This window comes from Providencia sp. PROV255, from assembly GCF_028478065.1.
In the GTDB taxonomy this organism is placed as follows: domain Bacteria; phylum Pseudomonadota; class Gammaproteobacteria; order Enterobacterales; family Enterobacteriaceae; genus Providencia; species Providencia rettgeri.
This window is the reverse complement of the sequence record NZ_JAMPMI010000009.1, coordinates 1-57,671: the sequence shown is the minus strand read 5'-3', so window position 1 is coordinate 57,671 and position 57,671 is coordinate 1. Positions and strand designations below refer to the sequence as shown.

The following is a 57,671-nucleotide window of genomic DNA, read 5'->3' as shown; positions in this document are numbered from 1 at the left end:
ATTAATCTTCAGCTCGAACCTGGGGTTATACTCAGTCAACAATTATTTTTAATTATTCATCCTGCTTCAGCCGATACGTTTGCTGATTATTTTTATTTATATGGCCAATTACCACGCCTTGCTATGGCATTATTAGTGGGCGCGACTTTTGGTTTATTGGGCAGTTTGATGCAGCAATTAACACAAAATAATCTTACTTCACCACTGACCTTAGGTTCATCATCCGGTGCTTGGTTAGCATTAGTGGTAGTTAATATTTGGTTTAGTAATGAGATTGGGTTATATCAAACGCTAGCTGCGATGGTGGGAGCATTACTTGCATTTGGGTTGGTAATATTAATTGCAGGTATTCGCAATATGACAGGCATTCCGTTGGTTGTTTCGGGAATGGTCATCAATATTTTGTTTGGTGCTATAGCGACTGCATTAATTACATTAAATTCTCAATTTGCACAAAACATTTTTATGTGGGGAGCAGGAAATCTAGCGCAAGATGGCTGGCAAAAAGTGGTTGGTTTATTACCTTTATTGTTCCCTATCATTATTATTATCTGTTTTGCACCTCGTATTTTGACATTATTGAAATTAGGTCATGAGGGGGCTAAAGCTCGTGGCTTATCCGTTTTACCTACTTTCTTACTTTTTATTGTTTTAGCATCTTGGTTAGTGGCGGCGACTATTTCAACTGTAGGGGTTATTAGTTTTATTGGTTTATTAGCCCCAAATATAGTACGGCGAATGGCGAATATGAGTGCAAGGCAAGAGCTATTAAACAGTGCAGTTGTAGGCGCGATTTTATTGCTTCTTGCAGACAGCGGGGCTATCGCACTAACAAACTACCTTAATATTGTGGTTCCTACGGGGGTAATGACTGCTGCTATTGGCGCTCCTTTATTGATCTGGTTTAGCCGCCGAGCAATGACAGCCCAAGATCAATTATCGATAGGGTTATTACCAACAAAAATAATACTTTCCAAAACCACGGTATGTATTCTTATTTTATTGTTAGCAAGTGGAGTTGTATTTTCACTTTGCTTACAAACGAATGGTGAACAATATTATTGGCAACTGCCATCAAGTTTTCAATGGGATATTAAATGGCCTCGTTTATTAGCGGCTATATTCTCTGGCTTAGCATTGAGTATTGCAGGCGTTTTATTACAAAGAATTATTTATAACCCGTTGGCCAGCCCAGATATTTTAGGGGTTTCTTCAGGTGCTACAGCGGCACTTGTTCTATTTAGTTTACTATTAGGCACTGCTATTCAAACCTCATTTTGGGGTATTGCTTTAATCGGGAGCCTGATTGTATTAGGGCTATTGTTGTACCTAGGTAAACGACATCAATACGCACCAGCAAGCTTAATTTTGACAGGGATCTGCCTAACGGCAACGTTAGAAGCTTTTGTTCAGTTCTTTTTAGCTCAAGGTACATTGAGTAGCTATCGGATATTATTATGGCTTTCAGGGTCAACTTATCGTGTGGAAGGGCAACAGGCCATTATTTTTTCAATCAGTATTGTTGTGTTAGCTATATTAGCGATCACGTTAAATCGTTGGCTAGTTTTATTATCAATTAGTCGGTCATTTGCACAGGGAAGAGGACTAAATTCACAATTAGCGACTATATTGCTATTAATCTTAGTTGCATTATTGTGTGCTTTTGTCACTTCTACTGTTGGCCCTATTGCATTTCTTGGTTTAGTTGCACCCCATATGGCTTTTTTAGTTGGCGCTAAAAAGGCGAAACAACAACTTATTATTAGTGGGTTGATCGGCAGTATATTAATGGTTTGGGCAGATTGGCTAGGACAAATTATTATTTATCCAACACAGATAGCTGCTGGAATATTTGTCGCTATTTTAGGTGGTGGGTATTTTTTATTGCTGATGGCGATGAATAAAATCAAGTCATAATTTATGGTATAAATATGGCTAGCCAAATCGCTATTCAAGGAGACCTAACTAATATTGATAAGTCAGGTCATATCGCTATGGCCATAAAAAAATATAAATACGAAAAGAAAATAGTAGTATTTATCTTATCCGTATTATTTCAATATCACAGCTCCAGAATGGAAATAAAAAGGTGAGTTAAGTTGAGCCACGCTCAATTAATTGCCATTCGAGGATTTCATGGCTGTCATCGAGTTTCGGGTGCTTAATTTTATTGAGAAGCAGTTGAACGCTACGGATGCCAAATTGATGCATCGGCTGTACAATAGTACTTAATGGCGGCGTAGTTACTTGACCGAAGGGCACACCATCAAACCCTAACACGGCAATATCATTCGGAATATGCCAACCTTGCTGATGCAAAACACTCATTGCACCGCCTGCAATGACATCAGAAATCGCGAATACGGCATCGGGTTTGGGCGCATTTTGCAGTAACTTTTCCATGGCCTTCGCCCCCGCGGTGTAATCTAATTCTTCTACATATTCGATTTTACAATACTCAAAGCCAAGTTCAGCGAGGGCCTTTCGATACCCTTGTTCCCGTTGCTGCGAATAGAGGTAACGCATATCACTGTTAATTAATGCAATGCGTTGGCGATTTTTCGCTGCTAAATGATAAACGCCAGCGCTAGCGGCTTGTAAATTATCAATAGTAACCGAAGACGCACGAAATTCAGGATCCCCCTCACCACACTGCACCCACGGAAAATCCCCAATCATATCAGTAAGTCCCGGCAAACAACTCACTGCATCCATAGTGATGACGCCATCAACAACCTTACCTCTGAGTAAACTCAGATAAGCGGATTCACGCGTTGGATTGGATTCAGAATTACATAACAAAATATGATAGCCGTGGCGTTCCGCTTCTTCTTCAATACCTCGTACAACCAGTGAACAAAAGGGGTTAGTTATATTAGACACTAACACTAATAGCATGCGACTACGCGAGGTGCGTAGTTGGCGCGCTAATAAATTAGGCTGATAATTACACTGAGCGATGGCGGCGAGAACTTTATCGCGAGTTGCCGGTTTGACAATATGTTGATCATTCAATACCCGTGAAACCGTTGCGGCAGAGACTCCTGCGATTTTCGCCACTTTTTCTATCGACATTGTTCACTTTTCCTTTTGTCTATTGCCATCTACAGTATGCAACATCGTGATGAAAAGTACGATTGATACAAGCAACTTGTGATGCAGATTGCAAATTTATCTTTTAGGTCATTATTGAACCATTCAGCTAGTTGCTGAAAGAAACAATTTGGCTATATTTTATAAATGAAATCGATTTCAGTAAAAATGTAATCGATTTCATTTTTGAGTTTAGCTGCCATTTAGTGAAAAGCCTCATTTTATAAACAATAAAACATGAGAGGTAATGAATGGATATACAACTACAGCTTGCGAAATACACTGATCGGAGTGAAGTCGCGCATTTGATTTATCACTCAACGAATGTCTGGTACCAGCAACATGGTTTAGGCGAAATATTTCAGTCTGCGCCTGAAGAGTGCCATTTATTTGTTGATGTATACCAACAACTTGATCCCGACTACCACTGGGTAGCCCGTGATTCACAACTTAATATTCTTGGCTCGTGTTTTTTTCACCCACGAGAAACCCATTTGGGTCTTGGGATTATGAATGTCCATCCCAATGCATTTGGACAGGGTATTGCAAAGAAATTATTGTCCAAAGCAGATGAATTAGCAGGAAATATCCCCATTCGCTTAATTTCAAGTGCCCTGAATTTAGACTCTTATTCTCTTTATCGCCGCGGCGGTTTTACACCTTATGCAATTTACCAAGATATGGCGATTTCAGTACCAGAGCAAGGCGTAAATCTCCCTCGTTTGACCGAAGGAATTGTGCGAGATGCTCGAACCGAAGACTTACCGGCTATTTTACAATTGGAAGCGGATTTATTGGGTATTAGTCGTCAGCGGGATATTGAATATTTTTTGAATGACACCAGCGGGTTATGGCGAATTGCAGTCTGGGAGCATAACCAGCGCATCGAAGGTTATCTTGCCTCTATCGCACACCCCGCATCGAGGATGCTAGGACCCGGCTGCAGCTATCGTGATGAGGTAGCGCTGGATTTACTCGGTTGGATGTTAGACAAACATCATCGTGGTGCGACGCCAGTAGTTTTAGTTCCCACAGAGCGAAGCGCACTATGCCAAGCGCTATTGCGATGGGGCGGTCGAATTTGTGAACTGCATCTTGCGCAAGCCAAAGGTTATGCGCAGAAACCAAGCGGCGTGGTTATGCCGTCCTTTTTACCTGAAAGTGGCTAATAAAAAATAGAAATTATTGGGGGTCTTATGGGTACAAATAGTCTTGCTCAAGGCGGTAAAAATACTGCCCATGTATGGGTAGTACCGCGATTGGCGTTAATGATGTTCCTTCAATTTTTTGTGTGGGGGGCATGGTATGTCACGCTAGGGGTTGTCATGGGGAAATATGGCTTATCAGCAATTATTGGTGATGCTTATTCGACAGGACCCATCGCCTCTATTTTATCTCCTTTTGTACTAGGGATGGTGGTTGACCGTTTCTTTGCATCACAAAAAGTGCTTGGCGTGCTGCATCTCATCGGTGCTGCTTTATTATGGATGATCCCAAGTTACTTTACGGGGGGTCATAGCGGTCTATTATGGATAATCTTTGGTTATATGCTTTGCTATATGCCAACTATTGCTCTTAGTAACAACGTTGCCTTTTATAGTTTACCGAACAGTGAGAAAGCGTTCCCAGTTGTGCGTGCATTCGGTACATTTGGTTGGATTGTCGCGGGGTTGATTGTCGGTTCAACAGGGTTATCAGATAGTACAGAAATTTTTACCTTGGCGGCAGCGGCTTCGTTGGTATTAGCGATTTACAGCTTTACATTACCACACACGCCAGCACCAGAACGGGGTAAGCCTGTAGCAATGCGCGACTTGTTATGTGCGGATGCGTTTGCCATGCTTAAGCAACGTCATTTCTTAGTTTTCATCATTTGTGCAATGCTGATCTCCATCCCATTGGCGGCTTACTATGCCTATGCGGCGCCATTTGTTGCAGCGACAGGGTTTACTAACGTTGGTGGCGTGATGTCTTTAGGGCAGATGTCAGAACTGTTCTTTATGTTATTGATACCCTTCTTCTTTGCGCGTCTTGGCATTAAAGTGATGTTACTCATTGGGATGCTGTCTTGGTGCTTACGTTATGTCATGTTTGCCTTAGGGATCGCTGAAGAACTGCGCTGGATGATTTATATCGGCATTTTCTTACATGGTATGTGCTATGACTTCTTCTTTGTTATTGGTTTTATCTATACAGACAAAGTTGCTGGCGAGAAAGTAAAAGGGCAGGCGCAGAGCTTGTTGGTTTTGTTTACCTATGGCGTGGGGATGTTAATTGGTTCACAAATCAGTGGCATGCTGTTCAATAGCATTGTTACAACGGAAGGCGCAGCGGCTCTGCCACAATGGCAAAGTTTCTGGTGGTACCCAGCGATAGGTGCGTTACTGATTGCCGCATTGTTCTTCTTCGCGTTCAACTATAAAGAAAAGCCAGTGGAGGGGAAATAAGATGGCTAATTTACGCGTCTTAGTCGTTGGTTGCGGCAATATGGGAGCCTCTCATGCAGAGGCTTACCACCGAATGGAAGGGGTTGATATCTGCGGGCTGGTGGCTCGTGGTCATTCAAAAGACATTCTCAATGAACATTTAGGTGGTGAATATGCCACGTTTGATAATTACGAACAGGCATTAAAAGCAACGCAACCAGATGCGGTTTGCTTAACGACATACCCTGATACTCATGAAGCTTATGCATTGCTAGCACTCAAGGCAGGCTGTCATGTGTTTATTGAAAAGCCATTAGCCACTACGGTTGAAGGGGCTAAGCGTGTCATTGCTGCGGCTAAACAAGCCCATCGACAAGTGGTGGTCGGTTATATTTTGCGTCATCACCCATCGTGGCAACAATTCATTCATCTAGCTCATGAGCTGGGTAAGCCATTAGTGATGAGAATGAATTTGAATCAACAAAGCCATGGTCAGATGTGGAATGTACACCGTAACTTGATGCAATCACTATCACCGATAGTTGACTGCGGCGTTCATTATTTAGATGTGATGTGCCAAATGACACAAGCTCAACCAGTGAGTGTCAGCGCTATTGGCGCAAGATTGACCGATGAATTACCAGACAACATGTATAACTATGGTCAATTACAGGTTCGTTTTGATGATGGCTCAGTGGGTTGGTATGAGGCGGCTTGGGGGCCAATGATCAGCGAAACGGCGTATTTTATCAAAGATGTCATAGGCCCTCGAGGTGCGGTTTCGATAATGGCTCGCCATGGAGAGGGAAATAGTGACAATGTCGATGGGCACACGCGCACTGACTCTTTACGTATTCACTATGCAGAGCTTGATAAAAACAATGCCTTTAAGCATCCCGACCGTTGGGTTGACTGCCAAGACGAGCCAGACCATTTGGCGCTGTGCCTAAGTGAACAACGTTATTTTGTTCAAGCGATTACGGAACAATTTTCATTAGAACAGCATTTACAAGACGCACTCAATAGCTTGCGAATTGTTCTTGCTGCGGATGAAGCTGTGCGTACACAGCGCACCGTGATTTTAGGGAGTGAGTCATGAAAACAATCCAAGGCCCCGGTATCTTTTTGGCACAATTTATTGGCGAAAAAGCCCCTTTTAACTCATTAGAAGGCCTCGCTGAATGGGCATCAAGCCTAGGTTTTACCCATATCCAAGTGCCAACGATCGACCCACATATCTTTGATTTAGATTTGGCCGCCACAAGCCAAACTTATTGCGATGAGCTGGTTGCCATGTTACAGCAATATGGTATTCAGATCAGTGAGTTATCGACCCATATACAAGGCCAATTAATTGCGGTACATCCAGCGTATGACACGGTTTTTGATGGTTTTGCACCAGCGAGTGTTAGAGGTAATCCTCAAAAGCGCCAGCAGTGGGCGGTAGAGCAACTCATCAAAGCGGCAAAAGCCTCGCAGCACCTAAAGCTAACTACGCACGTGACTTTCTCAGGCGCGCTGGCGTGGCCTTATTTTTACCCTTGGCCCCCTCACAATGCACAACTGTTTGATGAAGCATTTACTGAACTTGCGCTGCGTTGGTTGCCTATTCTGAATGTGTTTGACGAGTGTGGCGTTGATGTGTGTTACGAGTTGCATCCAGGGGAAGACTTACACGATGGCGTGACATTTGAGCGTTTTCTCGGCCTTGTCGATAACCACCAGCGTTGCCATATTCTCTACGACCCAAGCCATTTATTGCTCCAGCAAATGGATTATCTCGCGTTTATTGATTGCTATCACCAACGCATTCGCGCATTTCATGTCAAAGATGCGGAATATTCACCAAATGGCCGTAGCGGTGTCTATGGTGGCTATCAATCATGGGTTGAGCGCGCAGGGCGTTTTCGTTCGTTAGGGGATGGCCAGATTGATTTTGTCTCTATTTTCAGCAAATTAACCCAGTACGGTTTTTCCGGTATCGCCACAATGGAATGGGAGTGTTGCCTTAAATCTCCAGATGTCGGGGCGAAAGAGGGAGCTGATTTTATCGCCAATCATATTATTCCAGCGGTTGATCATGCCTTTGATGATTTTGCAGCGGTAGATACTAATCTTCAACAAATCAGAGCGTTACTTGGGATCGTGAGTGATAAATAAAGGATAAGGCGATGAGACTAAAGCTGGGAATGGTTGGAGGTGGGGAAGGTGCATTTATTGGTGCAGTGCATCGATTAGCGGCTCGTATGGATGATGAGTTTGAGTTAGTCGCAGGCGCATTTTCTTCGAACGAGCAAAATTGTCAACGTACAGGGCAACGGCTGCACCTTGCGCCTGAACGATGCTACGCTAGCTATCAGCAAATGGCGCAAAGCGAGGCGGCACGTGGTAATGGCATTGATGTGGTTGCGATTGTCACGCCTAATCACTTGCATGCCCCTATTGCCGTTGAATTTTTGCGCTCAGGTATCGACGTGATCTGTGATAAGCCATTGTGTACATCATACTCAGAAGCTTTGCAGCTTGCCGATGTTGTGAGAGAAACGGGTAGGCAACTGATTCTCACGCATAATTACAGTGCTTATCCGCTAATTCGCGAAGCGCGCAGCCGGATATTAGCAGGGGAACTAGGCGAAATTCGTTATATTGAAGTGGAGTATTTGCAGCAATGGCTAGCAACACGATTAGAGGAAACTGAAAACAAGCAGGCGAATTGGCGTACCGATCCAAAAAAAGCGGGGGCGGGCTGTATCGGCGATATCGGTACTCATGCGTGGCAGTTAGCTTCATTCGTCACAGGGATGTTACCAGAGTCCATTCGTGCTGAACTCACATCAATGATCCCTGAAAGAGTGCTAGATGATGATGTGCGTGTGCAAATGCGTTATCACAACGGAGCAAAAGGGCGTCTATGGGCGAGCCAAGTGGCCTGTGGTGAAGAAAACGGGCTGCGACTACGCATATATGGCAGCCAAGGGAGTCTTTCATTTTCCCAAGAAAATCCTAACCAGTTATGGTTAAAACCGTTTGATTCGCCAATGTATTGTGTGACACGGGGATCAATGTCTCAATGGGAGGAAAACCGTGCGATGTCAAGGGTTCCAGCCGGGCATCCCGAAGGATATTTAGAGGGTTTTGCTCAGGTTTATCGTGAGGCGGCAACTCGTTTACGCGAGGGAAGCGGTGCATCACCGTTATTACCAGGTATTGAAACTGGCCTACAGGGGATGGCATTTATTGATGCCGCAAAACGTAGCCATGATAGCTGCGGTCAATGGATTGATTTTACGCAATATCGTTGCTCATCATAATCTCTGCGATGGATGGTCTGAGGTTAATGAGTTGGTATAATCTATAACCTTTATGAAATATATTTCGGCACAGAGGCTGTAATAATGATTTTTTCTTTGTAATACGGATAAGCAAAAGCGACGAGGGGGAGTGAACCGGAAAGCTATACTGCTTGATAGAATCAGTTAAAAGGAGAGGATACCTCTCCTAGTGATGTTACACCACCAGCGTGGTGTAACAAAAAATGTTTCAATGTCGGTATGTATCTTGTTACGTGTGCAACTTAATGTCGTTATTTAATCCATTCTTGTTGAATAATTTCGACACTCAATGAGTAATTGATTTAGAGAACAGCTGGATAATAACAATTCCCAGCGCAATGCATGCTAGACCAATTAATGCTGGAAAATCAAGTTTCTGTTTATAAACAAAAAATGATAATGCTGAAACAAGAAATATTCCCGCTCCAGCCCATATCGCATAGGCGATACCAATATTCATACTTTTTACAACTTGGGATAATCCATAAAAAGAAATGGCATAACCAATAACGACAATAATACTGGGTACCAACTTAGTAAACCCATCAGACGCCTTCATCATGGTTGTCGCGGTTGTTTCAGCTATGATAGACACCATTAAGATTGCGTACACTTTCAGCATAAAAACCTCTTTAACTTATTTAGCAAACATTCCAAAATGACAATTTTAAACTATGTTTGAGATAAAAATGTCTAATGGCTATGAAACTCAACGCCTAAGTAAGCGTTTATACCAAGGGACTGGAACTGGGTGTACAATAGCCCGCAAAGCACGTGCATAATCCATAATTAATCCAGGGGTCCATGCCATCATCAGTGCACGCCGACGAATTTGAGCCGCAATCCATAACTCTGGCATGCAAAGTACATTTAAAATCCCGATAAAATCACTTCTCTTTTGCATAGACAAAACACCATCTAATGCAGCCTCCAAACCATATGCAACACTGCTGGAGCAGTTTTGGTATGTTAGGTTATAAATAGGGTATTGGCGATATTTTTCCCAAAAACTCAATAAAGAAGCATAGTTATAAACATTGAAAACAATCTGTCTGTCAGATTCACACCATTCGGATGCTTCAGTTTGATAATTAAGCAAGAAACGCCCCGGAACATTATTATCAGCGGTTGCTTTTAGTAGCCTGAAAAACTCTGATGGAGAACGATCAATATCTTCTTCAGGGTATAAGCTGATATAGAGGTGCGGGTAGAGTTCTAGAGATGCATGCCCCGTCGAGATTACTCCTTCAGAATCAACAGCCGCAATATAACGATTAATAATTGGCCGTGGTACAGGGCGTTGGTTTGCGGAGCCTTCGGGGGTCCAGATATGAACAGTCAAAATAGTATCTTGTTCAGTTTCTCTACTTATAGTGGAAGATTGTGGGGTCTCTGTTATGGGTCGCATTGCCCCTTTTTTCTTAAACGACACAGGTAAAGGACGCATCAGTTCAAATATGGATGTTCCTCGTTGGATATGACGGGCTCGAAATGCTAACTTCAGGCATCCAAATCCACTTCCTATCATCAAAAAACCGATAAAAAAAGAAATTGTTGCTTGGTGATGGGTAAACAGAAAAAAGGCAAACAGCATTTCAATTACGCCCCATAATAGGATTAATTGCCATCCAGGAAAACGTACGATCCAAGCTGATGCAACAACAAATAATCCGGTAATAAAAAAAACAAAACCGAACATTGCTGACAATAATACATTGCTATATGTTTGATTAATCAAGATAACCAATGCACAGAACAAAAATAGACCACCTTTAAAGAAAAGTATCGTTTTTTGTGTTCCAATTCCGCTTGAAGCGACACTTAATGTGATCAGACTTTCAAGTAACAATAGAATACCAAACAAATGTATTGGAAAAAAAAGAATACCATCAACACCATCAATGAAAATAAATATACCAATAAAACACCAAAGGAGCCCAATCCCCCAGAGGTAATGTGCTTTTCCTCTGATAAATTCGGCACCGAAAAGTAATAATGCAATTTGTAGCATCACTTATCCTTTGTTATTACATCAATTTTAGGATACTTCACCCAAAATAAACCAATTCCCAACAATCATTACTGGCTTGTTATGACTAAAAATAACACTTCCACGATCTTCTATATTCCACCAACGACCTTCTTTATCTTTCAGACAAAAGGTTATTATTGGAAGAGTGGTATGAGCTTGCTCTTGCTCCCAATGTCGAGCGAGTTTTTCTCGGTCGTCAGGATGAATAGATTCCATAATTTGCCTTAGATCGGAAAGGGTTGTTAAATCAGCCTTCGGATATGAACAATCTGTATTTCCCCATTCTATAGCACCATTATCTAGATTAAGTTGATATACTAGGTGCTGCGGTTTATAAGCTCCTTGTGTGTCATCAATTCTATGAGTACTTCGAGCGACAACTCGTAAAAAAACCATTAATAATGATATGACGGTCAAATATCCCTGTATTAACCACAGTGACTCATGGCGAAATAGGCCATGAAGATAAAAAGGCCCATGCTGATTACGAGTGTAATAGATTGTAATAGTGGCAAGTATTAATAGTGCTATTGATCCCCCTCTGTTTCCCCACAGCATAGACAGGGTAACAGCAAGCAAAATAGGGATACAGAGTAGCGATAATTTAGCAGTATTACGATGATGATGAAAATAGGAATGGTATATCTGTATCGCAGTATCATTGAATATTAATATAGTGCTAATAATAAGAAGAATAAAAACAATACTTCCCCAAACTATATTAATTTTGAAAGAAGGCACCACCCTTTTGAAATGGGTATTAATTAGCCCCATAATCACTGTTGTGGCAAAGATGTTGCCAGTAATATCAGCAATAAAACCATCCCAAAAAATATCATTAAGTGATGTATTATCAAGCCAATACAAACTGATAGAAAATAGAACTGCATCTGCAAAACTGACAATTATTGTTGCCGATAGCCATAACAATATTAGTTGCAGATCATCTCCTCGTTGAGCATACCTACGGACAATCCAAGCAATAGCAATACAAGAAAGTACTGCCAGAGCGGCGTATATAAGTGAAAGGGTGATTTGCTCACTATCAAAGCCATTCAGAATTAAGTTTAATACAATGAAGCCAATCAGTAATGGTAGCCATTGGCGTTTGTGCATACATAAAAAAGCGGTTGTTGCGACCCCCGCAGGAAACCAAACAACAGAAATATCTGAGTTCTCTGGTGTCAGTATTTCGGAGATTTCACCTGTTACGTAATAAAGTAATAGCCATCCTATTATTACGATTAACGTGGTCTTATTTGATAGTAAAGATGTTTTCATAGTTTATTTCAGGTTATGCATCATAAAGTTATGTTTGGCCTTATCTTAATGCGAAAAGGTCTACATCATTTCTCTTTTCAAAAAATATCAAAATGATATCTTGAGGTATAGCTATTATTATATTTTTTCCTGTATTTTTAGACACTTTTTATTTTATTCTGAGTTCGGCGCTGTAGGTACTTCAATGAACATTACGCGTCTAGAAAAAGCCAATAGCGCACCTAATCTGAATTTCTTAAAAAGAAAAACACGGCTTGTTGTTTTCATAGACAGCTATTCGTGAAAGATACCTACGTTATATAACGCAGTAGCCGAGCAATAATGGCAAAAATTGAGCGTGTCCACCACAATTAAAAATAGCTAACAAGAGTTAGCTATTTTTGAGACAATACCAATGAGATAACACTATAAAAATACTAAAATAAGTATCTGACACCAAATACAACTTCTTGAGATTTAAGGTGTGCTTTCATTTGCTCGTCTTGTAAGCCTCGAGCATTAGCAAATCGGTTCATGCCACTTTCGATTTTACCTAGATCCACATAACGGTAGCCTAAGTCAAAATTGAGTTTATTAATAGGTTCATAGCTGACGCCGCCACCGAGAGAATATACCAAGTTTGTATCAGTGTTACTTGCGTATTGACGTGAAACATTTCCTTGCCATCCAGACGATTTTACTTTTGCGATACCAACACCAACGGTTCCATAAATAGAAACTCCCTGATAAATTTCATAATCACGGTAAGCATTTAGCATTAATCGTTGGGACTCTGTTTTATGGTGATTCAAGCTGGTCGGAAAAGTGGTTGATCCACTTGTATATTCTGCCTTTTTATTGAAAGTATATTCTGCTTCTGTACGCCAACCATTACCAAATTGATAGCCAGCAGCTAAAGAGCCATTATAAAAATCATCTTTATCATCACCCGAGACAAATTGACCAATACCAGGTCTACTACTGGTATCCATATTATCTGCTTTTTGCCATACCTTCGAGAGCCTTGCAGCACCATAATAGCCCTCATCATTCGTAGAGGCTAAGGCATTTCCAGCTGCACTTCCAAATACAGCAATTACTAATAATAAGTGTAATTTAGTCATGTTATAGTTTCCTTTGTGTATTATATCGAGATGGGATTATTGCAGGTAGTGGTTATTAGTAAAGGGGAGTTATTTGATTGATATGTTCAATTTATTTCAACAAAATGATATAGATGTTACTTGGATTACCGCATTCTTCATGAAATGAGTATTTCATCTTCTAATAACAGAGGTTGTATCCCTCGCTACTTTAAAACAAGTTTATGTAAGGTAAATATTTACCTAATGGACTTCCCCAGAATTCTGCTTTATGGCCAGAAGAATATCGCGAACTGGAGCAGCTTGATTTATTCGCTAACAGTCTAATTAGGCAACTGAAAAATCGAAAAATCTACAGAGAGCGAGTACAGGTTGAAATTGAAAAAGTACCTGAAGCACATCGGGAATTTTTTAGAGATAAATTAAATCATTGGTGTGAGGTGATGAAAGTATGAAACGTACACACTTGGAAAAAATAAAATCGTTCCCATCATATAACTACATATTTTATAGCGGAGATAAGGCCGTTTATTCATAAGGTTATTAGATGTAGTTAGTTGGAGTGAAAATGAAAAAATCGGTTTATAAAGCAAGTGGTTTATGGAACCAAACATCTTTCATAACTCTTTTTGTCGCAACAAGCGAAAAAGATGTACTTTCAACAATAGCATTTTGGGCAAATCTAGGTGGCGCTAGAGTAGATGAGTTATCTATTGAGCGTTATTGCTCATGAAGCCGGTAGAGTCGATTGAAGGGTTTTAAAGTGAGAGAACTGATGCATGTTACTCCTTGAAATAAAAGAAAATGATAGCTATTCAAGGGGATAATATATATCTGAGATTTTTTTTACTGTGGTGATAATGATTTATGTTAGCAGGTTCTAGTAGAATGCTAGAACCAATATGGTGACGAGGTGGAACAGCATAGTTAATTATGTCGAAAATAGAATTATACCTTTAAAGCTTATTGTAGATCTTGACAGCAAATTCATGGACTGCTTGTGATAAATCTGAGGGGGTGCCTAATAGAGTCGGTGCATCATCGACATAAAAATGAATCGCTTCTTTTATTTCTAGTAAAGTCGGAGGCGGTGATATTTTTTTTTAGGTTCCTGATAGCTTGTCTAAGCTCTTTGACATCCATGGGATGGGAACTAAACCATGTCGGGCGGCTAGCCCAGTACTCAATGGCATGACGAATTTTATCACTCATAACAATCACCTCTTATTAGCTTATTAACATATTATTTGTTGTAACAATAAGTTATCGTGTTCTTGGCAGACTATCAGTTGGTTTTCGGGATTATCGCTGACCAAGGACAAGGTGGTACTATGCCGAGCAATCCCACCCTTACCGAAAAAGTTATCGACATCATAAAACTGATTTAAGAGACAATGAATATCTTGCTGTACATAGCTTTCAATACATTGGCTTTTGTTTTTATCTGTGATCCCGCTATGCCACACTGAATTTAATTGGTGACCCGGTAATTGAAATTCACATTGTGTTTTCAATGTATCAGAAAACGACTCTTTATCCGTAGATATTGGGCGCAGGAGCTTTGCTTTGATAGGTACTCTTAAACGCTCGTAGAAGCCTTGAGGCGCAAGTAATAGACTAGTGGCTTCTTCACTCGCCGTTGAGTCTAACTGAAAAGCTAAAATAGTGTATAACTTAGGTTCAAAGGGATTTTCATACAGTGCTAACAGCCATTCGCTGAGTGATTTGTATGGCAATGTTTCAACAGATTCAAGCTCTAATGATAAGCGCGTGGCTTCCTGCTGAATGAGAGCCTGCCAATTAGCCTCATTATCTTCAGCTTGCCAATATAGGGTAATTGGCTGAGTAAGAGCATGTTGATGGTAATATTCAGCAATGGGGGCAAGTAACTTTTGCACCGCCATTTCCTGTTTCTCCCATAAAGAAAGTGATTTGAAGGCGCTTAATTGCAATATATTGTCTTTATTCGGCGGCAGTGAAGACAAAACAACATTTGTTTGTTTTTCTTCATCAAATTGTGTCAATCGTGTATGCGCTAAAATGCCTAAATACCTTCCTGCCCAATAGCGCCATTCTTGGCGTGCATCATCGAGCATATCAGTAAACTGCCGATGGTCATATGACACTATCGAATAAGCCAATAGACGAATAAACAAAATAGCAATCACGGGAAGAACAACAAATAAAGCGATTATTTGGTTGTTACTGACTTCACTAGACAATACCCCAATTGAAGATAAATAAGCACCTATGCCAAATCCGATAGCACCAATAATCACAGCCAAAAACAACCAAAGCATCAAGCGAGGTAATTTAGGCTTAGGTGGATGATCTAAAGACGGAATTTTCCAGCTTATCATGATTGTTCACCCGACGATGATAAGCTCGCAATCAATGTACAACCACATTCGGTCTGAAAACCATTGAGTGCCGCCTGACGACCGGATATTAAAATACGCGTTGAACCGGGTAAAATGGCATTAACGCCATGACCTTTTTTAGGGCAACTGACTTTATCTCCCACTAAAGCTATCGGTTTGCCGTACATCACCGAACCAGAAGCGGAGATCACTTCGCCGCCATGAGTAGTTTTGTCACCTAATCGAACAAGTGCGCGCATGTTAAGATCCTTTTATTGGTTATCCTGTTGTTTTTTATATTCAAACGTGCCATCCCATTCCGGGAGTCCAGCAGGTGGTAGCGGAACGATTTTATCAATATCGGGGAATGAGGCGGTTTCGTCAGAAGCATCCATTTCTTTGACAATTGCTTCATAACGGGCTGAGCGAGCGGCATCAGGTTTAACACCAAGATAATAATAATCTTTTTGAGTTGTGCTAGGATCAAATGACTGGCTTAATATAGATGCTCCCATCCAGTATCCATTTTGAATGGATATCTGATAGTTTTTTAAAGCTCCATTGAAATCTCTGTCAACTGTATGTAAGTAAAACGCTAAATTATACGCAGCTTCTCCATTTCCTTGCTTGCTTGCACATTCAAGCATTTTTTTTCCAATTTCAGGGCGATAAGCTGGGTTATCTCTGTCTGATAAACGCTTCGAGATAAAAATATTTCCAATGGCATTTTGAGCCTCGGGGCTACCCAAATCCGCAGCTTGACGAAAATACGCTAACGCTTTCGTTCTATCAGCAGCTACACCATAACCTGTGTCTAGATAATGCCCCATTTGGTAATAACCATAGCTGATATTCAATTTAGCCATTTTTTGAATAATATCCCACACCTCTTGTGCGGGACCTTTTCCTGCTATTGGTGGCACTTTGCCATAACTGATTAAATTGCTTAAGTTAAGCATGGCTTTGGGGTGATTACGCTCCGCGGCTTTGCGGTAGAGATCACCAATTTTGGTATAATCTCGTTGATGTTTATTCACTTTTTCAAGCTCACGGGCTTGTTTAAACCAAATATCCGCTTCCGGATCAACGGGTGGTAATGTGTCTTTTTCATACACGCAGGTGAAGGTTAAATCGGGTTCGGTTTTTTGAATTGGCGGCTCTTCATTTTTATCCATTGGGTTGCAAGCACTCAGCATCAACATGCTACAAATCAATGCACCGCATTTAAATATGCCGCGAGCAACGGATTGATGATGAGATAAAAAGGAGAGATTCATCTTGGTTATTGCCCCTCTGCCTGTTTTTTATATTCAAACGTGCCATCCCATTCAGGGAGTTCGGCAGGGGGAAGTGGAACGATTTTATCGATATCGGGAAAGCGTGCCTCGGGGTTATTTCTAATTTCACTTACAATAGCTTCATAACGAACTGAACGATTAAGATCTGGGGTTATTGGTAGATAGTAAATAGAACTTTCTTTTATATCCGGCTTAAATGCCTCCATAAAAGTCGATGCTGAGGTTCTAGATCCATTTTTTACCGCTATCTGATAATAGCTCAAAGCTGTACTTAAGTTATTGTCTACGTCTTGGTAATATGTAGCTAATTGATATGCGGCTTCTCCATTCCCTTGTTTAGCGGCACAGTCTAGCATTTTTTTACCTATTTCAGGATGATACGCTGGATTAATTTGCATATTGTCCAATCTTTTTGAAAGGAAAATATCACCAATAACATATTGTCCTTCTGGGCTGCCTAAATCGGCAGCCTGCCTAAAATAAGCTAATGCTTTTGTTCTGTCTGCGGCTACACCATAACCAGTGTCCAGATAATGCCCCATTTGGTAATAACCATAGCTGATGTTTAATTTAGCCATTTTTCGGATAATGTTCCATACCTCCTGAGCAGGGCCTTTCCCTCCAATTGGGGGGATTTTGCCATAACTGATTAAGTTACTTAAGTTCAGCATGGCTTTAGGATGGTTTCGCTCTGCGGCTTTACGGTAGAGCTCACCAATCTTGGCATAATCGCGTTGATATTTATTCACTTTTTCAAGTTCACGGGCTTGTTTAAACCAAATATCGGCTTCTGGATCAACGGGCGGTAGCGTGTCTTTTTCATACACACAGATAAAGGTTAAATCGGGTTCGTTTTTTTGAGTCACAGTAACGTCCTTTTTATCAATAGGCTTACAGCCCATTAGCAAAATAAATCCCAATAATAAAGTGATTTTTATCTCTACACTCATCCATTAATCCGCATTTTTTAGGCTGATAGTTTTATCTTCAAAAGAAATTATTGAGCCTTTTGGCTTTTTTTCGTTTTTTTTATTTAATTTATTTTTGGTTATAAGATCATTCCATGATTCAAATTCGCTCGTCAGATCACTTGAAACACCCCCTGTTCTTTTGTGTAATCCCCATAACTTTTCTCTTAACGGTCTTACAATTGGAAAATCATCGGTATCTTGCAATATCACGGCTATTTCACTGTCAAATGCCATACTACGTAAATTAATATTAGCAGAGCCTTGGATTAAAAAAGTATCATCGACTAAGGTTAATTTACTGTGTACATACACTTGCTGCCATCTATCCGAATCAGGAGAAACAAGAGTACAGATCATTGTTTCTAGCCCCTCTATTTTTTCGGGTTGGATATCATCAGGGCTTTTGATGTTTTCATCTGGGATATAGATCCCCCAATAACCCGACTTAGGTTTGTACGACTGATCGTAAACGTGCTCTTTCATTAAATCTCGACGACCAAGTTGTTCTAGCATCTTATAAGTTTGATAGCCGCCTACCTCATTAGAACTCCCTACAGAGGGTTTTTCCGTTGAATTAGTGACAACAAAAAGATAGAACGGAGGTGGCTTAATGCCTTGTAATTTGCTGTCAGTTTCAGCAGCTTGTAAAAAACGTCGGTTTCGTTCTTCAACCATATTCCGTAAATTGGTCGCGATAGATGACAAACGAAAATATTGGTTTTCAAAATAGATGTAGTTACGGGCATGTTTAACACCATGATCATAGGCTTTTAATATATCGTATTCATCGTGTTGTGGCTGGGTTCGGCAAATTTTCCCGCCCGTAGGAACTAAAGGATTATTCGCTAAAAAGGTGTAATGGGCGTTGAGTTTTTTGATATGCTCAGGTGTCGGGATATAGTCACATCGTGAACGGCCTTCTCTCTGTGCAAGCTGATCTACATCGTCACCTTTACTGGCGAAGAACCCGTCTGTTTTTTTCCACGCTGAAACAAAGTTATCATTTAAATCATACAGTAGCTCACCATACACACAGTTTGAGGTATCCTGCCACGCCGTTACGCCATCGCGACCAAGCCATGACTCTTCCTTATGACGAGTGATGGCATGTGCATCTTGATCCCAATATTCCGAGTGCATATTGTGCCCCATCACAAAACCAATCGCATTTTCAGGCTCTTCATAATCGATTAAAACCGCTTTTTGATGATGCGTTGAACCAGCCGCTAAAGCAGCCCAGCGAGCACTTAGCTCAGTTTCTTGACTCGAAAATTGATGATTGGTTCGCGCCGTAACATCTTTTAATCGCGAATCAGGTATACTCATTGCAATATCACGAGTCCGTACTGACAAGTTTTTGACAAGGCCCATATGAACTTTACGGTTCCAAGCGATATCAAACTGATATTGTTTTTGGGTTTGATAATCGAGCTTTGCACCAAAGACAAGAAAATCATTGAGTTGAGATGGCGATATCACTTGTTTCCCCCAACCGGGAAAGCTTTTCTCAAAATGTTTTCCCACATGATCAAACCACACAAGTACACGCACTTGCACACCTTCATTGGCCTTTTGCTCTAACAACTCGCCAATCATCGGATATTGACCTTCTCGGGCATTCGAACTACGTTCAAAATACATGGAGGGCTGAAAGCCCCATGTAATAATATCAATACTTTTTTTCGATTTTCGAATGGCTTCCGCAACGGCGGCAAAGGTTTGTTGTCCATTAATTAATGGTGCATAGGTAAATAAACTCATGGGGTATTTCGTGCGTTCAGGTATCCAGCTTGGCGTCATATGTGCCACCATGCAACTTGATACTGGTATATCAATCATCGGTGGCGTTGCTGATGTTGGGAGTTGAACCCCGAGCGGGAATTGGCTCCAATTACCTGCAGACATATTACTTATCCTTTTTGAATTCGGTTAAAAACTCTGAAAGGTTTTGACTCCATGCATCGCCAATACGTGTATTTTCACGCTCTTGGCTAGGTGCGCTTGGTCTAAATCCAATATTGACTGTAGGCTCGTTACTGTCATCATCTTCAGCAGGTGGTGGTGGCACTGTAATGTCATAACGATCGCCACTGAGTAGGTATAGTTGATAGCTATCTGTGGGAATATCATGGTCAATTTGGACATTACCTTGCGCATCACTCATACCTTTTAGGAGTAGCGCACCATTGGCATACAGCTCATACGGCTCAAACGCGCGCGCCTTCATTGGGCTTTGCGGCGACGAACTCAGTTGAAAACGCAAGGTTTGTTTTGGCATTGACTGTGGAAATTGTGGATGAGTGACATCCATCGAGGCAGGGCCTTCAACCACCCAGTTAGTCGCTTTGACCGTTTGGTTGCTGGGGCTGCCGTACTCAATCTGCCCGCCTTTTAAACGAATATAGGCACCACCGCAGGTCAATAGCAGTTCATCTTTAGCGGCGACGACAGTTTTACCGCCCGTACTGGTGACGGTCATGTCTTTGAGTGAGGTGAGATGCATTTCATCACTTTGAGCTTGAATTTCCACTTTACCTTTTGCTGCAAAAGCTTTAATTCCTAGGGTGTGCGCAAATAAACTGATGGCTTTTCCTGCTGCTAAGGTGATTTTTTTACCTACCGAGATATCGGCCTGCTTATTTGCCGTCAGGGTGATATTTTCGCCACTGTTAGCCTGTACGGTTTTGGGGGAGGTGAGAGCAATACCTGCAGGGGCGCTGAGTAATAACGCCGCTTGCTGCAATTTATCAATAGATTGAGTCAGTAACGTTTGTTGCGCTTTTAAATCTGCTAGTTCGGCTTTTGCCACCTCTGCCGCTTCGCGTAGCGAACTGACTAAATTCAGCGCATCATCAAGCTGTTGCTTGGCTTCGCGCATATCCAGTTGTTCAGACGAGGCTTTCGTGCGTAAATCTGTGCTGATAAACAGCCCTTTTCCTGCTCGAATAGCGCCCCAGCTGTCGGTTCGCAGCTCAAAGCCATCACCGCGCTTTTCACGCCCTTGATTAACCAGATGCCCTAAATTGAGTTGCGATTTCCCCCCGTATTCGGTGCTGAATTTGATGTGTTCTTCCCCGCGTTTGTCTTCCATGCGTAGCTTATTATTTGCCGGAGTACGAATGACATTGCGGGTATTATTTTTGTCGGTGATGTGGTCGGGACGATGCGAGTCATGCAAGGCATGGGCAATGTACGGTCGGTCTGGGTCACCCTCATGGAAGGCAATGGCAACTTCTGTCCCTTGGATTAACGGAAAGTGCATCCCGTAGGTATCGCCCGCGTACGGTTTCGCTAGCCGCACAGGCATACTTTCATACCCCGTCGGTTTTTCATCACGATCCGCATCGAATTTAACCCAATAAAAGCCATGCTCATTCTGGTGGGCGTAGATATCGTGAGGTTTAGCACTGGTGACGCGTGCCATCAATGTCCCTGCAATCACAGGGCGAGGCTTCAAGGTCGGACGCCAGCACAGAGCTTCGGTGTACGACGTTGCTTCAAATTGCACGACTAAGGCACTGCTGCGGCTACCTGAAAATCGCAATCGAGTAATCAGTATTTCAGATTGAAAGTCAGACGGTAATGTTGAAGGCAGTTGGTTATCGGTAATTTTGAGCACCAATAATGGCGTTAGCATCGGTGAATTACTTTTACCGTGCAGCTGAGTTTGACGAGCCAGAAAACGCTCATGGTCAAGGCGTGACCAAAAGTGAGCGGTTTCCGTTTCTGGTTGGTACTTCTCACCGCGCTCAAGATGACGAGGTTTATAATGATAGACATCACCGTAGTGGATGTCCTCTCCCTCACCTCGAGTCATATCCGTTTCAATGGATTGCAAGGTTTGCATCGCTTGGCGGTGATTATAATCTTTGGTGGTGACACTGCGCTCAACCACTTGATGACGTAGTGATAACCCCCAGACACTTTCTACACCCTCGTCATTCATCCCTGATGGGCTATTGAGAGGTAGCTTGAGGTCATACACATAGGCTCGTTGGCTATCCCCAAAATGAATAACTTCGGTTTTGGTATCCGGTTGCAAACTGAACGAATAGAAAATCCCCACTTCACTTAGCAGGCGTTCAATAAACTGCCAATCACTCTCATTGATTTGGTTAATTTGCTCCCGCTTAGGGTATTGGCGCTGCAAATGAAACTCAAACTCCCAGCCCTGCATTTTGTGTTCACGCAAGATAAGGTCAATGACATCGGGCACGGATTTATTGAGGAAAAAGCGATGGGAGCGCATCTGATGACGCAGCAACGCAACAAACGGCTCAATCACAATTTGGTATTGTGCTTCATCAGCGGAGCCAGACAGCCGCTTGAAGTGGGTGATCACGCCATGAACACGTTTTTGCGGCTCATTCAATGTGTTCAGCATAGCCAATGGCAGGGTAGGCGATGAAAAGGTAAAATCAGCACTGCGGCGTAGAAATTGTTGCGCTTGCAGGTTTTTGTTTGGGGAGGTAAAGATAATCTGATAACGATAAGTTTCACTAATGGCTTCACGTCCCGTGAAGTGCTCAACATCTAAGTGGGTCTGGCAACCTTGTACAGCAAGCTGGTAGCGATTATGGGATAAAAAAGGTCGTAGTGCAGTATCCATTAAGCTCATCTTATTTCCTTTGTGTCCACCGTGGTAACCGAAAGTACAATAAGCCGCGAGTGAGGTTACCCACTTTAATGTTAAGTAATTTACGTTAAGATAACGAATTGTCACAAACAAAAGCAAATTGAATGTGAAATAGTGTTTATTGTTTAGCATAAAAGAGATTTATCTGAATTCATCTACACTTATGTTGAGTTTCATTCCTTGCATTTCATTCAGATGTTGCTGACAGGATAGTTGAGTATGACAAATTAACTAAAGTTGTATGTATGATTAAATTTAGGGGTACTGGATAGTGTGGAGATTTAGCAAACAATCATTATGAAAAAAATCATTTATCTGTTTTCTTTCGCTGTTATTTTATTACTTGTTACTAAGGCTGTTACCTATATTGACTTTGCGGAAAAAGATCTGGTTAAGTCAATTATTCCTGCTTGGATTCAAGCGATTGGCAGTATTTTGGCAATCATTATCGCAGGCATGATTTCAGCTAGGCAAATTAAACATGAAAAGCAGCTTGAAAAGATAAAGTCGGCTCAGTCAGACTTATCGAAAATGCGTATTGTAAGAGCATTGCTAGTCCGTTCGGTAACGCTTATGAATGAAGTTCGTAACGCCATTGAGCGAGGTGATGATAGGGATTTTCATCAGGTGTCCCAATGGACGATGCGCAACACAAAACGTGCAATGGAAAATAATTGCTAAGGCGAGGCATTGAGCATACTTGTTTTTGGTCTTTTGGCTGTGTCCTTTTTGTTGGTTTTCTTCTTGATAGTCGCTAATCAGTTTAGATAAGGGGTAACGTGGCTTATCATCAATGATTGATTCAGCCTCAAAGGTTACGGGGGTGGTTAGCCAGTCAGGTGTTGGGTTTGATAAATACGTATTGAGTCGTTGATAGTGCTGCAAAGACGCTTGGTCAACCATAAGAGCCAGTTGCTGATAGTCTTGTTTTGGTTAAGTTAGAGGTGACATCCGATTGTTGCTCTTGGATTTCATCTAATAACGTGGTAGCTATTCTCTGGTTTTTGGCATTATCTCTATACTCTTTTTTAATAATACGTTTGTGATGAAACTCAATAAGCCCCGTTGCGACGTGCTGTAAATCATTGAGCTCATCAATTCCCTTATCAAGGTTGCCATGAAAATCATCCATTTCACGCTGCCACCATCTGTTGACTAATAATTTGAGTTGCTGCTGAAAAAAGGCAATGTGTTCCTTGGTCATTTTCGGGCTTCCTGAATATTGGACTTGCCAGTGATTATATTGACTATTGAGGATTAAGGCTAATGATCGAGCTGTATGCAGTTGCTTAGTTTGAGGCTTAAACGCATGTCATAGCGAGTGTTTGTGGTCGGGATGGTTTTACGAAACCACCACGTATTAGCACGTTGGTAAAGGTAATGGGAGAGTTTTAATGTCGTCATGCGGTACGTTCCTGCGCTGGCGGAGTCTGAATTCATCGCGTAACTAAATGATTTTATAGTGCTAATGTTCAATTCAACTTTTCAAAAGTGCCTAATAAGGTGCCTAAAAATGAATTAGTTTATTTCTTGAGTCTATGATTACTTAAATTCACGTAAAAAACTATATTTTTTTCGGTTAGCTTTAAATAAGGTATAATTTTTCATATTGGAAATATTCATAGTGGCTGTAATACTATTAATTTTCTAATAACCTTCAAGGTTTATTCATTATTGGCTCTTGTATAAAACATAATGGATGTTGTTCAGGATATGAATAATGTTGTTTAAAACCTAGAATAACATCCTTGGTTTTTACGGTATTGAATATTATTGGCCATAATTTAAATTAACCAGAAACTTTAACTTATTGATAATTAGTGTGAAATATGGGTTTTACTGAAGGTAAATTATAATTAGTCTATTATAAATTAAACTAAAAAAGGCCCACATGCCTAATGCGGGCCATAATATTTTTCGGTTAACATAAGTTTTAATATCCATCTTCATTAATTGAGACGTATTCATATAGATATTAATAGTACCTTCGATAAATTCATTGGTGTAATTTTAACTAATCTGTTGTTTTTTTTAAAAGAAAATCAGAAAGTTCTGGTGATAAATTTTGGCTGCCCATTTTAGGTGATGGCGTTTGCTGGTTACGATTTGGCTGGGGAACGTACTTTGCTAGAGTGAGTGCCGTTGAAATGGTTACTGCGAGATTATCAATCAGTGGAACACTTACTCGCTCATGAAGGATTGCGGGGAAACCTGCGAGTGCAGCTCCCCCCAAAATGACACAGGATGCCCCATCTTTTTGTGCACAGGTATCGCTGAGTTTCACTATCATTTCATAAGCTTTATCTGGATTGTTAACGATTTCTGCACCTGTCATTGAAACAGTTCTCACGGAAGCTAACCGGTTTGCTAGGCCAAAATTTTCAACTTGTTTTTCCAAAATAGGCTTCCATTTTTCGCCTCCCGAGAGAATTGAAAATTTACGTCCAAATAGCAGGGCAGTGGACAGAGATGCTTCGAGTAAGCCGATGACTGGAAAAGGCACCATCTCTTGTAAAATAGAGGCTTCGCCGCAGCCGAAACCTGCAATAATCGCGGCATCAAATTGTGCGTCTTTTTTAAGTTGTTTAGCCATCATATCAATGAGTGAATGCATTGCGATACCGATAGCAACCTCGCTGCCGATATAGTCAGGCCCAAAACTGGATGTTAGCCCAACAACCTCGACATTATCTCCTGCAGCTTTACGTGTTTCAGAGACGATGAGCTGAGTAAATTTCTCAGAAGTATTTGGATTAATGACTAATAAACGTATTTTTTTCATTAAATTATTGGCCGTTGAGTCGGTAGATGCGATAGTTTTTTGGGTAACCGCTATAGTCGCTAAAGCCGATGCTCCGAGTATAAAATTTCTACGGCTGCTATTCATATTCATTTTGAACTGTCCTTAGTTGAAATAACATAAATGTGATTATTGAACGGTATCTAATAAACGAAATAGGACAATCTTGTATTCTTGCTGTAGGGCAATTTTAAATTCTAGATCTCTGGTATTATTGATTCTGGTTTTAAGAGAAGAGAAAATTTGTTGTTTAGAGGCTTTTTTAACGGCCAATAAAAAAGGGAAACCAAATTTTTCATTATATTCTTTATTTAATTTAGCTAGTTCTTTGGCCTCTTCCTCTGTGCATTCATTGAGCCCAGCACCTGATTGTTCCCCTTGTGATAAGGCTGCGATGTTATTATTGCGCAAATTTTTACACGCTAATTGAGGATGAGATTTAATGAGCTCTAATTGTTTCTCTGCTCCCGATTTTTCAACCACATTAACAAGATCAATATACATATTAACAAACCCAGTAAAAGGGCGTTTAGGGGCACTCTCGACAATAGGCCACGTTGTATCTTCAAAAATATTCGAGAATGTTTTTTCGTAATCATTAACACTCATTTTATTTACTTCATCAATATTATAAACTTGACTGGCAGTTACATAGTGTGCAGAAAGTAACAAAGGCAAAGAAATTAAAGCGCATTTAATTAATTTCATATCTATTCCTTTATATAATGGTAAAGTTGATTTTAATTTTAAAGAAATCAAAGGCATTATTTATTAATGCCTTTGATTGCGAGTGAGACTATTCTGTTTTCTTACAATTCAAATAATTTAGAATATAGATAATGAATTGCAAAATAGTTATTTGAAATTATAGTTCAATATCACGGTTACAATCTTTAGAATAAATATAGCTAAATTCTTCGTCGCCAACAGCATAACCTGCTTGCAGTGCATATGATGCCATAAAAATATAATCGCCTTTCTTGACAGGAACCCAATCATTATTGAGGTTATACATACCTTTACCCGATAATATTAACGCACCATGTTCTTGATAATGGGTTTCGATATAACCGTGGCTAGCACCTGGTTGGAAGGTTAGAATATGGATATTCATATCAAAACCAAGGTCTTTAGGTAATAAGTCTTGTAAATGAACGTTGTGCATTCCTTCATAATCAATTTTAGGAAGCTCATTGACGTTACCACAAACCACGTGTGCTTTATGGCCCTCTGTTGGTTCATAAACGCGTTTGTATAAAAATATTTGTGAAGGGTTACCCTTGTTATTATTTTTAAAGCGCATGGTGACACCCGCTGGGCAATACAGGTAACCACCTTGGGTTAATTTATGTTCATCTTTATCAGAATAAGCAATTAGTTCGCCTTCAATGACATAAATAATACATTCAATTTTACCGCCACCAAAACCCGCTAAGTTACCACCTTCATTGAATAAGGTTCCGACGTAGTCAACAAAGCTAGCTCCTAATTTTGGGGTGGATAAAATTGTCATATTACAGTCAGTAAAACCGGGAATGATGTTACAAACAACCCCGTTAGGTGGAATGATGGCATAATTATCTTTTTTGATAATTGCACGTGACGCCAAAATATCATTTGGGTAGCCAATTTGATTATCTAAATAACCCATTTTAACCTCTCCTAAGTAATTTCATTATTTGTTGTTTTGGCTATATGTTGCAGAACATCTATTCCAGATAGGCCAATTTATATAAAACTTCCGTCAGTAATTTCACTCCTTCAGCGAGATCGCTTAATGTAGTGGCTTCCGCAGGATTATGGCTGATCCCTTTAATGCTGGGAACGAACATCATGACGGTTGGAACAATAGGGGCAAATATTTGTGAGTCATGGCCAGCACCACTGTGCATGACTTTATAGCTATATTGATTTTCATCACAAATTTTTTTTACGAAAGTAACTAGCTGCTCATCCATTGGAATTGGTGCTTCGTCCATCCAGAGGTCGATTTTTACCTCAATACCCATTTCAGCGCAAATTCGTTGAATATCGTTCTCTATCATAGCGGTGAATTCAACTAGCGTTGCTTTATCGGTATGGCGACAATCAATCGTAAAATCAGTTTGGCCTGGGACCACATTCACCGTATTTGGGTGGGGAACTACTCGACCAAACGTGAGTACTAATGGGTCACCATACTGTTTGGCTTTTTCAGTGGATTCATAGCAAATACGGCTGAAGGCACAGATAGTATCTTTACGATACCCCATTGGCGTTGTGCCTGCGTGATTGGCTTCACCTTTTAAGGTTATATTGTAACGACGTTGACCAACAATGCTATTCACAACGCCAATTGTAATATGTTCACGTTCAAGAACGTTACCTTGTTCAATATGTAATTCAACAAAGGTTTTAATATCACTGCGAGGTTTTTGGTTGGCGGGGCGAAATTTAAAACCAGCTTGCGACATTGCGTCGACAAAATTGACCCCTTCAGCATCTGAAATATGTTTAACGTCTTCCTTTTTGGCGATACCGACAATATTTTTGCTACCCCAGTACACGTAAGGGAAGCGGCTACCTTCTTCTTCCGCTAAGGAAACAACCTCTAATGTTCTGAGTGGCTGGCCATATGTTTTTTGCAGATAATCTAAAGCTATAAAGGCGGCTTCAATTCCGAATTGCCCGTCTAGATTTCCACCATTAATAACGGTATCGATATGTGATCCTGATAAAATCACTTGATCTGGATATTTACGGCCCTTGAGTTGACCAAACAGATTGCCAATATCATCGTAATAGGCATATAGACCTGAACTTTCGAATGCATTTTTTAACGCTCTTTGTGCACTAACCCATTCTTGAGTATAAAGCAGGCGCGTCATGCCATTATTTTCTACCGCGCCGTGTTGAGACAGCCAATTTGAAGTTTCTTTAACTTCTTTTGTAAAGTCCTTCATATTCATACCACCTAGTGATTTTTATACTGTGTGCTGTAGCAACAAAACAGTTTGTGTTGTCACTAAAGCGCGATATTTGTTTTCATAGGCAAAAGAAAATAATTAATGGTTCTACTGTATCTTTGTTATATTTGGCAAGGAACCCCTAATCTCTTATTTATCGAGTGATTAGGGGTAGAACGATGCAATAAATATTGGCAGGAGATCCGATTAATCATCGTATTTCCGTATTTATTTAGCTGGCAAATGGTGATTTATTGTCATAGGATTTTTGGTAAATATCATCAGAAACCAAATAATCATAAATTTCATCGACAATATCGATACCATTTACTTCACTTTGTTTTTCTCTTGCTAAGCTATTTTGTCCTGGGAATTGAACCTTATCGAAGCCTGGAGCAGGCTTAACGGCATTGAGTTCATTCATGACTTGAGTGATGTGTTTGCGGAACATCACAGGGTCAGTAAAATAAGCAGGGTTGATAACAATATGTAATTGGCCCAGCTCTCTTCCTTGCGTTAAATCGTGGTACATGGAACTGACGTGTTTACCAAAAGGCAGTCCAAGTAATACACCGGAGAGAATATCGACCATCATCATCAAGCCATAACCTTTAGGCCCTGCAATTGGGACTAATGCCGTTACTGCAAATGGATCTGTTGTTGGGTTACCGTCTTTATCTACAGCCCAAGTATCTGGAATTTTTGCATTTTTTGAACGAGCATCTAACACTTTGCCCCAGGCTTGTACGGTAGTCGCCATATCAAAAGTGATATTATCTGTTTCACCCGGCGCTGAGAATGCGATAGGGTTAGTACCATAGTAGGTTTCAGCACCACCATAAGGAACCACCATCGGGTCTGACTGACAAACTGAAATACCTATCATGCCAGCACTAGAAGCCTGTTGAACAAAATAAGATAATGAGCCGCTGTGACCTATACGGCGCACTCCTACCACTGCAATCCCATTTTCTTCTGCCATTTTAATGGCTTCGTCCATACTCAGTTTTGCAGCAACGTGGCCTGCGCCGTTATCACCGTCAAAGACAGCACTACAAGGACCTGTTTTATCAAAAGTAAAATTAGGTGAGTTATTTGTGCCACCTTTCGAAATGCGCTCTGCATAATATTCGACACGCACTGCACCGTGGGAGTGAATACCCTTTGCATCGGCATGGACAAGAACATCAGAAACGATATCAGCATGATCTTTAGATAATCCTGCTGCATGGATTTTATTAGCGATGAGCTGATGGAGTTTTTCTTTAGAAACTTTCATACATAAATAACCCTTTAGTGTTTTCGAAGTTTAATAAAACTCTTTGCTGATACCAATGTAACAACTAAATTATCTATAAATGTGATCTAGATTATTTTTATTTGATTTTATAAAAAATTATGCAAATAGCCCCTTAATTATTAGAACGAATCTAATAGTTTTAAATTTGGTGTTTTTTCTTTTAATGTCCAGTGTATTTTAAAGGAATTTCTAACAATATATAAAGTGTGAGCATTCTCAACTTATTTGTAAGGTTTATTTGTAATTTTATTTTTCAATAAATGCCTATTTACTTTTTCATCTCATATATTGAGTAAATAAAACTTCAATTAATAAAAGTTGTTTAAAGGATGTCACTATGATCCATGCTTTCATAAAAAAAGGGAGCTTCCAAGATTCAGTGAGCTTAATGCTGATATCTCGAAAACTAAGTGAATCTCCAAATGTTTCAGAAATCTCCGTCATGATGGGAACACCAGCAAATAAGTCGTTACTTGATGCGACCGGATTTTGGCATTCATCCTTTGATGACGCAACACCGAATGATATCTGTGTTGCGATTAAAACCGAATCTGCAGATACCGCTATTGTTGATGAAATTGCACAAGCGCTGGATGAATCACTCAAAGCATTGGCTCAAGGACAGCAGCAAACGGGGAAAAAACTCCAGCGTGTTCGTAGTTGGCGAATGGCCAAGAATAAGCTTCCAAATGCCAATGTTGTATTAGTTTCTATTGCAGGAGAGTTTGCCGCAGAGCTGGCTGACCAAGCATTAGATGATGGCTGTAACGTCATGATGTTCTCCGATAATGTGTCGCAAGCGGATGAGCGTAGATTAAAACTGAAAGCAAGCGAACGTGGTCTGATAGTGATGGGACCAGACTGCGGTACGGCTTACTTAGCCGGGGCACCATTAGCGTTTTCTAACGTAGCACCACAAGGAAACATCGGCATTATTGGGGCATCGGGAACTGGTATTCAAGAGCTGATATCTCAAATTACGCTTGCGGGACAAGGTATCACCAATGCGATTGGATTAGGTGGTCGTGATTTAACGGCGGAAATTGGTGGAGTCAGTGCCATGACCGCCATTGAATTACTCGCATCTGATCCGCAGAGTGATGTTATCGCCTTTGTTTCTAAGCCTCCAGCCAAAGAAATCCGTAGCAAAGTGATTGATAAGCTTAAGGCTCAAGGAAAACCAGTTGTCGCATTATTCCTCGGGACAAAACCCGAAATCAAACAGGATGGAAATTTATACTTTACTGAAACATTGGATGAAACTGCACGTGTTGCGGCCATGCTTGGCCGTGTTGAAAAAGCAGCAGCATTTCAACCGCAAGCAAAGGGCAAGAAAATTTCAGGCCTATATGCTGGGGGGACACTCGCGGCTGAGTGCGCAATGTTATTGGCAGAAAAATTAGGACTGCAAACAGACGCAGCTCACGATCAGGGAATGATGCTTAATCAAGATGGCCACAGAATTATTGATTTAGGTGATGACTTTTATACACAAGGCAAGCCTCACCCAATGATTGACCCTTCTACTCGCAACCAGCAAATTGCTGCGTTTGCTCAGAAAAATGATGTTGGGGTGTTATTGCTGGATGTGGTTATTGGTTACGGTGCTCAAATAGATTCCGCGCAAACACTAGCCAAAGAAATCAAAGTATTAAGAGAAAGTCGTCCAAGTAGCTCACCGATTGCGGTTATCGCTACCGTGACGGGGACTGAGCAAGATCCTCAAGTGCGCTCCGAACAAATCGCTTATCTAGAAGAGGCCGGTATTGCGGTGATGAATTCACTGCCTGAAGCGGTGACGCTGGCATGCAATATTATCTCTCCACCTGTGATTGTATTCCCCCAAAAAGAACAAGATATCCTGCAAAGCGTTTCGGTCATTAACGCGGGCGTACGCAGCTTTGCGGATGACTTACAAGCCAATGATATTCCAGTTGTTCACTACCAGTGGGCTCCAGTCGCTGGTGGGAATAAAAAATTAGCTAATATTCTGAAAAAATTGAAATAAGGGTTTGGATATGTACTCAACGATTGAAGAAGCAAATACCGCAGTAATTGAACGTATTCGTGCCGCTCGTCCTTTTTGGCAAAGTGTTGAACCTGCAAAAGATCTCATCCCAACTTTGCAACAAGGCAAAAAATTACTGCATGCGGGCCCACCTGTAACTTGGGAAGAAATGAGTGGTCCAGTGCGTGGTGCTTGTATCGGTGCGTGTTTATTCGAGAAATGGGCCGATAATGAAGATCAAGCACTTAACCTATTGAATAATGGCGAGATTGAATTTATTCCTTGTCACAGTGTAAAAGCAGTGGGGCCAATGGGGGGAATTACTTCCGCCAACATGCCTATGTTAGTTGTCAAGAATATGACCCATGGCAACGTTGCATACTGCAACATGAATGAAGGAATCGGTAAAGTCATGCGTTTTGGGGCATATGGTGAAGATGTGCAAGTACGTCATCGCTGGATGCGTGATTCATTAGGTCCTGTTCTGAAAAAAACCTTACAAACGTTAGAAAATGGCATTGATTTAACGGCGGTGATGGCACAAGGCATTACCATGGGTGATGAATTCCACCAACGCAACATTGCCACTTCAGCATTGTTATTAAGACAACTGGCACCAATCATGAGTGCGCTGGATATCGATAAAACTGAACTTCAGCAAGTGATGCAATTTTTAAGTATCACAGACCAATTTTTCCTCAATCTTGCAATGGCTTACTGCAAATCGGCGATGGATGCTGGCGCTGAAATTCAGCATGGCACCATTGTGACCGTATTAACGCGTAATGGTAAAAACTTTGGTGTGAAAATCAGCGGTATGGGTGATCAGTGGTTTACTGCGCCAGTTAACACACCGGAAGGTCTCTTTTTCTCAGGTTACAGCCAAGCTGAGGCCAACCCAGATATTGGTGACAGCGCAATCACTGAGGCGTTCGGTATCGGCGGTGCAGCGATGGTAGCAGCACCGGGTGTTACACGTTTTGTTGGTGCAAGTGGTGGTATGAGCGCCGCATTAGATGTGTCTGAGGAAATGACTGAAATTTACTTAGAACACAACATGATGCTGCAAATTCCGACTTGGGATTTCCAAGGCGCGTGTATTGGGCTGGATGCGCGTAGAGTCGTTGAAACGGGTATAACACCGCTCATCAATACAGGGATCGCACATAAAGAAGCAGGGATTGGTCAGATTGGTGCGGGTACGGTAAGAGCACCACTGGCTTGCTTTGAAAAAGCGATTGTTGCGCTAGCTGAAAAAATGGGTATCAGCGAATAAATCGATAATTTTCACTCTGAAGGAGTTTAAAAATGATCATGCAAGCACTGTCCGTTAGCGCTCACTTACCTAAAGAAACAGGAATATTGAATTGCGTTGGACGCTTTAATCATGCACTTAATTTTGTCACTCCTTCAGGTGAATTATTGACATTACATCGCTATGGTCGAGGATTAAGCCCAATGGGCTGGATGGTCTCTGATACTGATTTTCAAGCTATTTTTAATGATGAGAATGAGTTTGTTGAGTATAAAAACGATCGATTGGTCAGCCCTAACTGGCAACTCATTGCGCCAAAAGAACACTTATCGCTCAAGTTGGTGCCACAAAAACTCCCTGATGGAACGTTTACAGCGCTATGGGATATCTTAAGGCAATCGAAAGCGAAAAGTGGTTTACACGGCAGTTTGAGTGAAGCGACAACCGGCCCATTATGTCGAGAGCTAAAAGAATTAAAAGCAAACTATCAACGATACCTTCAAGGTGAACGTATTGATTGGCAGTCGATAATTGGAAGAGGGCCGGGGTTAACACCAAGCTTTGATGATATCTTAATAGGTATGCTATTGGTCACCTTTCTTAATCCAGAGATTGACAGCGACAGCTTACCAAACTTTTTTCAAGATACTCCTTCTTTAGGGTCATTAACGACTCTGGTCAGTGTGAACTATTTACGTTTTGCTTCCCAGGGCATCTTTTCTACTCCACTACAAACATTAGCAACTGCGTTAGTGCAGCCGATGAAATTATCACAGGCGGTTCGCTTGCTGCTTCAGGTCGGCCATTTTTCTGGTGCGGATACGTTAATAGGCGTGTGGTTAGCGGGTATGGATGAAATGGGTTAACGTTCGCGAATAAACAAGGACAAACATGGAAACTATTGTTATCGCCTTAGGTGGCAATGCATTACTGCAGCGTGGAGAAGTGCTTTCCGCTGAAAATCAATACCAAGCTATCGCATCGATTGCGGGTACTTTGGGGCAACTTGCACAAAAATATCGTGTGGTGATTGTACATGGCAATGGGCCTCAAGTCGGGCTATTGGCCTTGCAAAATTTAGCTTATACCGATGTTCCTGCTTATCCTTTGGATATTTTAGTGGCCGAAAGTCAGGGAATGATTGGATATATGCTGATGCAAGAACTGGGACGCAAGCACCCTAAACAGCCAGTAGCAACGCTGCTCACTCGTGTTGAAGTTGATAGCAATGACCCTGCTTATCAAAACCCCACTAAATACATTGGCCCTGTGTATGACAAGCAGGAAAAAGAAAGCTTAGAAGCTGAGCTAGGTTGGGCGATTAAACCCGATGGCAAATATTATCGTCGGGTTGTTCCATCTCCTCAACCTAAAGCCATTCTGGAAATTGATGCCATCAAATGCTTATTAGATCAAAAGCATATTGTCATCTGTAATGGTGGCGGTGGTGTTCCTGTTATTCAGCAGGATAATGGATTTTGTGGGAGTGAGGTGGTTATCGATAAAGATTTATCCTCCGCACTATTAGCAGAAGTGCTTGAGTCTGACCACCTAATTATTCTAACCGATGCGGATGCCGTCTATCGGAATTGGGGAACTCCTGAGCAAAGCGTGATTAGATGCGCAACGGTAGCAGAGGTTGCCCCTATGGCAATTGATGATGGTTCTATGGGACCGAAATTGATGGCGGTCAGCCGTTTTGTACAGCGTTCTGGTAAACCTGCTTATATTGGTGCGTTAAAGCAAATAGATGCTATCTTGAAAGGAGAGGCAGGCACTAGAATTATACCATAGTGATTAATTGCTTTGATAATCAAGGAAGTATTAATGAAAAACGTTTCATTTGGTCATGATGTTTTACCCGCAATTGGCATGGGTAGTTGGAATTTGGGGCAGCAGCGGAAAAGTGCAAAAGAAGAAATTGAAGCGATACAAGCAGGCCTTGATGTAGGCTTAAAATTAATTGATAGCGCTGAAATGTATGGCAATGGGGCTTCTGAACAGTTAATTGGTAAAGCAATTTCAGGACGACGCGATGAAACGTTTTTAGTATCAAAAGTTTATCCCTTCAATGCCGGAGGTAAAGCATTAGTTAATGCTTGTGAGGCATCTTTACGCCGGTTAAAAACGGATAGGCTTGATCTTTACTTGCTGCATTGGGCTGGCGATATTCCTCTCGAAGAGACTATTAATGGTTTCGAAAAACTGCAATCTGCTGGGAAAATTCGTTATTGGGGAATATCTAACTTTGATATCAATGAACTGCAAGATATGTACGATCACCTCGCGGGTGGACGTTATTGTGCGACAAATCAGGTGCTATATAACCTTGGTAGCCGCGGTATTGATTATTCATTACTTAACTGGTGTCGGCATAAAAAAATGCCATTAATGGCTTATTCACCACTCGGCAGCGGCAATCAATTACTTAGACATCCAACGTTGAAGATGATTGCGCAAAAATATCAGGTCGTGCCAGCAACGGTTGCATTAGCGTGGGTGATCCGTGGCGATGGGATCGTTGCTATTCCTGAGTCAGGTAGCAGGGCGCATATGTTGCAAAATGCGCACGCTTGCCAGTTAGTATTAGACAACGACGATATTGCTTTATTGGATGAAAGCTTTCCACCGCCAACACATAAGCAATATCTGGATATTTTGTAATTCATTCAACGTTATTTTGTTGCTGGGTCAATTGGGCTCAGCAAGCTTTGGATGATGGGATCGCGCAGTTTGAACAGTTTCACGACCGTTTTTAATACTTCCCCTTGCTGATTGCTATTCCAAGCTAAGGATAAGGGGGACGGTCTTCTAGGCCTTTTTATTGATTTTTCAATCAGTTGTTGGTTTTGAATATAGGGTTTGCAAATAGAGGCAGGTAAAAAGCCGATCCCCGTTCCTTTTAGGTGACAGAGTACTTTGGTTTTCATATCAGGCACTTTGATTTCTCGTTGGCCTGATAATAGCCATGCAGTGCGTTTGGATAAAACTTGCGAGGTATCTTCCACATTGATAGTCGGGTAACAACGCAGTTGTTCATCGCTAAGAATACCATCAATAGAGGCAAGTGGGTGTTGATTGGCAACTGCAAAGACCCAATTGATTTTGCCTAAAAACAAGGTATTCATGTCGCTGTCCAATGATTCAGAACCTGGGACACCGATTGCAATATCACATTTGTTACTGAGTAGGGCATCCCATACCCCCATATACACTTGCCGAGTGATATTAAGGCGGGTGAAAGGAAAGCGCTCGGTTAGGTGTTGGAGTAGGTCAGCGACGGCATTTGGCTCATAGAGTAAGTTATTAATTGCAATCGTAATTTCTTGCTCGACACCTTCATTAATCAGCCGTAACTGATTTGGCATATTACTTAACCAGTTATACCATTCGCGGCAATGTTCAAGGAGATATTCCCCCGCAGATGTTAGGTTAACGGTTCGTGTCGTTCGAGTGAAAAGCTGGACTCCAACATATTCTTCTAAGATTTTGATCCGGTAACTGATAGTTGCAGTACTTTTGTAGAGTTGTTTTGCGGCTTGAGAAAAGCTCTGACACTGCGCAACAGTGATAAAGGTTGTCATCGTTTCTTGATCTAACATGTTTGTATCTCCCTAAAGTCAAAGGAAAAACCAATTTATAATATTTTTTAGATCTGCATTTTGTTTCACGTCATCCATTAAGTAGGCTTCATCATAATTGAAAGTGATAAGTATAAATTCTGGAGAATTGTTAGTAATTATTATCTTACTGAATATTAAGGAATTATATATAAAATAAAATGAAAAACTGTGACCTGTGATTTTTTATGGAAAAATTTTCCAAAAAATGATGTTAAATGTAATACAACCTGATAAACTGATTTTGTCATGTAGGTGGTTGTACAAAATAGTGGCTTAAAATTTTTAGTGTGTTAGGAGAAAATAATGGAACTTGTTCTATCTGATCTGACACCGGAAGCGTTTGCCCCCTATGGAGACGTCATCCAAGTTGAAGGATCTGAATTTTTTCATATCAATGATGGTACGACAGAACGTTATCATGCTTTAGGTAAGGCAGAGATTACAGATGCAAGTCCCGTTCTGATGAGTATTAGCCGTTCAGAACCTATTGATATGCCAATGAATGTTAAGCTTTTAGAAAAGCATCCGCTTTCCAGCCAAGCTTTTATCCCAATGAATGGTGAGCGTTTCATTGTGGTGGTTGCTGAGCCAGGGGATGATATCCCAGTTGATACCTTACGAGCATTTATCACCAATGGTAAGCAGGGTGTAAACTATCACCGTGATGTTTGGCATCATCCGATTTATGCATTTCAATCACAAACGGATTTTTTAACGGTAGATAGAGGCGGTGCTGACAATTGTGTCGTTAAGGATCTCCCTGAGCCTTGTCAAATAGTTTTTCCTTAACTACTCTATTGGGCAATAAGGGCTAGGTAATATAATTCCTTTCTGCCGATAGCAAACATAAAAGGTAAAAATAAATGACTGAACCACGCACAAAAGGAAGACCACAGACAGATAAAAGTTCGCCAAAAGGTGCGCAAGCACTTGAGCGCGGGTTAGATATTCTTCAATTTCTGGCTAACTCAGGTGGTAGCTCATCAGTCTCTGTTTTATCTGAGCAGTTAGGTTTGCCTTTATCAACGACATTTCGCTTGCTGAAAGTCCTTGAGCAATCAGAGTTTATTTTTCAAGACTCACAGCTTGGCTGGTGGCATATCGGTCTGCAATCATTCACAGTTGGGGCCACATATATGAATGATAGGGACGTCGTATCAGTTGCTGGGCCATTTATGCGCAGGCTAATGTTGCTATCAGGGGAAACGGCAAACTTGGCTATTCGTAATAATTTAGATGCTGTTTTAATTCGCCAATGCGAATGTCATGCGTTAGTGAGAATGTGTGCACCGTTGGGGAGTCGTTTACCATTACATGCATCAGGGGCTGGGAAGGCATTATTGTTCCCACTTGATGAAGAGGAAATGTTAGAGCTTGTCACACGCTCTGGTTTACAAGAATTCACCCCTAAAACTATCACCAGCATTAATGTGTTGAGAAAGGCGTTAGGGCATTATCAAGAACTGGGTTATGTCATTGATAATGAAGAACATGCTCTGGGTCTTAATTGTTTAGCGGCACCTATATTTGATCGTAATAATTCAGTGATAGCAGCAATATCTATTTCGGGCCCTAGTGCAAGGGTAACTGAAGAACGTTTTACTGAGCTAGGGGAACTGGTTCGTGACGTTGCTGCGGATATCAGCGCGGCATTAGGTGAGCGCCAATCATAAAGACCAGAGATCAGCGGGTGTTAATCATCCGCTAAAAAGAGGCTATTTAACAGGTGGTTAGCAGGTGATCAATGAGCTGACCAACCAACGAGTACAGAATACATAGATAATCCGTTTTTAAAACGGTTTTTTTAGACAAAAAATAAAGTTGGAAAAATTTTCCAAATAGGAGTTGTTATGGCTAAGATGCGCGCAGTTGATGCTGCAATGTATGTACTGGAAAAAGAAGGGATCACAACCGCATTCGGTGTTCCTGGAGCCGCAATAAACCCATTCTATAGTGCGATGCGTAAGCATGGTGGGATCAAACACTATCTTGCTCGTCACGTAGAAGGTGCTTCTCATATGGCTGAGGGATACACGAGAGCAAATCCGGGTAACATTGGAATGTGTCTTGGTACATCAGGTCCTGCGGGAACGGATATGATCACAGCATTATATTCCGCCTCTGCTGATTCAATTCCTATTTTGTGCATTACAGGCCAAGCACCAAGAGCTAAATTGCATAAAGAAGATTTCCAAGCAGTCGATATCGAATCTATCGCAAAACCGGTCACCAAAATGGCTACAACGGTGTTAGAGCCCGCATTGGTTCCTCGAGTATTGCAGCAAGCTTTTCATTTAATGCGTTCTGGTCGTCCTGGACCCGTATTAATTGACCTACCTTTTGATGTGCAAGTCGCTGAAATTGAGTTTGACCCAGAGACTTATGAACCATTACCTGCTTACAAGCCAGCGGCAACAGTTGCTCAGGTTGATAAAACACTGGATATGTTATTCGCGTCGAAAAAGCCACTGATTATCTCCGGTGGCGGCGTTATTAACGCGGACGCGGCAGATAAGCTGCAAGAGTTAGCTGAAATCTGTAACGTGCCAGTCATTCCAACTTTAATGGGTTGGGGAACTATCCCTGATGACCACAAATTAATGGCAGGTATGGTGGGCTTACAAACGGCTCACCGTTATGGAAATGCCACTTTATTAGAATCTGATTTCTTATTAGGCGTCGGTAACCGCTGGGCGAACCGACACACTGGTTCTGTAGAAAAATATGTTGGTGACCGTAAAACAGTACATATTGATATCGAGCCTACACAAATTGGCCGTATTTTCTGCCCTGATTTAGGGATTGTCTCCGATGCTAAAGCGGCGTTAGCGCTCTTGGTTGAGCGAGCAAAAGCACGTAAACAAGCGGGTGCTTTACCTGATTACAGCAAATGGGTAGATGAGTGCCAAGCGCGTAAACGTACTCTGTTACGTAAAACGCATTTTGACAATGTACCTGTGAAGCCACAGCGTGTTTATGAGGAAATGAACAAAACATTTGGCCGCGATGTTTGCTATGTCACAACCATTGGTTTATCGCAAATTGCAGCCGCTCAAATGTTGCATATCTTTAAACCGCGTCACTGGATCAACTGCGGTCAAGCGGGCCCATTAGGTTGGACTTTACCTGCTGCATTAGGGGTATGTGCCGCTGATCCTAAACGTAAGGTCGTTGCCGTATCAGGGGATTATGACTTCCAATTTATGATTGAAGAATTGGCGGTCGGGGCTCAGTTCAAATTGCCATATATCCATGTATTAGTGAACAACGCTTACTTAGGTCTGATCCGTCAATCACAACGTGGCTTTGATATGGATTATTGCGTCCAGCTTTCCTTTGAAAATATCAATAATGATGCCATTGGTGAATACGGTGTTGATCACGTCAAAGTGGTTGAAGGCTTAGGTTGTAAAGCTATTCGTGTCTTTAAACCAGAAGATATTGCGCCAGCATTCAAACAAGCTGAAAAACTCATGAAAGAATTCAGTGTGCCTGTTGTTGTGGAAATCATTCTAGAGCGCGTCACAAATATCTCCATGGGAACCGAGTTGGATAATGTGACTGAATTCGAAGAGATAGCAACTTCTGAAGCCGATGTGCCAACCGCGACCGCATTTTATCAATATAAATAAGGATGCGAGAAAATGACCAAGTTTGCAGCTAACTTATCCATGTTATTTACTGAAGCAGAGTTTATGCAGCGCTTTAAATTGGCGGCTAAAAATGGCTTCAAAGCCGTAGAATATATGTTTCCTTATGATTTTCCAGCACAGTCTATCAAGCAAGAGTTAGATGAAAATAAACTGACTCAAGTTCTTTTTAACCTTCCAGCGGGTGATTGGAATGGTGGCGAAAGAGGCATTGCTTGTTTGCCTGAAAGACAAAAAGAGTTTCAAGAAGGCGTCAAAAAAGCAATTGAATATGCAAACGTCTTGAATTGTAAACAAATTAACTGCTTAGTGGGGCGTAAAGACTCATCTCTTAGTGAAGAAAAAACGATGGAAACCCTCGTAGCAAATCTTCGTTATGCGGCTGAGCAGTTAGAAAAAGAGAATATACGTTTACTGGTAGAAGCCGTGAATACATACGATATTCCAGGTTTCTATTTGAATAAATCAGCTCAGGTCGAAGATGTAATTAAGCGTGTCGGTCATGCCAATATTTACTTCCAATATGACATTTACCATATGCAGCGAATGGAAGGTGAGCTAACTGAGACAATGAAACGTTTATTAAAGCATATTTGCCACATTCAACTCGCAGATAACCCTGGCCGTCATGAGCCAGGAACGGGTGAGATTAATTATACCTATTTATTTAAACAGCTAGAACAGATGGGCTTCACAGGCTGGATCGGTTGCGAATATAAGCCTGCGACGACAACAGAAGCGGGTTTAGGCTGGATGAAACCGTATTTATAATTAGGAGAGTATCATGAAATTAGGCTTTATCGGTTTAGGAATTATGGGTGGCCCAATGGCTGCTAACTTATTAAAGGGTGGTCATGAGCTAGCTGTAAATACTCGTAGGCAAATTCCGGCTTATCTTACAGATGAAGGGGCAAAGACATTTTCATCAGCTAAAGAAGTGACTGAAAACGCTGATATTATCTTTGTTATGGTGCCAGATACCCCTCACGTTGGGGAGGTACTATTTGGTGAGAACGGCTGTGCATCTACAGCGTTGAAAGGCAAAATCATTGTGGATATGAGCTCCATATCCCCGATTGAAACCAAAGAATACGCAAGAAAAGTCAATGAATTAGGTGGCCAGTATTTAGATGCTCCGGTTTCCGGTGGTGAAGTTGGCGCTAAGCAAGGCACATTAAGCATTATGGTGGGTGGTGAAGACTCGACTTTTGCTAAGGTAAAACCGCTATTTGAATTAATGGGTAAAAATATCAGTTTGGTGGGCGGAAATGGGGATGGGCAAACCTGTAAGGTTGCCAACCAAATTATCGTTGCATTAACCATTGAAGCTGTTTCTGAAGCATTAGTTTTTGCGTCAAAAGCAGGGGCCAATCCTGCACGCGTTCGTGAAGCATTAATGGGCGGATTTGCATCCTCGCGTATCCTTGAAGTTCATGGCGAGCGCATGGTAAAACGCATATTTGACCCAGGATTTAGGATCTCTTTACATCAAAAAGACTTAAATCTTGCTTTACAGGGTGCGAAGGCATTATCGATGAGCTTACCGAATACCGCGACCTGTCAGGAACTCTTCAATTTATGTGCCGCACATGGCGGTCAAGATAATGACCATTCAGCCTTAATCAAGGCAATTGAAATTATGGCTAACCATAAATTAGGAGACTAATACTTAGTCTAATTGTTTGAATGTAATGATCCTCATGTTTTAAGTGTAAATGTAAGTAGTAAACAGTTTAACTAGTCGTTTATTTGCCCCATGTATCTGGGGCTTTTTTTTTGCATAGCATTAAGTGAATAAAAAAGAGGTAATATAATTAATGCATATTACCTCTATAAAATCTTACTTATTTATCTTTTCTATTTTATAGCATCCCACTTAAATATATTTTCAAGGATAATAGAAATAATAATTCCCATTAATAACCCATTTGTGATGATAGGCCTTACTATCAATGGAATATCTTGCATGTAAGTTGGAGGAACACTCATCAAAAATATGCCAATAAAAATAGGCAAAGCAAGCCGATAAATATTGCGCGGGTTTAAATCTAAAATACGAATAAATAACAAAGAAGACCAAAGCAGAGGTAAGTAAGTGACCATCATCACGGTACTACTGATCACTAAAGGAAAGGTAGAAAAGAACCCTGACAAAACGGGAACGAAACTAATAACAAAGAATAACAAACTACCAATAATAAAGGGCTTTTTACTAAAATCGTTGGTTTGAGTAATGAGCCCTATTGAAGAAACAAATGGCGCGAAAGGCACAATTCCTAGTGGTGAACAGGCAAAAGTGAGCGCACCAGAACTAATAAAACTACGACGATACATGGCTGGCGTTGCTGGCGAATCTGGATGAAATAAATCTGTTCCCTTAATCGCGCCAAACGTATTGGACGTATTTAGTAGTGAGGCAATAACACAGGTTGTGACAATACCATAATTGATAGTTTCAATTTTTCCGAGAGGGAATAGCTGCCAGCCAATGCCACTCACGCCTGTTGAGCCACTTCGAAAGATAACTGAAAATAATAACCAACCCAATATTGAGCCAATCAGTACAGCATATTTATTAATATGACGAGGGAGTAAGACAATAATTCCAATGATCAATACCATGATAAATAAAGCTAACAAGAATGTATTGAAATTAATATGGACAATATCTGTTGTGGCACTAAAAGGTAAGCCCAACATACCTTTTAAAAAAATAGTAATTAAGTTAGCGCCGAGTAACAGCATGAATACTGCCATCACACCAGGCGAAAATAGCAGAGCCAAATACTTTCCTGCCCCACTCAAACCGATAATGACAGTGATGATCCCTGCAATGGCAATTCCCACTGCAAAACTACCACCAATAACCTCTAATGGTGTTCCTTGAGCAGACTCTGCAAATGCAACAGATAAAATCGTTCCCCACCACAGCCCCGCAGGACCTTCCATGATAGAGCGCTTGTGTCCGAAAATAGCTTGAATTAAGCAAGCCAGTGATGTGGCTAAAAAAGCATACTGGGTAATTGTGTAAGTGGTGGCATTGCTCAGATGAAATGCAGATTGTAATGTAGGAGGTATAACGACTGTATTACAGAAAATAAAAAAGAACCATTGCAAGCCTGATAACATATTATCTTTGTTCAAACTAAACATAAATTACATCCTGTTATAAATAACAATACAGCACACCCAGTAAAGAGTGTGCTGTATTATTTACATCATATTACTGTTGGTGTTTTAAAATAAATTGCCCGATAGGCGTTTCACGAACACCAGTATTAATATCGTAGATAGTTTCTCCGCGTAAAATAGTGCGTGCAACTTGTGCACCTATTTTGCGCCCTACATAAGGGCTGACTTTATGGCGATACTCTAAATCTTGAGCTTTTAATTCATAAGGTGAGTTTGGCTTGATGAACACGAAATCTGCATCTTTACCAACGGTAATGGAGCCTTTATGCTTAAGGCCGAAGATCTTAGCTGCATTAGTTGCCATTAATTTGGCAAATAATGGGAGTTCCATTCCACGTTTTTGCACTGCTTCATCAAACATCAAGTCAACACAGCTTTGCATCCCTGCAATTCCACCCCAAGCTTTGAATACATGACCCGCTTTCATATCTGGTGGGCATGGTGAGTGGTCAGAACCTAAACAGTCGATTTCACCATTAAACAGTTTTTCCCACATGCCTTCTTGGTTCGCTTCATCACGAATCGGTGGTGAGCATTTTGCTAAATTACCAATTTTTTCAAACTGATTAGTTGTTAAGGCAAAATAGTGAGGGCAAGATTCTGAGGTAACATCCTGTCCTTCATTACGTGCCTTAGTCACTTCAGCAACGCCTTCAGGGCTACTGATATGGCAAATATGTATTGGGCAATTAGCCACTTTTGCCAGATATAGCACGCGGCGAATTGCCTCAATTTCAGTATATACAGGGCGCGAGGCTACATAGTCGTGAGCAGTTATGCGTCCTTGAGCTTCAGCTTCTCGACCTAATTCATCACAGATTGATGCATTTTCACAGTGAACTAATACACGAGAGTCGTTAAATTTACTGATAATTTCTGCACCACGTAAAAACTGAAAGTCATCAACATCACGGAAGTCATTATCAATAGTTTTGTCACCACAGGTGGCAACAAAGCATTTGAAGCCAACAACACCCACTTCATCTAGCTCGTGCAGTCTATCGAGATTATAAGAGACTAAACCGCCAAATTGGGCTGCATCTACTGACAGTTTACCTGCGGCAGCGTCGAATTTTATTTGAATACTTTCACGGTCAACGGTTGCAGGTAGCTGATTTAATGGCATTTCGATGATAGTTGTGATGCCACCTTTTGCTGCTGAACGCGTCCCTGTTTCATAGCCTTCCCAATGTGTTCTTCCTGGTTCCGAAATGTGGGCATGAGAGTCAACCATACCTGGTGAAACGACTAGGCCTTCGGCGTTTATTTCTTCTTTTGCACCAGATAAACCAGAGCCAATAGCGGCAATTTTGCCATTTTTTACCGCGACATCTGTTTTAATTGCTTCGTTTTCAAGAATGACAGTACCGTTTTTAATGATTAAATCGTATGACATAGGGTATTCCTTAGATAAGATTATAATTTCATTTATTAACATTACTGTTCAGCGTGTTTTCAATATATTAAAACGGGCTGAATAGGGTATTTAATTCAGATTACATTGGGTTTTTTATGCCGATATCTGAATCATTCGTAGCTTTTACTTTATTTTCAACCACCTTAGTGGTGTCTTTTTTGAATAAAGAGTAGAGAACAAAGGCCAATATGACGCCAGCAAACCAAGACACTCGTGATATAGGCTCTAATACAGGAATGAATTTTCCACCAAGGGAGAAAATAACTGCAATAACAGTGACAACGAAAGCGGTAATATTAAATCCGTGCTCATAGAATTTATAATCGCCTGCACGGGTATATAAGACATCTAAATTAATATTTGTACGCATTACGATGAAATAATGCGATAGCATGACACCAATAACTGGACCTAAAATACCGCCAATAATATCCAAGAAAGTATAAATACTGTCCTGATTCTCAATTAGTTTCCAAGGCATGATTAATACGCTGATAACGCTGGCAATAATAACGCCGTGACGATAAGTGAGTTTGGATGGGTACAGTGCAGCAATTTGGTATCCTGCAGGAATAATATTACCAGCAGCGTTGGTGGAAATTGTCGCCATCAGAATAACGACTACCGCAAAGAGTGAGGCATATAAACTATCCCATTTTTGAACAATATCAAGTACGTTCCATGTATCAACGCCGTAGTGAATACTGGCGCCGGCTAAAATACATACGCTACTAATGGCAAAGAGCAAGTAAGCCACTAACAGGCCAGCGGTTTGTCCAATGGCTTGTTGTTTAAAACTAGTCGAATATTGAGTGAAATCAGAAGCATTTACCGCAGGAGCTGCCCAGACAGCGACAACACTATTAATAACGATAAAGAAAAAGAATACTTTACTTGGCGTTTCACTAATACCATTTGGGATATAATCCAAAATAGGTTGAATGCCCACTAAAGAAACTGACCAAATTGCCATACCACCAAACAAAATATAAATACAGGGGTTAAGAATGGCAGTAAGTTTATTTAATACCTTGCCTCCACCTAGTCCTATGGCAACATTCATTGCCCAGAAAATGATGAAAACAATAAAGGCTGGAATGGTAACCCCCATATAGGTTTCACCATTGCCTATATTTAAAAATTCAGGCCAAATTTTCCCGATTAATATTAATAGCGCTAATGAACCAGTAAAGCATTGTAAGCCAAACCACATAATAGCAGCAATACAGCCTCTTAATACGCCAGGAAAGAGTGAACCTTTAATTCCATAAGATGCCCGAAGTAGCATCGGGAATGGGATACCATATTTAGACCCCGCCGCACCATTCATTACCATAACGAAAGCGATGCATATTGCGCTTAGTGCGATGGCAAACATAATGTTCAAAGTAGAAAGGCCTAGAATAAAAAAACCGCCAACCATTAGATAATTTGGGACATTGTGTACGGAACCCATCCATAGCGTAAAGTAGTTAAATGTTTTCCATGTTCGTTGCTCCGGTGTTTTAGGTAATAAATCATTTGTATAACCACGTTCACGATAAATCTCTTTTTCTTCTGAATAGTTCATATATGAGTCCTTCCACGCATATAATTTAAATTTGAAAGCGAGAGATTTAACTAATCGAATTTTTAATAAAGTAATAAAGTTATTGTTTTAATTTTTTAAATAATATTGTTTTTTATATATACATCAACTTAATAACTAATGGTTTATATATAGTTATTAGCGTCAGTTTAATTAATTATATTGACTACCCAGGAATTAATTCTTGAACTCAATATAGCCACCGTTAACTGATGGATGCAATATAAATTTAAAAAATTTTTCCAAAAAATAGATCTGGAGCGCTTTTTTTGACAAAATAACATAATAAACAATACGTTATAAAATATTTAGTTTTTTATTATTTCTTTTTTTGTATTTTTTTTGAGATGTTTTGTTCAATTTAAGTTAATTTACTCTATTTCTTCTTGATTTTAATGAAGTTTGATTCATTTTAAGTTTGTTTTAATGCTTTATTATTTTTGATTTAAATGCAGCTTATTGATTTTTTTATGAAAAAATAATTGGAAAATTTTTCCAATTAAATCTTTATCAATTATTTTTTTTTGATACAATGACGAATAGAAGTTAATGGCTATACTCAGTGCTAAAACGTTTTTTAGAAAGTGGTGCTGAATATAATTCTCTCAATTTAATAAGCTAATCTATTTATCAGTAATATGCGCGCATTTGTAAAAATGAATGTGTATTTTGATAACCGATAATATTTTTCGAAATTAACAATATTATTTAACTGATTACTTAACCGTTCTATAGGTAGCCATATATGAAAATTATCATAGCCCCTGATTCTTTCAAGGAAAGCATGAGTGCAGAATGTGCCGCAAATGCCATAACTAAAGGATTTAAAAGTGTATTCCCTGATGCCCAATACCTTTGTTTACCGATTGCTGATGGTGGTGAAGGAACTGTTGATGCATTGATTGCAGCCGCAGGTGGTGAGCGAGTATCACTTGAGGTTAAAGGCCCATTAGGGGATATGGTAAGTGCTTACTATGGTTTATTACACAATGGCGAAACCGCTGTTATTGAAATGGCTCAGGCCAGCGGATTAATGCTAGTTAGTCCAGAGCAGCGTAATCCAATGCTGACGACGAGTTACGGAACAGGTCAGCTAATTCAAGATGCGCTTGAAAAAGGGGTGAAAAAAATCATCTTAGGGATTGGCGGTAGCGCAACCGTTGATGGTGGTGTCGGTATGCTTCAAGCCCTAGGTGTTGTTTTTTATGATAATCAACAAAATAAACTTGGTTTGGGCGGTGAAGTTTTAAATCATATCGCAACGATTGATACGTCAAGTCTGTCTCCTCAATTGCAACACTGTATGATCGAAGTGGCTTGTGATGTAGATAATCCTCTGGTTGGAGAGCGGGGTGCTGCGATGATATTCGGGCCACAAAAAGGGGCAACGGCTTCAATGGTATTGGAATTGGAAAAAGGTTTAAATCGTTTTGCTGAGCTTATCCAACAAATTAAAGGGCATGATTTTAGGCATTTATCTGGCGGAGGTGCTGCTGGTGGGATATCTGTTGCTGCCGCTGCATTTATGAATGCTAAGCTTAAACCCGGCATTGATATCGTTATTGATGCAGTGAAGTTAGAGCAAGAAATCTTTGATACCGATTTGGTTATTGTGGGGGAAGGTAGCATGGATGGGCAAACGGCAGGGGGGAAAGCGCCTTTAGGAATAGCCAAGGTTGCGGCCAAACACAATGTCCCTGTTATTGCATTAAGTGGTGTATTAGGTAAAGGCGTTGAAGCACTACACCAAGAAGGTATCGATGCTTTTTTCAGTATTTTGCCAAGATTAAGCCCGTTAGATGAGGCATTAAAGCAGGGGGCGGAGAACGTGCAACAAGCGGCATATAATATTGCAAAAGTTTTACAGTTAGGTAAGTTATTGTAATTAATTTTATTTTTGTTTTTTTTGGATGTTGAGTGTTCGATAAAATCCGTTTTAGTGTTGTGAAAACCTGTTTTGATTCAGGGTAGTTAGAAAGTGGATAGGGTTAATACCAATCCGCATTTGGTTATCTATAGAGAAGCGTCGTAAAGGCAACCGTAATGCCAGTAATATCTATCAACTGAATGTTGAGAAGCTGGCTTCAGCGGCACGTATTGCATTTCCTCAACCAGCAGATTTTGACCCGTCAAAATCTGTTCCCTCAAAACCTGAGCCGTCAGAATCTGGGGGTGATCCGTCAGTAACTTTAAAACAAGATCCATCAGTAACTAATCCTTCATCGCAGAATTCTAACGAATCCAGCGATTAGTCAAAAATTGATTTTTTAAATCGTTACCCAGAGGTAGTGATTTACAGGACTAACTTACAGAAATGGGGATCTGCGGATGACCTTAAGTGCGCTGAATGGCTGTTTAGCCGCAAGTGTGAAGTATTCAAAGAGCTTGGACTGCAAGAGCCGAAAGAGCCAAATTTCACAGAGTGGGCTAACGATGTTCGCTTGATGGTTAACCAAGACGGGCGCACTCACAAGGAGATTTGCCAATTCTATAAACGTGTTAGCCAAGATGCATTCTGGAAAAAGAACGTTCAATGTCCGAAAACATTACGTACTCAGTGGGATGATTTATAGGCCGGCAGCATGAAATTAGTAAATGCACTAAAGAACTTCCATCCTAAGTCACCCACATTTAGTGACTCAGCCAGTTGTACGTCACCAGACCGTTTAACGGGTACTGATATTATGGCTGCGATCGGGATGACCGAATCACGAGCTAAGTTTGGGATGACAGCCTTTCTGGCTAAAAATGATGTCAGTGAAGAGGATAAATTTTCTACCGTGGAGGGCTTGACTCAATATGCGCTAAAAATAGCGCCTAAATTAGTTCGCAAAGCTGCTGGCAATAAATTGGGCTACTGTTTAATTGTTCTGTCTAAAATGACTTTTGAGGATTACGCTCGATCAGCAGGTTCGGTTTGCCAGTGTTCAGCATGTAGTGGGAAATGAATGCTTGATAAAAAAATTACTACAACAAAGTATTCAACGAGGGAAGCTATTTTTCCGTCATTTTCCAAGAGCCAGCCCAAGCGATATACCAATACAGAGCGCGATGTTGTGGAAACTAAAAAAGTGATTTGTGAGTCATGTAATAGTAAGAGCCAATTAATAAACCGTTGTCGTTGTAAAGGGAGGGCAAGGTCTTAGATGAAGTTCAGAGTGAATTACAAGTGACACCAGTTTATAAAGATTGTTCTCGTTGTGCTGGGCGTGGCTTCAATCGTGTACCGTCATCTGTAGCATTTAAAGCAATAAGACATTTAGTACCTGACCTTAATGAAAGAACATGGCGTAGAAATTGGAAGCCGTTCTATGAAATATTGATAAGTAAGTGTTTTGTTGAGGAAAGTATGGCAGAACAAGCATTTAGTCGAACAATTAAATAGTTTTAGTAATTAATTAAATTCAAATTATTTTAAAACTGTAAATTTAATGTTATTTGGTGTAAAAATAAAAACTTGTAAATTTACATGAGGTGGTATTTATGTGGAGTAATAAGATAAATTTAAAGATAGTTGTTTGGGGAACTATTATTGGTGGCTTCATTAGCTCATTAGTTAAATGGGGCTCTGAAGTGAATATGCCCCCGAGAGTTGCAGGAGAAATATCACCACCAGCAGCGAATATTGATGCGTGGTTTAGTTGGTTAGGCATCAATTCTCATTCTCTTGATTATTTTTATCAGGGATCATTGGTCGGTGGTGCTGTAACCTTATACCATTGGTTATTTAGTTTTGCGTTCGCTTTTGTATACGTCTTTATATCAGCTTATCTGCCTAAAATTCGAATGTTTTATGGTGTATTATATGGTGTTTTGATCACAATATTTGCTCATGGAATAATGATCCCATTATTTGGATTTCGTCATCCCTCATATAATGAGGGTAAAGTTGGTTGGCTCTGGAATTTAAATGGTTATGAATTAGTTAGCGAGATTTTAGGACATATTTATTGGGCTGTATCTATAGAAATATGTCTCATTGCAGTTTTAGCATCTTTTGCTCGCCCTATACGTGGTAGCTGGACTGTACGATAAAAAATACTTGCACTCACTGGTATAGAGTGTTGCATTTTGTCCGGAACTGGCTTATTTTTTTCCGAAAATGGACATTCTATAACTAGTCGCATAAAACCAATTCAAGGCCTGCAATCGCGGGCTTTTTTACATCCAATATATTCATAAAAAGTACTAGTGCGCTACGTAAATTCGATGTTATTGTGATAAGAGTGAATACGTTGTCACCTAACTTATAGAATGAAACCTTGCGATGTGATCTGACCCCATAAAGTTGGATGATTCATTAAGCGGGGTTTTTTATTGCCTCATTATTTAATCTTTAATAATATTATCTATCTAAATTAAATAGATATCTGATGTTCATATTTAATGAGGGGGTAATTAAATGAGTAAATTATTCTCAGTAGTACTAGCCATCTCAATTATGGCTGTATCAAGCAGTGCTTTAGCAGCAGAGAGAGGTCTAAATAAGGAAGAAGAAGCAAAGGTAGTTAGCCTAATAAAAAACCACCTTAAATTACCAATATCTGCAAAGTTCAAACTCGGTAAAATGATTGCTAATCCGTATGATGCATATTGCGGTTTAGTCGCTAAATCCAATAAAGAAACAATCCCTTTCATCACATCAATGCCTGAGCCTGTAGGTAACATTGACTTACGTAGAGTTGTTCTGGTTGGTGATAATGAATATAAGTATCGCAGTGTTATTGAACAATGTGAAGAGTATGGATACAAATTGAACTAATGCAGATCGGTGAGTCTTGAAAAGAATAGCATCCCGAAGTATAAATATATCATATTACACGTGTTATAGACCCGTCAGTAATGTCAGGTTTTATACCTAAAACAAACATAAGACTTGCTGTTACGATTGTTCATAGTTACATGTGTAGTTATGCACAATAAAAGAAAACCCCACCAGAGGGGTGGGGTCTTTAGATTACATTTTTTTCAAATGAACTTCGACTTTTTGAATAAATGATTCTTTGGGAGCTTTTTCGCAAGCTTCAACAATTAACGGAGTGGATGTTGCAATACCACTAATATCTAAAGTAGGGTCTTCTACCTTACCTTTCTGGGTAATAATCTCAGCAGCACCAATTGCTGTTGGATAAAATGCATCATCGATTGCTAAGAAATCTTCGCATGTCCATTGAGATACAGGTTTTGCATCTGTTGCGGCGAAAGCTGAAGTGGTCATTAACGATGTTGCAATGATGCTAGCAAATAATATTTTTTTCATAAAATATCCTCATTGTTTTTAGTGAGACTTGCCTAATGCTTATTTTAATATAACTTATTATTTTAAAAAGCAAAATAATCATTATTTGAATGTTGTTTTTTGATGGTTATTATGTGTCGGATTATTGAAATAATAAAAATATATCTTCAATTTTTCTCTATAACGATAAAGTAATTTCAAGTGGTAGGCCTGCCGTTCTTGAAATCCACACGCAAAGTTGGGAGTTACTTTTTCATTCTGGTGCATGTCAAGGCTGACTGGCTAAACCCTATGACAATTACTCAGGGATCTGAGCAGGGGTATCGATTGAATTTTTTATTGTCGTTGATTTTTTATTTATATTTAATGAGCCATCTTTTGTTACTATGCTTCAAGCATCCCAACACATTAAAAATAATAATTATACTAATAATAAACAATTGCCCTTTTCTCTACTATATTCATAATATCTATTCATAAGGCGTGTATGTATAATGATTGATCTATTTAAATTGACAAAGAAAAGCTCTAGGCATATTTGTATAGCAATATATGTTGGTATTATTGCGGGTATATTTTCCGCTTTAGTTAAATCTGGCTTTGAAGGTTTGATTCCACCGAGAACGCTAGAAACAACCCCACCTCCCATTGTCTTGTTAGAAAAGCTTGGGCTAAATATAGATACTATGACTTATCATTGGATGGGATATAGTATTAATTGGGGCGGGAATGGTGTTCATATATTATTTTCGATAGTTATTGCAGTTATATATTGTGTTATCGCTGAATACTTACCTAAGGTGAAATTATTACACGGTATATGTTTTGGTATCGGTGTTTCTGTTTTTGCTCATGGCTTAGTTGTACCATTATTAGGATTGTCTGGCTGGCTTTGGACTGCTGGTTATCAAGCACTAATATCTGAGTTTGTTGGAACTGCTTTTTGGATTTGGTCTATTGAAGCTATTAGGCAAAACTTGCGTTATTGTTTAACTAAAGAAAAAGACGCTGAGTAGAGAGTGATGTTCACTCTTAATCTTTAATAAACTTATGGTCAGGTTAAACTTTTCATCTGAGCTATATCAGTTATTCATAAAAGATCGCCTAGGCGGTCTTTTTTATAGTTAAAATAAACATAAGATTTTCTGTCACGATTGGTCAGAGTTACATGTGCTGCTATGTGCAATAACCGATCTAAAGTGTTAATTATTTGCCTTAAGATTCTGTTAAGGTTTAATTGATAAACTATAAAAAATTAACAGACAAAAGGAATTATTATGAATAAGACAGTTATTGCGCTCGTATTATCAGCAGCTTCATTTGGCGTATTAGCTAATAACCATGCTGGTGGATTTGTTTCGAATGATGGTTCTGTTAGTCCAAAAGGTGGGTTTGTTGCAACAGCTCAAGCAGTAACAACTGTCGTTCAAGCGAAAGAGCTTCCTGATGATGCATGGGTTTCACTTGAAGGTCATATTGTTAAACAGATTGGTAAAGAGCTTTACGAATTTAAAGATAGTACTGGCTCAATTGCTGTAGATATTGATGATAGGCGCTGGCGTGGACAGGTTGTGACACCTGAAACAAAAGTTCGTTTAGATGGTGAAATTGATAAAGAGTGGGCTTCATTAGAAGTTGATGTAAAGCGAGTAACCATTATCAATAAATAGCTGTAAATTTTTAATGAGCCCCATGATTGGGGCTTTTCTGCAATGAAAACTCGCTTACTAGCTTCTGTCTAATTCATATGTTAGATAGCTTTATCTATAGCTCTTTCAATCGCTTTACATTCGGGACTATTTCCACTGGACTGCTCTATTTTCCCAGGCAAGTTACCTTCGGGAGTATCCATTTTTATCTCGCAAGTATCTGACTTAGTTTGGGGGTTAGTGTTTGATGAACAAGCTGTTACTAAAGCGATAACAAAACATACTAATATAGCTTTGTTTTTATGCATACTGTCTATCCTGTTTTTAAAGGGCTATTCTTGATGCTATCAAAGGTTAAGCGTGAAGTGCAAAGTAATCAATAAAGCTGGTCAGTACGGCTTCTTTATCTTCTATAACGATGAGGTAATCGCAGAGAAGCGGAGGCGGCTATATGTCATGGAAACTTATAGTGGTAGTAATTTGCTTTATGTTACTCGCGATATCAATGATTGTATTTGGCGCCAACAGACTCACTGACAATACATGCGGTATTGATAAAGCCAGTTTAGAAAAACGCGCCAGAAAGTTATAGAACACTACAAAAGTCGGCAAGTTAACTTTTAATTATCTATATAGTGGATACCATGAATACAGTCAGTGCATTGTTATATATCGCTGCGTGGGTGGCCATATGGGGAATGTGGAAACAACACGAGAGGATAGGTGAGTTAAATACCAAAAATGCCGGACTACTCGTTGAGTTGACAGAGCAGGTCAAAATTAATGAGGATTACCAAAAACGTATTAACTCACTTCACGAACTCGACAAAACTCACACAATGGATCTCTCAAATGCAAAAGCTGAAATTGATAAGCTGCGCAATGATGTTAGTAATGGTACTAAGCGCGTGTACGTCAACGCCAAATGTCCAAAACCCGAAGCGAATACCTTCGAAAGCGGAGGCAATGAAAGCTCCGCACGACTTAGTGAAGCAGCTGAACAAGATTATTGGCGTCTCAGAAAAATGATAGTTGAGAACGAAAAACAAACTTTGTATTTGCAAGATTACATTAGAACGGAGTGCTTACATTAGTTCCAGCCAATGAAAGTTCTAATTAAAAAAAGTAAGTTTAAGAAGGAGATAGCTGCAAGTAGATATATAAAAGCTTTAAAGAATAGAGTTGTCACGTCTGCTTGATAGTTATCACTAATAAGAATAAATACAACGCAAAGAAATAGGGAGGTAACGATAAGTATGGTTGTGATCGGGAGGTTGTGTATAAGGTTCATATTTTGAAAACGTGATTTTATCTTGATTCTGTAATGGTGAGAGCCTTAAAAGTTATAGTACCAGAAATTGTATGGATAAAAAAAGCCCACACAGCGTTGGGCTAAATATGTTGCTTTATACAATTAAATATCGCCTTAAATATAGTTGGTATTTCAAAATACGCAAAAGTATTTCCAAATATTTTAAATTGATGGCTGTGTAAGACAACAACAGCGAGCTTTTAAGAAAACAGAGGCTTTTTAAAGGCAAAAAAATAGCCCCTAGATTGGGGCTTAAAAGGGATGGTCTATTTAACTGAGGGTAACTCTTGTAAATAGTTATACCGCTAAATAGGTCATTTTTTGAAAGTGAAAATAAAAGAACTCATTGTTTTGTAAAGATAGTAATCAAACCACTTTTCACCCGGTATATAGCAGACATATTTAAAACACTAAGAACCCACAGAAGGGAGCATCGGAACTGTTGCTATAAATGGCGATCTCTCTTGGGAGCTTTTTTGTGCTAACAGGTTGCTTTTATTTAACTAACTATTGATAAGTTTCTTATATCAAAAAAATGGATTTTTCATATTTTATAGGCGTACACTGATAGTTATGGCTAGCATGTATTTATTATTAAGATGGAGCTATAACATGGGGTTATTAAGTAGTGAATACGAACCTTTTGGAACTTTACTCGGATATGCTCCAGGAGGCGTAGCAATATACTCATCAGATTATGATTCATTGCCTAATGTGGAAAATAAAAAAGATATTTCTTTTCGAAGTTATATTGGCAATGAATATATGGGCTATAAATGGCAATGCGTTGAGTTTGCTCGCCGTTTTTTATACCTCAATTACGGTACTGTTTTTAGTGATGTTGGTATGGCCTATGAAGTATTTTCTCTGCGCTTTCTACGACACGTAGTTGATGATGACATTTTACCGTTAAAAGCTTTTGTTAATGGGAGTCCTGTTAAGCCTGCCGCGGGGTCATTGTTAATTTGGGATGAGGGGGGTGAGTTTAATAAAACAGGCCATATAGCAATTATCACCAAGGTTTATGATGATAAAGTACGTATCGCTGAGCAAAATGTCATTCACCATAAATTGCCCATAGGCCAGCAGTGGACAAGAGAATTGTCTCTGAAAAGAAATAAAGGAAGATATACACTATCAGATACTTTCCCAAACACTAAAATTTTGGGATGGATGATACAAACAGATAGTGATGAGCATGCTTATTCAGGCCCGTATACTAATCCTGAGTTGCTAAAGATTCATGCTGCTAAAATAGATAATAAGATTGACTATAATAACGAATGGTTGAATAGCTCAAATCCCATAGAAAATAAATATATTCAAGCTAGACAAGGTCGCGCGCTAAATAGCGCTCTTCATGAATATTTTACAATATCTAGTACCGCTGAAAATAAACTGATACAAGCAACCAATGAAGTTCATCTTATGTATCTGCATGCGACAGAAAAAGTATTAAAGAGTGATAACTTATTGAAACTTTTTAATATTCCAGAAATTCTTTGGCCTCGCATACGTTTATCCTGGAAGAATCGGCGTCATGATATGATCACAGGAAGATTAGACTTTTGTTTGGATGAGCGAGGGTTAAAAGTCTATGAATATAATGCGGATTCAGCTTCTTGTCATACAGAGGCAGGGGTAATTATTGATAAGTGGGCAAAAGTAGGGCAGCTGAAAGATGGCAAAAACCCAAGTGGTTACTTAACTGAATTACTTTCTAGTACATGGGAACATTCTTCAGCTAAACCGTTTATTCATATTATGCAGGATGTAGATAGTGAAGAAGATTATCATTCGCAATACATGGCGCATGCAATTACTGAAGCGGGATTCGATTATAAAATTATTCATGGTTTAGACGAATTATTTTGGAATGAAACAGGTCAAGTCGTTGATAGTGATGGCCGTATATTAGAGTGTGTTTGGAAAACATGGGCGTGGGAAACTGCTCTTGAGCAAATTCGGCAGGAATGTGAGAAAGACTATGAGCATTCAGCTCTACAAATTCGTACCGGACACTCAGAATATAATGACGTCAGACTAGTTGATGTATTATTAAAGCCTGAGATTCGTGTCTTTGAGCCTTTATGGACAGTCATTCCAAGTAATAAAGCGATATTACCTATTCTTTGGTCGTTATTTCCCTATCATCCCTACCTTTTGAATACAAGTTTTGATATCAGTGACGAGTTACGCTCGAGTGGTTATGCAATAAAGCCAATAGCAGGCCGCTGTGGTGACAATATCGGTTTGATAGGTGAGTGCGACACGATTTTAGATGAGACTTCTGGCCAATTCGATAAACAGGAAAATATTTACCAACAATTATGGTGCTTGCCAAACGTTGCAGGGCGTTTTATTCAAGTCTGCACATTTACTGTCGGAGGTCACTATGGTGGAGCATGTTTACGTTCAGACCCATCATTAGTTATCAAAAAAGATAGTAATATGGAGCCATTATGGATACTTGATGATAATGATTTTTTGGAAAAACCATTATGTTAGAAAGTGTATTTTAAAATTAATATAGTTATATTTTGAAAGTGGCATTATTAAAATCTGATTTTTTGTAGTTTCTTAGGCCTTCAGTTAATAGCTGATGGCCTTTATTTATAAAAAAATTGAAAAGCAAAGAAAAGCCCCAAATATCGAGGCAAAATAAACTGATACAATAGTTTAGAACACACTATCAGAATAGACATATTTATAAATGTTTTACATGAATAAAGTGTAAGTAAATACGGAAAAGAAAATACAAATTGGAGTCTCGTTAAATGAATAAGGAAATACTAGAGGATTCAAAATAAATATACCCTCTAGCATTTGAAATAAGAGCATTAATGTTTACTGGGCTGCTCTTTGTATTGCTTCTCCTCCTGCTTCTATATCTTCACCAACACCTTTAGTGGTATTACAGGCAGTTAATGTGAAAGCAACAACTAATGAGCAGATGAGGAAACTGATTTTTTTTAACATATTGTCTTCCTTTAAAGTTTGAAGTTATAAGTTTCAAAAGATCATTTTTAATTATAGCAGAACAATTCGATGACTATTTCTAGCTGTATACAGCAGTAAGATTGGGGTTAAACCCTCATTTTTATGTGTAATTGCCGTAGTTAGTGATACCTGACAAATGAAAATGAGCTGCTATATTTTAAGTGTTAGTACTTATTTTGGGC

At 40.0% G+C, this 57,671-nt stretch carries 53 protein-coding genes and 1 pseudogene (1 of these 54 running past the window's edge); 29 read left to right on the top strand and 25 right to left on the bottom strand.

The window, feature by feature from the left end:
* Window positions 1-1,917, top strand: the 3' portion of a protein-coding gene (gene fhuB / locus PR725_RS09565; RefSeq protein WP_110732087.1) for a Fe(3+)-hydroxamate ABC transporter permease FhuB. The gene continues 54 nt to the left of window position 1, outside the view; the window shows 1,917 of its 1,971 coding nt (coding positions 55-1,971); its start codon lies off the left edge, out of view; its stop codon occupies window positions 1,915-1,917.
* Between the two features lie 14 nt (window positions 1,918-1,931).
* A complete protein-coding gene (locus PR725_RS09560; protein WP_162598875.1) occupies window positions 1,932-2,093 on the top strand; it encodes a hypothetical protein in 162 nt (53 codons plus the stop codon).
* 1 nt (window position 2,094) lies between these two features.
* Here the strand turns inward: PR725_RS09560 and PR725_RS09555 are convergent, their stop codons facing one another.
* Complete coding sequence (locus PR725_RS09555; protein WP_004912912.1) at window positions 2,095-3,075, bottom strand: LacI family DNA-binding transcriptional regulator; 981 nt, start codon at window positions 3,073-3,075, stop codon at window positions 2,095-2,097.
* A 269-nt stretch (window positions 3,076-3,344) separates the two neighbouring features.
* Between PR725_RS09555 and PR725_RS09550 the strand changes: the two genes are divergently transcribed.
* Genes PR725_RS09550 through PR725_RS09530 form a run of 5 tightly spaced genes read left to right on the top strand, consistent with a single transcriptional unit; the run spans window position 3,345 to window position 8,830 of the window.
* Window positions 3,345-4,262 (top strand): GNAT family N-acetyltransferase, encoded by a 918-nt coding sequence (locus tag PR725_RS09550; protein WP_110732086.1) that lies wholly within the window; start codon window positions 3,345-3,347, stop codon window positions 4,260-4,262.
* 27 nt (window positions 4,263-4,289) lie between these two features.
* Complete coding sequence (locus PR725_RS09545; RefSeq protein ID WP_004912906.1) at window positions 4,290-5,540, top strand: MFS transporter; 1,251 nt, start codon at window positions 4,290-4,292, stop codon at window positions 5,538-5,540.
* A 1-nt stretch (window position 5,541) separates the two neighbouring features.
* Window positions 5,542-6,618 carry a Gfo/Idh/MocA family protein gene (locus PR725_RS09540; RefSeq protein WP_272520651.1) on the top strand — a complete coding sequence of 359 codons (1,077 nt, stop codon included), beginning with the start codon at window positions 5,542-5,544 and terminating at the stop codon, window positions 6,616-6,618.
* Entirely contained in the window at window positions 6,615-7,679 is a 1,065-nt protein-coding gene (locus tag PR725_RS09535) for a sugar phosphate isomerase/epimerase family protein (RefSeq protein ID WP_211889394.1), read from the top strand. Before PR725_RS09540 ends, PR725_RS09535 begins: the two co-directional genes overlap by 4 nt.
* An 11-nt stretch (window positions 7,680-7,690) precedes the next feature.
* Window positions 7,691-8,830, top strand: coding sequence for a Gfo/Idh/MocA family protein (locus PR725_RS09530; RefSeq protein ID WP_196723813.1), 1,140 nt, complete (start codon window positions 7,691-7,693; stop codon window positions 8,828-8,830).
* A 307-nt stretch (window positions 8,831-9,137) separates the two neighbouring features.
* Here the strand turns inward: PR725_RS09530 and PR725_RS09525 are convergent, their stop codons facing one another.
* The 4 genes from PR725_RS09525 to PR725_RS09510 form a co-directional block, all read right to left on the bottom strand.
* Complete coding sequence (locus tag PR725_RS09525; protein WP_371021498.1) at window positions 9,138-9,470, bottom strand: DMT family transporter; 333 nt, start codon at window positions 9,468-9,470, stop codon at window positions 9,138-9,140.
* A gap of 90 nt (window positions 9,471-9,560) precedes the next feature.
* The gene (locus PR725_RS09520; protein WP_272568716.1) at window positions 9,561-10,862 is read right to left on the bottom strand and encodes an HdeD family acid-resistance protein; all 1,302 of its coding nucleotides are present in this window, start codon (window positions 10,860-10,862) and stop codon (window positions 9,561-9,563) included.
* Window positions 10,863-10,889: 27 nt separating this feature from the next.
* Window positions 10,890-12,164 carry an MASE1 domain-containing protein gene (locus tag PR725_RS09515; protein ID WP_109913149.1) on the bottom strand — a complete coding sequence of 425 codons (1,275 nt, stop codon included), beginning with the start codon at window positions 12,162-12,164 and terminating at the stop codon, window positions 10,890-10,892.
* Between the two features lie 416 nt (window positions 12,165-12,580).
* Window positions 12,581-13,267, bottom strand: a complete 687-nt coding sequence (locus PR725_RS09510; protein WP_004912887.1) for an outer membrane protein — start codon at window positions 13,265-13,267, stop codon at window positions 12,581-12,583.
* 547 nt (window positions 13,268-13,814) lie between these two features.
* Between PR725_RS09510 and PR725_RS09500 the strand changes: the two genes are divergently transcribed.
* On the top strand, window positions 13,815-13,979 hold the full coding sequence (locus PR725_RS09500; RefSeq protein WP_164528577.1) for a hypothetical protein: 165 nt from the start codon (window positions 13,815-13,817) through the stop codon (window positions 13,977-13,979).
* A gap of 502 nt (window positions 13,980-14,481) precedes the next feature.
* On the opposite strand, the gene PR725_RS09495 is transcribed toward PR725_RS09500, so the two are convergent.
* The 6 genes from PR725_RS09495 to PR725_RS09470 are packed head-to-tail and all read right to left on the bottom strand — an operon-like array spanning window position 14,482 to window position 22,493.
* The gene (locus tag PR725_RS09495; protein ID WP_272568712.1) at window positions 14,482-15,606 is read right to left on the bottom strand and encodes a hypothetical protein; all 1,125 of its coding nucleotides are present in this window, start codon (window positions 15,604-15,606) and stop codon (window positions 14,482-14,484) included.
* Window positions 15,603-15,866, bottom strand: a complete 264-nt coding sequence (locus tag PR725_RS09490; RefSeq protein ID WP_006662595.1) for a PAAR domain-containing protein — start codon at window positions 15,864-15,866, stop codon at window positions 15,603-15,605. The genes PR725_RS09495 and PR725_RS09490 overlap by 4 nt, the downstream gene beginning before the upstream one ends.
* 12 nt (window positions 15,867-15,878) lie before the next feature.
* Entirely contained in the window at window positions 15,879-16,883 is a 1,005-nt protein-coding gene (locus PR725_RS09485) for an SEL1-like repeat protein (protein ID WP_272513322.1), read from the bottom strand.
* A 5-nt stretch (window positions 16,884-16,888) separates the two neighbouring features.
* Window positions 16,889-17,854 carry an SEL1-like repeat protein gene (locus PR725_RS09480; RefSeq protein ID WP_109913294.1) on the bottom strand — a complete coding sequence of 322 codons (966 nt, stop codon included), beginning with the start codon at window positions 17,852-17,854 and terminating at the stop codon, window positions 16,889-16,891.
* A gap of 3 nt (window positions 17,855-17,857) precedes the next feature.
* Complete coding sequence (locus PR725_RS09475) at window positions 17,858-19,780, bottom strand: phospholipase D-like domain-containing protein (protein WP_272568707.1); 1,923 nt, start codon at window positions 19,778-19,780, stop codon at window positions 17,858-17,860.
* A 1-nt stretch (window position 19,781) separates the two neighbouring features.
* Window positions 19,782-22,493 carry a DUF2345 domain-containing protein gene (locus tag PR725_RS09470; protein ID WP_272568704.1) on the bottom strand — a complete coding sequence of 904 codons (2,712 nt, stop codon included), beginning with the start codon at window positions 22,491-22,493 and terminating at the stop codon, window positions 19,782-19,784.
* Between the two features lie 315 nt (window positions 22,494-22,808).
* Between PR725_RS09470 and PR725_RS09465 the strand changes: the two genes are divergently transcribed.
* On the top strand, window positions 22,809-23,192 hold the full coding sequence (locus tag PR725_RS09465) for a hypothetical protein (protein ID WP_226537935.1): 384 nt from the start codon (window positions 22,809-22,811) through the stop codon (window positions 23,190-23,192).
* Between the two features lie 214 nt (window positions 23,193-23,406).
* Here PR725_RS09465 and PR725_RS09460 read toward each other — a convergent pair whose 3' ends face one another.
* The 7 genes from PR725_RS09460 to allD all read right to left on the bottom strand — a co-directional run bounded on the left by PR725_RS09460 (window position 23,407) and on the right by allD (window position 29,535).
* Window positions 23,407-23,715: a hypothetical protein gene (locus PR725_RS09460; protein ID WP_109913297.1), complete on the bottom strand. Its 309-nt coding sequence runs from the start codon at window positions 23,713-23,715 to the stop codon at window positions 23,407-23,409.
* Window positions 23,716-23,774: 59 nt separating this feature from the next.
* Window positions 23,775-23,915: a hypothetical protein gene (locus tag PR725_RS09455; RefSeq protein WP_162598881.1), complete on the bottom strand. Its 141-nt coding sequence runs from the start codon at window positions 23,913-23,915 to the stop codon at window positions 23,775-23,777.
* Between the two features lie 610 nt (window positions 23,916-24,525).
* On the bottom strand, window positions 24,526-25,404 hold the full coding sequence (locus PR725_RS09450; RefSeq protein ID WP_094962118.1) for an aspartate/glutamate racemase family protein: 879 nt from the start codon (window positions 25,402-25,404) through the stop codon (window positions 24,526-24,528).
* A 36-nt stretch (window positions 25,405-25,440) separates the two neighbouring features.
* Complete coding sequence (uraD, locus tag PR725_RS09445) at window positions 25,441-26,019, bottom strand: 2-oxo-4-hydroxy-4-carboxy-5-ureidoimidazoline decarboxylase (RefSeq protein WP_231137037.1); 579 nt, start codon at window positions 26,017-26,019, stop codon at window positions 25,441-25,443.
* Window positions 26,020-26,176: 157 nt separating this feature from the next.
* On the bottom strand, window positions 26,177-26,962 hold the full coding sequence (gene allE / locus PR725_RS09440; RefSeq protein ID WP_196719139.1) for a (S)-ureidoglycine aminohydrolase: 786 nt from the start codon (window positions 26,960-26,962) through the stop codon (window positions 26,177-26,179).
* Window positions 26,963-27,020: 58 nt separating this feature from the next.
* A complete protein-coding gene (allC, locus tag PR725_RS09435) occupies window positions 27,021-28,253 on the bottom strand; it encodes an allantoate deiminase (protein WP_036958433.1) in 1,233 nt (410 codons plus the stop codon).
* A 235-nt stretch (window positions 28,254-28,488) separates the two neighbouring features.
* Window positions 28,489-29,535 (bottom strand): ureidoglycolate dehydrogenase, encoded by a 1,047-nt coding sequence (gene allD / locus PR725_RS09430; RefSeq protein ID WP_004261559.1) that lies wholly within the window; start codon window positions 29,533-29,535, stop codon window positions 28,489-28,491.
* A gap of 358 nt (window positions 29,536-29,893) precedes the next feature.
* Between allD and fdrA the strand changes: the two genes are divergently transcribed.
* The 5 genes from fdrA to PR725_RS09405 are packed head-to-tail and all read left to right on the top strand — an operon-like array spanning window position 29,894 to window position 35,483.
* Window positions 29,894-31,564 (top strand): acyl-CoA synthetase FdrA, encoded by a 1,671-nt coding sequence (fdrA, locus tag PR725_RS09425; protein ID WP_196719140.1) that lies wholly within the window; start codon window positions 29,894-29,896, stop codon window positions 31,562-31,564.
* A gap of 10 nt (window positions 31,565-31,574) precedes the next feature.
* The gene (locus PR725_RS09420; protein WP_196719141.1) at window positions 31,575-32,840 is read left to right on the top strand and encodes a DUF1116 domain-containing protein; all 1,266 of its coding nucleotides are present in this window, start codon (window positions 31,575-31,577) and stop codon (window positions 32,838-32,840) included.
* A 32-nt stretch (window positions 32,841-32,872) separates the two neighbouring features.
* Window positions 32,873-33,685: a DUF2877 domain-containing protein gene (locus tag PR725_RS09415; protein ID WP_104872850.1), complete on the top strand. Its 813-nt coding sequence runs from the start codon at window positions 32,873-32,875 to the stop codon at window positions 33,683-33,685.
* A 25-nt stretch (window positions 33,686-33,710) separates the two neighbouring features.
* Window positions 33,711-34,613: a carbamate kinase gene (locus PR725_RS09410; RefSeq protein WP_104872849.1), complete on the top strand. Its 903-nt coding sequence runs from the start codon at window positions 33,711-33,713 to the stop codon at window positions 34,611-34,613.
* Window positions 34,614-34,646: 33 nt separating this feature from the next.
* Window positions 34,647-35,483: an aldo/keto reductase gene (locus PR725_RS09405; RefSeq protein ID WP_004261547.1), complete on the top strand. Its 837-nt coding sequence runs from the start codon at window positions 34,647-34,649 to the stop codon at window positions 35,481-35,483.
* An 11-nt stretch (window positions 35,484-35,494) separates the two neighbouring features.
* Here PR725_RS09405 and allS read toward each other — a convergent pair whose 3' ends face one another.
* Window positions 35,495-36,421: an HTH-type transcriptional activator AllS gene (gene allS, locus PR725_RS09400; protein ID WP_196719142.1), complete on the bottom strand. Its 927-nt coding sequence runs from the start codon at window positions 36,419-36,421 to the stop codon at window positions 35,495-35,497.
* 324 nt (window positions 36,422-36,745) lie between these two features.
* On the opposite strand from allS, the gene PR725_RS09395 reads away from it, so the two are divergent.
* The 5 genes from PR725_RS09395 (at window position 36,746) to glxR (ending at window position 41,758) form a co-directional block, all read left to right on the top strand.
* Window positions 36,746-37,231 (top strand): ureidoglycolate lyase, encoded by a 486-nt coding sequence (locus PR725_RS09395; protein WP_004261541.1) that lies wholly within the window; start codon window positions 36,746-36,748, stop codon window positions 37,229-37,231.
* A gap of 74 nt (window positions 37,232-37,305) precedes the next feature.
* Window positions 37,306-38,115, top strand: coding sequence for an IclR family transcriptional regulator domain-containing protein (locus PR725_RS09390; RefSeq protein ID WP_094962123.1), 810 nt, complete (start codon window positions 37,306-37,308; stop codon window positions 38,113-38,115).
* 177 nt (window positions 38,116-38,292) lie between these two features.
* Window positions 38,293-40,074 carry a glyoxylate carboligase gene (gene gcl / locus PR725_RS09385; RefSeq protein ID WP_196719143.1) on the top strand — a complete coding sequence of 594 codons (1,782 nt, stop codon included), beginning with the start codon at window positions 38,293-38,295 and terminating at the stop codon, window positions 40,072-40,074.
* Between the two features lie 12 nt (window positions 40,075-40,086).
* Window positions 40,087-40,863, top strand: a complete 777-nt coding sequence (hyi, locus tag PR725_RS09380; RefSeq protein ID WP_004261532.1) for a hydroxypyruvate isomerase — start codon at window positions 40,087-40,089, stop codon at window positions 40,861-40,863.
* Between the two features lie 13 nt (window positions 40,864-40,876).
* Entirely contained in the window at window positions 40,877-41,758 is an 882-nt protein-coding gene (gene glxR / locus PR725_RS09375; protein ID WP_272568693.1) for a 2-hydroxy-3-oxopropionate reductase, read from the top strand.
* 191 nt (window positions 41,759-41,949) lie between these two features.
* Here glxR and PR725_RS09370 read toward each other — a convergent pair whose 3' ends face one another.
* The 3 genes from PR725_RS09370 to PR725_RS09360 form a co-directional block, all read right to left on the bottom strand.
* Window positions 41,950-43,245: a uracil/xanthine transporter gene (locus PR725_RS09370; protein WP_004261525.1), complete on the bottom strand. Its 1,296-nt coding sequence runs from the start codon at window positions 43,243-43,245 to the stop codon at window positions 41,950-41,952.
* A gap of 70 nt (window positions 43,246-43,315) precedes the next feature.
* Complete coding sequence (gene allB / locus PR725_RS09365) at window positions 43,316-44,680, bottom strand: allantoinase AllB (RefSeq protein WP_094962126.1); 1,365 nt, start codon at window positions 44,678-44,680, stop codon at window positions 43,316-43,318.
* Between the two features lie 100 nt (window positions 44,681-44,780).
* Window positions 44,781-46,271, bottom strand: a complete 1,491-nt coding sequence (locus PR725_RS09360; RefSeq protein ID WP_004261518.1) for an allantoin transporter — start codon at window positions 46,269-46,271, stop codon at window positions 44,781-44,783.
* Window positions 46,272-47,034: 763 nt separating this feature from the next.
* Between PR725_RS09360 and PR725_RS09355 the strand changes: the two genes are divergently transcribed.
* The 5 genes and pseudogenes from PR725_RS09355 to PR725_RS09330 all read left to right on the top strand — a co-directional run bounded on the left by PR725_RS09355 (window position 47,035) and on the right by PR725_RS09330 (window position 51,051).
* Window positions 47,035-48,174, top strand: a complete 1,140-nt coding sequence (locus PR725_RS09355; RefSeq protein WP_004261517.1) for a glycerate kinase — start codon at window positions 47,035-47,037, stop codon at window positions 48,172-48,174.
* A 403-nt stretch (window positions 48,175-48,577) separates the two neighbouring features.
* A complete protein-coding gene (locus PR725_RS09350) occupies window positions 48,578-48,862 on the top strand; it encodes a hypothetical protein (RefSeq protein ID WP_228367525.1) in 285 nt (94 codons plus the stop codon).
* A 9-nt stretch (window positions 48,863-48,871) separates the two neighbouring features.
* Window positions 48,872-49,674 (top strand): annotated as a pseudogene (locus PR725_RS21865) (antitermination protein Q).
* A 98-nt stretch (window positions 49,675-49,772) separates the two neighbouring features.
* Window positions 49,773-50,324 carry a YagU family protein gene (locus PR725_RS09335; RefSeq protein ID WP_004261499.1) on the top strand — a complete coding sequence of 184 codons (552 nt, stop codon included), beginning with the start codon at window positions 49,773-49,775 and terminating at the stop codon, window positions 50,322-50,324.
* 367 nt (window positions 50,325-50,691) lie between these two features.
* Window positions 50,692-51,051: a hypothetical protein gene (locus PR725_RS09330; RefSeq protein ID WP_004261497.1), complete on the top strand. Its 360-nt coding sequence runs from the start codon at window positions 50,692-50,694 to the stop codon at window positions 51,049-51,051.
* A gap of 195 nt (window positions 51,052-51,246) precedes the next feature.
* On the opposite strand, the gene hdeA is transcribed toward PR725_RS09330, so the two are convergent.
* Window positions 51,247-51,549: an acid-activated periplasmic chaperone HdeA gene (hdeA, locus tag PR725_RS09325; RefSeq protein WP_272568686.1), complete on the bottom strand. Its 303-nt coding sequence runs from the start codon at window positions 51,547-51,549 to the stop codon at window positions 51,247-51,249.
* Between the two features lie 473 nt (window positions 51,550-52,022).
* Here hdeA and PR725_RS09320 point away from each other — a divergent pair, with 473 nt between their 5' ends.
* Window positions 52,023-52,544, top strand: coding sequence for a YagU family protein (locus tag PR725_RS09320; RefSeq protein ID WP_004261490.1), 522 nt, complete (start codon window positions 52,023-52,025; stop codon window positions 52,542-52,544).
* Window positions 52,545-52,805: 261 nt separating this feature from the next.
* Window positions 52,806-53,198, top strand: a complete 393-nt coding sequence (locus PR725_RS09315; RefSeq protein ID WP_196719144.1) for a YgiW/YdeI family stress tolerance OB fold protein — start codon at window positions 52,806-52,808, stop codon at window positions 53,196-53,198.
* An 80-nt stretch (window positions 53,199-53,278) separates the two neighbouring features.
* Here PR725_RS09315 and PR725_RS09310 read toward each other — a convergent pair whose 3' ends face one another.
* On the bottom strand, window positions 53,279-53,485 hold the full coding sequence (locus PR725_RS09310) for a thiamine biosynthesis protein ApbE (RefSeq protein ID WP_196719145.1): 207 nt from the start codon (window positions 53,483-53,485) through the stop codon (window positions 53,279-53,281).
* A gap of 143 nt (window positions 53,486-53,628) precedes the next feature.
* Here PR725_RS09310 and PR725_RS09305 point away from each other — a divergent pair, with 143 nt between their 5' ends.
* From PR725_RS09305 to gss, 3 genes are all read left to right on the top strand, one after another.
* On the top strand, window positions 53,629-53,769 hold the full coding sequence (locus PR725_RS09305; protein WP_164564164.1) for a hypothetical protein: 141 nt from the start codon (window positions 53,629-53,631) through the stop codon (window positions 53,767-53,769).
* Between the two features lie 52 nt (window positions 53,770-53,821).
* Window positions 53,822-54,271 carry a lysis protein gene (locus PR725_RS09300; protein ID WP_004261480.1) on the top strand — a complete coding sequence of 150 codons (450 nt, stop codon included), beginning with the start codon at window positions 53,822-53,824 and terminating at the stop codon, window positions 54,269-54,271.
* Between the two features lie 830 nt (window positions 54,272-55,101).
* Window positions 55,102-56,997, top strand: coding sequence for a bifunctional glutathionylspermidine amidase/synthase (gene gss, locus PR725_RS09295; RefSeq protein WP_196719146.1), 1,896 nt, complete (start codon window positions 55,102-55,104; stop codon window positions 56,995-56,997).
* Window positions 56,998-57,336: 339 nt separating this feature from the next.
* On the opposite strand, the gene PR725_RS09290 is transcribed toward gss, so the two are convergent.
* Complete coding sequence (locus PR725_RS09290) at window positions 57,337-57,468, bottom strand: entericidin A/B family lipoprotein (protein WP_004261473.1); 132 nt, start codon at window positions 57,466-57,468, stop codon at window positions 57,337-57,339.
* Window positions 57,469-57,671 lie beyond the last annotated feature (203 nt).

Coding starts and splice junctions, on each gene's coding strand:
- PR725_RS09555 (WP_004912912.1), bottom strand. CDS start 3,075: ATGTCGATAGAAAAAGTGGCGAAAATCGCAGGAGTCTCTGCCGCAACG.
- PR725_RS09405 (WP_004261547.1), top strand. CDS start 34,647: ATGAAAAACGTTTCATTTGGTCATGATGTTTTACCCGCAATTGGCATG.
- PR725_RS09355 (WP_004261517.1), top strand. CDS start 47,035: ATGAAAATTATCATAGCCCCTGATTCTTTCAAGGAAAGCATGAGTGCA.
- allS (WP_196719142.1), bottom strand. CDS start 36,421: ATGTTAGATCAAGAAACGATGACAACCTTTATCACTGTTGCGCAGTGT.
- glxR (WP_272568693.1), top strand. CDS start 40,877: ATGAAATTAGGCTTTATCGGTTTAGGAATTATGGGTGGCCCAATGGCT.
- PR725_RS09420 (WP_196719141.1), top strand. CDS start 31,575: ATGTACTCAACGATTGAAGAAGCAAATACCGCAGTAATTGAACGTATT.
- PR725_RS09460 (WP_109913297.1), bottom strand. CDS start 23,715: ATGACCAAGGAACACATTGCCTTTTTTCAGCAGCAACTCAAATTATTA.
- PR725_RS09310 (WP_196719145.1), bottom strand. CDS start 53,485: ATGCATAAAAACAAAGCTATATTAGTATGTTTTGTTATCGCTTTAGTA.
- PR725_RS09490 (WP_006662595.1), bottom strand. CDS start 15,866: ATGCGCGCACTTGTTCGATTAGGTGACAAAACTACTCATGGCGGCGAA.
- PR725_RS09335 (WP_004261499.1), top strand. CDS start 49,773: ATGTGGAGTAATAAGATAAATTTAAAGATAGTTGTTTGGGGAACTATT.
- PR725_RS09470 (WP_272568704.1), bottom strand. CDS start 22,493: ATGAGCTTAATGGATACTGCACTACGACCTTTTTTATCCCATAATCGC.
- PR725_RS09410 (WP_104872849.1), top strand. CDS start 33,711: ATGGAAACTATTGTTATCGCCTTAGGTGGCAATGCATTACTGCAGCGT.
- allD (WP_004261559.1), bottom strand. CDS start 29,535: ATGAAAGTTTCTAAAGAAAAACTCCATCAGCTCATCGCTAATAAAATC.
- gss (WP_196719146.1), top strand. CDS start 55,102: ATGGGGTTATTAAGTAGTGAATACGAACCTTTTGGAACTTTACTCGGA.
- PR725_RS09315 (WP_196719144.1), top strand. CDS start 52,806: ATGAATAAGACAGTTATTGCGCTCGTATTATCAGCAGCTTCATTTGGC.
- PR725_RS09545 (WP_004912906.1), top strand. CDS start 4,290: ATGGGTACAAATAGTCTTGCTCAAGGCGGTAAAAATACTGCCCATGTA.
- allB (WP_094962126.1), bottom strand. CDS start 44,680: ATGTCATACGATTTAATCATTAAAAACGGTACTGTCATTCTTGAAAAC.
- PR725_RS09290 (WP_004261473.1), bottom strand. CDS start 57,468: ATGTTAAAAAAAATCAGTTTCCTCATCTGCTCATTAGTTGTTGCTTTC.
- uraD (WP_231137037.1), bottom strand. CDS start 26,019: ATGAAATTAATTAAATGCGCTTTAATTTCTTTGCCTTTGTTACTTTCT.
- PR725_RS09515 (WP_109913149.1), bottom strand. CDS start 12,164: ATGAAAACATCTTTACTATCAAATAAGACCACGTTAATCGTAATAATA.
- PR725_RS09520 (WP_272568716.1), bottom strand. CDS start 10,862: ATGCTACAAATTGCATTATTACTTTTCGGTGCCGAATTTATCAGAGGA.
- PR725_RS09455 (WP_162598881.1), bottom strand. CDS start 23,915: ATGACGACATTAAAACTCTCCCATTACCTTTACCAACGTGCTAATACG.
- PR725_RS09360 (WP_004261518.1), bottom strand. CDS start 46,271: ATGAACTATTCAGAAGAAAAAGAGATTTATCGTGAACGTGGTTATACA.
- hyi (WP_004261532.1), top strand. CDS start 40,087: ATGACCAAGTTTGCAGCTAACTTATCCATGTTATTTACTGAAGCAGAG.
- PR725_RS09535 (WP_211889394.1), top strand. CDS start 6,615: ATGAAAACAATCCAAGGCCCCGGTATCTTTTTGGCACAATTTATTGGC.
- allC (WP_036958433.1), bottom strand. CDS start 28,253: ATGAAGGACTTTACAAAAGAAGTTAAAGAAACTTCAAATTGGCTGTCT.
- fdrA (WP_196719140.1), top strand. CDS start 29,894: ATGATCCATGCTTTCATAAAAAAAGGGAGCTTCCAAGATTCAGTGAGC.
- PR725_RS09330 (WP_004261497.1), top strand. CDS start 50,692: ATGAGTAAATTATTCTCAGTAGTACTAGCCATCTCAATTATGGCTGTA.
- PR725_RS09495 (WP_272568712.1), bottom strand. CDS start 15,606: ATGATAAGCTGGAAAATTCCGTCTTTAGATCATCCACCTAAGCCTAAA.
- PR725_RS09530 (WP_196723813.1), top strand. CDS start 7,691: ATGAGACTAAAGCTGGGAATGGTTGGAGGTGGGGAAGGTGCATTTATT.
- PR725_RS09450 (WP_094962118.1), bottom strand. CDS start 25,404: ATGAATATGAATAGCAGCCGTAGAAATTTTATACTCGGAGCATCGGCT.
- PR725_RS09510 (WP_004912887.1), bottom strand. CDS start 13,267: ATGACTAAATTACACTTATTATTAGTAATTGCTGTATTTGGAAGTGCA.
- PR725_RS09485 (WP_272513322.1), bottom strand. CDS start 16,883: ATGAATCTCTCCTTTTTATCTCATCATCAATCCGTTGCTCGCGGCATA.
- PR725_RS09550 (WP_110732086.1), top strand. CDS start 3,345: ATGGATATACAACTACAGCTTGCGAAATACACTGATCGGAGTGAAGTC.
- PR725_RS09305 (WP_164564164.1), top strand. CDS start 53,629: ATGTCATGGAAACTTATAGTGGTAGTAATTTGCTTTATGTTACTCGCG.
- PR725_RS09320 (WP_004261490.1), top strand. CDS start 52,023: ATGATTGATCTATTTAAATTGACAAAGAAAAGCTCTAGGCATATTTGT.
- PR725_RS09465 (WP_226537935.1), top strand. CDS start 22,809: ATGAAAAAAATCATTTATCTGTTTTCTTTCGCTGTTATTTTATTACTT.
- PR725_RS09395 (WP_004261541.1), top strand. CDS start 36,746: ATGGAACTTGTTCTATCTGATCTGACACCGGAAGCGTTTGCCCCCTAT.
- PR725_RS09560 (WP_162598875.1), top strand. CDS start 1,932: ATGGCTAGCCAAATCGCTATTCAAGGAGACCTAACTAATATTGATAAG.
- PR725_RS09480 (WP_109913294.1), bottom strand. CDS start 17,854: ATGAGTGTAGAGATAAAAATCACTTTATTATTGGGATTTATTTTGCTA.
- PR725_RS09300 (WP_004261480.1), top strand. CDS start 53,822: ATGAATACAGTCAGTGCATTGTTATATATCGCTGCGTGGGTGGCCATA.
- hdeA (WP_272568686.1), bottom strand. CDS start 51,549: ATGAAAAAAATATTATTTGCTAGCATCATTGCAACATCGTTAATGACC.
- PR725_RS09500 (WP_164528577.1), top strand. CDS start 13,815: ATGAAAAAATCGGTTTATAAAGCAAGTGGTTTATGGAACCAAACATCT.
- PR725_RS09370 (WP_004261525.1), bottom strand. CDS start 43,245: ATGTTTAGTTTGAACAAAGATAATATGTTATCAGGCTTGCAATGGTTC.
- PR725_RS09475 (WP_272568707.1), bottom strand. CDS start 19,780: ATGTCTGCAGGTAATTGGAGCCAATTCCCGCTCGGGGTTCAACTCCCA.
- PR725_RS09390 (WP_094962123.1), top strand. CDS start 37,306: ATGACTGAACCACGCACAAAAGGAAGACCACAGACAGATAAAAGTTCG.
- allE (WP_196719139.1), bottom strand. CDS start 26,962: ATGGGTTATTTAGATAATCAAATTGGCTACCCAAATGATATTTTGGCG.
- PR725_RS09540 (WP_272520651.1), top strand. CDS start 5,542: ATGGCTAATTTACGCGTCTTAGTCGTTGGTTGCGGCAATATGGGAGCC.
- gcl (WP_196719143.1), top strand. CDS start 38,293: ATGGCTAAGATGCGCGCAGTTGATGCTGCAATGTATGTACTGGAAAAA.
- PR725_RS09415 (WP_104872850.1), top strand. CDS start 32,873: ATGATCATGCAAGCACTGTCCGTTAGCGCTCACTTACCTAAAGAAACA.